The sequence below is a fragment of the Brevundimonas sp. EYE_349 genome (assembly GCF_023147505.1).
Classification (GTDB): domain Bacteria; phylum Pseudomonadota; class Alphaproteobacteria; order Caulobacterales; family Caulobacteraceae; genus Brevundimonas.
Genome location: NZ_JAHXPB010000012.1, coordinates 1 through 49,595, shown reverse-complemented (window position 1 = coordinate 49,595; position 49,595 = coordinate 1). Strand labels below are relative to the sequence as shown.

At 66.7% G+C, this 49,595-nt stretch carries 44 protein-coding genes and 1 tRNA gene; 17 read left to right on the top strand and 28 right to left on the bottom strand.

Annotation, left to right across the window (positions count from 1 at the left end):
* Both KZX42_RS16665 and KZX42_RS16660 read left to right on the top strand, forming a co-directional pair.
* Window positions 1–184 (top strand): hypothetical protein (locus tag KZX42_RS16665; RefSeq protein WP_348983651.1); only part of this gene is annotated, 184 nt, incomplete at its 5' end.
* Window positions 185–411: 227 nt separating this feature from the next.
* A complete protein-coding gene (locus KZX42_RS16660; protein ID WP_248121232.1) occupies window positions 412–1,218 on the top strand; it encodes a hypothetical protein in 807 nt (268 codons plus the stop codon).
* Window positions 1,219–1,468: 250 nt separating this feature from the next.
* On the opposite strand, the gene KZX42_RS16655 is transcribed toward KZX42_RS16660, so the two are convergent.
* Window positions 1,469–1,543: transfer RNA gene (locus KZX42_RS16655), tRNA-Val, on the bottom strand.
* Between the two features lie 126 nt (window positions 1,544–1,669).
* The gene (locus KZX42_RS16650; protein ID WP_248121230.1) at window positions 1,670–2,026 is read right to left on the bottom strand and encodes a response regulator; all 357 of its coding nucleotides are present in this window, start codon (window positions 2,024–2,026) and stop codon (window positions 1,670–1,672) included.
* Between the two features lie 111 nt (window positions 2,027–2,137).
* On the opposite strand from KZX42_RS16650, the gene KZX42_RS16645 reads away from it, so the two are divergent.
* Window positions 2,138–2,962: an N-formylglutamate amidohydrolase gene (locus tag KZX42_RS16645; RefSeq protein ID WP_248121228.1), complete on the top strand. Its 825-nt coding sequence runs from the start codon at window positions 2,138–2,140 to the stop codon at window positions 2,960–2,962.
* A gap of 234 nt (window positions 2,963–3,196) precedes the next feature.
* Here KZX42_RS16645 and KZX42_RS16640 read toward each other — a convergent pair whose 3' ends face one another.
* Entirely contained in the window at window positions 3,197–3,880 is a 684-nt protein-coding gene (locus tag KZX42_RS16640; RefSeq protein WP_248121226.1) for a DUF599 family protein, read from the bottom strand.
* Between the two features lie 130 nt (window positions 3,881–4,010).
* On the opposite strand from KZX42_RS16640, the gene ppa reads away from it, so the two are divergent.
* The gene (gene ppa, locus KZX42_RS16635) at window positions 4,011–4,568 is read left to right on the top strand and encodes an inorganic diphosphatase (protein WP_248121224.1); all 558 of its coding nucleotides are present in this window, start codon (window positions 4,011–4,013) and stop codon (window positions 4,566–4,568) included.
* A gap of 68 nt (window positions 4,569–4,636) precedes the next feature.
* Here the strand turns inward: ppa and KZX42_RS16630 are convergent, their stop codons facing one another.
* On the bottom strand, window positions 4,637–5,167 hold the full coding sequence (locus tag KZX42_RS16630; RefSeq protein ID WP_248121222.1) for a GNAT family protein: 531 nt from the start codon (window positions 5,165–5,167) through the stop codon (window positions 4,637–4,639).
* A 155-nt stretch (window positions 5,168–5,322) separates the two neighbouring features.
* Here KZX42_RS16630 and KZX42_RS16625 point away from each other — a divergent pair, with 155 nt between their 5' ends.
* Window positions 5,323–6,312 (top strand): DUF2268 domain-containing putative Zn-dependent protease, encoded by a 990-nt coding sequence (locus KZX42_RS16625; RefSeq protein ID WP_248121220.1) that lies wholly within the window; start codon window positions 5,323–5,325, stop codon window positions 6,310–6,312.
* A gap of 69 nt (window positions 6,313–6,381) precedes the next feature.
* Window positions 6,382–7,683 (top strand): ATP-dependent protease ATPase subunit HslU, encoded by a 1,302-nt coding sequence (gene hslU / locus KZX42_RS16620; protein WP_248121218.1) that lies wholly within the window; start codon window positions 6,382–6,384, stop codon window positions 7,681–7,683.
* A 49-nt stretch (window positions 7,684–7,732) separates the two neighbouring features.
* Here hslU and KZX42_RS16615 read toward each other — a convergent pair whose 3' ends face one another.
* Complete coding sequence (locus tag KZX42_RS16615) at window positions 7,733–9,031, bottom strand: YihY/virulence factor BrkB family protein (protein WP_248121216.1); 1,299 nt, start codon at window positions 9,029–9,031, stop codon at window positions 7,733–7,735.
* A 77-nt stretch (window positions 9,032–9,108) separates the two neighbouring features.
* On the opposite strand from KZX42_RS16615, the gene prmC reads away from it, so the two are divergent.
* The 3 genes from prmC (at window position 9,109) to KZX42_RS16600 (ending at window position 12,295) form a co-directional block, all read left to right on the top strand.
* Complete coding sequence (prmC, locus tag KZX42_RS16610; protein WP_248121214.1) at window positions 9,109–10,020, top strand: peptide chain release factor N(5)-glutamine methyltransferase; 912 nt, start codon at window positions 9,109–9,111, stop codon at window positions 10,018–10,020.
* A gap of 345 nt (window positions 10,021–10,365) precedes the next feature.
* Window positions 10,366–10,863, top strand: coding sequence for an ASCH domain-containing protein (locus KZX42_RS16605; RefSeq protein ID WP_248121212.1), 498 nt, complete (start codon window positions 10,366–10,368; stop codon window positions 10,861–10,863).
* Window positions 10,775–12,295: a GNAT family N-acetyltransferase gene (locus KZX42_RS16600; protein ID WP_248121210.1), complete on the top strand. Its 1,521-nt coding sequence runs from the start codon at window positions 10,775–10,777 to the stop codon at window positions 12,293–12,295. Before KZX42_RS16605 ends, KZX42_RS16600 begins: the two co-directional genes overlap by 89 nt.
* On the opposite strand, the gene clpB is transcribed toward KZX42_RS16600, so the two are convergent.
* Entirely contained in the window at window positions 12,296–14,884 is a 2,589-nt protein-coding gene (gene clpB / locus KZX42_RS16595; RefSeq protein WP_248121208.1) for an ATP-dependent chaperone ClpB, read from the bottom strand.
* Between the two features lie 142 nt (window positions 14,885–15,026).
* The gene (locus KZX42_RS16590; RefSeq protein ID WP_248121207.1) at window positions 15,027–17,306 is read right to left on the bottom strand and encodes a TonB-dependent receptor; all 2,280 of its coding nucleotides are present in this window, start codon (window positions 17,304–17,306) and stop codon (window positions 15,027–15,029) included.
* 148 nt (window positions 17,307–17,454) lie between these two features.
* Between KZX42_RS16590 and KZX42_RS16585 the strand changes: the two genes are divergently transcribed.
* From KZX42_RS16585 to KZX42_RS16575, 3 genes are all read left to right on the top strand, one after another.
* On the top strand, window positions 17,455–19,356 hold the full coding sequence (locus KZX42_RS16585) for a BCCT family transporter (protein ID WP_248121205.1): 1,902 nt from the start codon (window positions 17,455–17,457) through the stop codon (window positions 19,354–19,356).
* Window positions 19,357–19,402: 46 nt separating this feature from the next.
* A complete protein-coding gene (locus tag KZX42_RS16580) occupies window positions 19,403–21,055 on the top strand; it encodes a serine hydrolase (protein ID WP_248121203.1) in 1,653 nt (550 codons plus the stop codon).
* A gap of 105 nt (window positions 21,056–21,160) precedes the next feature.
* Entirely contained in the window at window positions 21,161–21,616 is a 456-nt protein-coding gene (locus KZX42_RS16575) for a hypothetical protein (RefSeq protein ID WP_248121201.1), read from the top strand.
* Window positions 21,617–21,737: 121 nt separating this feature from the next.
* On the opposite strand, the gene KZX42_RS16570 is transcribed toward KZX42_RS16575, so the two are convergent.
* The 4 genes from KZX42_RS16570 to KZX42_RS16555 form a co-directional block, all read right to left on the bottom strand.
* The gene (locus KZX42_RS16570) at window positions 21,738–22,499 is read right to left on the bottom strand and encodes a DUF4893 domain-containing protein (RefSeq protein ID WP_248121199.1); all 762 of its coding nucleotides are present in this window, start codon (window positions 22,497–22,499) and stop codon (window positions 21,738–21,740) included.
* Window positions 22,500–22,562: 63 nt separating this feature from the next.
* Window positions 22,563–23,270: a DUF4893 domain-containing protein gene (locus KZX42_RS16565; RefSeq protein ID WP_248121197.1), complete on the bottom strand. Its 708-nt coding sequence runs from the start codon at window positions 23,268–23,270 to the stop codon at window positions 22,563–22,565.
* A gap of 41 nt (window positions 23,271–23,311) precedes the next feature.
* Entirely contained in the window at window positions 23,312–24,622 is a 1,311-nt protein-coding gene (locus KZX42_RS16560) for a hybrid sensor histidine kinase/response regulator (protein WP_248121196.1), read from the bottom strand.
* A gap of 71 nt (window positions 24,623–24,693) precedes the next feature.
* Window positions 24,694–25,641 carry a DUF4167 domain-containing protein gene (locus KZX42_RS16555; protein ID WP_248121194.1) on the bottom strand — a complete coding sequence of 316 codons (948 nt, stop codon included), beginning with the start codon at window positions 25,639–25,641 and terminating at the stop codon, window positions 24,694–24,696.
* 356 nt (window positions 25,642–25,997) lie between these two features.
* Between KZX42_RS16555 and KZX42_RS16550 the strand changes: the two genes are divergently transcribed.
* Window positions 25,998–27,227, top strand: coding sequence for an NAD-dependent epimerase/dehydratase family protein (locus KZX42_RS16550; RefSeq protein WP_248121192.1), 1,230 nt, complete (start codon window positions 25,998–26,000; stop codon window positions 27,225–27,227).
* Between the two features lie 26 nt (window positions 27,228–27,253).
* On the top strand, window positions 27,254–28,144 hold the full coding sequence (locus KZX42_RS16545) for an SDR family NAD(P)-dependent oxidoreductase (RefSeq protein WP_248121190.1): 891 nt from the start codon (window positions 27,254–27,256) through the stop codon (window positions 28,142–28,144).
* 128 nt (window positions 28,145–28,272) lie between these two features.
* On the opposite strand, the gene KZX42_RS16540 is transcribed toward KZX42_RS16545, so the two are convergent.
* Window positions 28,273–28,884, bottom strand: coding sequence for a DUF1134 domain-containing protein (locus KZX42_RS16540; protein ID WP_248121188.1), 612 nt, complete (start codon window positions 28,882–28,884; stop codon window positions 28,273–28,275).
* A gap of 140 nt (window positions 28,885–29,024) precedes the next feature.
* Window positions 29,025–29,918, bottom strand: coding sequence for a LysR family transcriptional regulator ArgP (locus KZX42_RS16535; protein WP_248121187.1), 894 nt, complete (start codon window positions 29,916–29,918; stop codon window positions 29,025–29,027).
* Between the two features lie 68 nt (window positions 29,919–29,986).
* Here KZX42_RS16535 and KZX42_RS16530 point away from each other — a divergent pair, with 68 nt between their 5' ends.
* On the top strand, window positions 29,987–30,610 hold the full coding sequence (locus tag KZX42_RS16530) for a LysE family transporter (RefSeq protein ID WP_248121185.1): 624 nt from the start codon (window positions 29,987–29,989) through the stop codon (window positions 30,608–30,610).
* Between the two features lie 124 nt (window positions 30,611–30,734).
* On the opposite strand, the gene pheT is transcribed toward KZX42_RS16530, so the two are convergent.
* From pheT to KZX42_RS16505, 5 genes are read right to left on the bottom strand one after another with little or no spacing between them, the layout of a single operon-like run.
* Window positions 30,735–33,158, bottom strand: coding sequence for a phenylalanine--tRNA ligase subunit beta (gene pheT, locus KZX42_RS16525; RefSeq protein WP_248121183.1), 2,424 nt, complete (start codon window positions 33,156–33,158; stop codon window positions 30,735–30,737).
* Entirely contained in the window at window positions 33,155–33,562 is a 408-nt protein-coding gene (locus KZX42_RS16520) for a hypothetical protein (RefSeq protein WP_248121181.1), read from the bottom strand. Before KZX42_RS16520 ends, pheT begins: the two co-directional genes overlap by 4 nt.
* A complete protein-coding gene (locus tag KZX42_RS16515; RefSeq protein ID WP_248121180.1) occupies window positions 33,559–33,972 on the bottom strand; it encodes a hypothetical protein in 414 nt (137 codons plus the stop codon). The genes KZX42_RS16520 and KZX42_RS16515 overlap by 4 nt, the downstream gene beginning before the upstream one ends.
* 12 nt (window positions 33,973–33,984) lie before the next feature.
* Window positions 33,985–35,061: a phenylalanine--tRNA ligase subunit alpha gene (gene pheS / locus KZX42_RS16510; protein ID WP_248121178.1), complete on the bottom strand. Its 1,077-nt coding sequence runs from the start codon at window positions 35,059–35,061 to the stop codon at window positions 33,985–33,987.
* A gap of 41 nt (window positions 35,062–35,102) precedes the next feature.
* The gene (locus tag KZX42_RS16505; protein ID WP_248121176.1) at window positions 35,103–36,086 is read right to left on the bottom strand and encodes a polysaccharide deacetylase family protein; all 984 of its coding nucleotides are present in this window, start codon (window positions 36,084–36,086) and stop codon (window positions 35,103–35,105) included.
* Window positions 36,087–36,258: 172 nt separating this feature from the next.
* Here KZX42_RS16505 and KZX42_RS16500 point away from each other — a divergent pair, with 172 nt between their 5' ends.
* Window positions 36,259–37,866, top strand: a complete 1,608-nt coding sequence (locus KZX42_RS16500; RefSeq protein WP_248121174.1) for an ATP-binding protein — start codon at window positions 36,259–36,261, stop codon at window positions 37,864–37,866.
* Between the two features lie 93 nt (window positions 37,867–37,959).
* Here the strand turns inward: KZX42_RS16500 and rplT are convergent, their stop codons facing one another.
* The 5 genes from rplT to KZX42_RS16475 all read right to left on the bottom strand — a co-directional run bounded on the left by rplT (window position 37,960) and on the right by KZX42_RS16475 (window position 41,782).
* Window positions 37,960–38,313: a 50S ribosomal protein L20 gene (gene rplT / locus KZX42_RS16495; protein WP_017506327.1), complete on the bottom strand. Its 354-nt coding sequence runs from the start codon at window positions 38,311–38,313 to the stop codon at window positions 37,960–37,962.
* 107 nt (window positions 38,314–38,420) lie between these two features.
* Complete coding sequence (rpmI, locus tag KZX42_RS16490) at window positions 38,421–38,618, bottom strand: 50S ribosomal protein L35 (RefSeq protein ID WP_003166435.1); 198 nt, start codon at window positions 38,616–38,618, stop codon at window positions 38,421–38,423.
* Window positions 38,619–38,783: 165 nt separating this feature from the next.
* Window positions 38,784–40,088, bottom strand: coding sequence for an MFS transporter (locus KZX42_RS16485; protein ID WP_248121172.1), 1,305 nt, complete (start codon window positions 40,086–40,088; stop codon window positions 38,784–38,786).
* A gap of 84 nt (window positions 40,089–40,172) precedes the next feature.
* A complete protein-coding gene (gene infC, locus KZX42_RS16480) occupies window positions 40,173–40,694 on the bottom strand; it encodes a translation initiation factor IF-3 (RefSeq protein ID WP_201099872.1) in 522 nt (173 codons plus the stop codon).
* A 125-nt stretch (window positions 40,695–40,819) separates the two neighbouring features.
* A complete protein-coding gene (locus tag KZX42_RS16475; RefSeq protein ID WP_248121170.1) occupies window positions 40,820–41,782 on the bottom strand; it encodes a glycosyltransferase family 9 protein in 963 nt (320 codons plus the stop codon).
* Window positions 41,783–41,860: 78 nt separating this feature from the next.
* On the opposite strand from KZX42_RS16475, the gene KZX42_RS16470 reads away from it, so the two are divergent.
* Window positions 41,861–42,601, top strand: coding sequence for an alpha/beta hydrolase (locus KZX42_RS16470; protein ID WP_248121168.1), 741 nt, complete (start codon window positions 41,861–41,863; stop codon window positions 42,599–42,601).
* 33 nt (window positions 42,602–42,634) lie between these two features.
* Here the strand turns inward: KZX42_RS16470 and aguB are convergent, their stop codons facing one another.
* From aguB to KZX42_RS16445, 5 genes are all read right to left on the bottom strand, one after another.
* Window positions 42,635–43,498 (bottom strand): N-carbamoylputrescine amidase, encoded by an 864-nt coding sequence (aguB, locus tag KZX42_RS16465; RefSeq protein WP_248121166.1) that lies wholly within the window; start codon window positions 43,496–43,498, stop codon window positions 42,635–42,637.
* Window positions 43,495–44,502, bottom strand: coding sequence for an agmatine deiminase family protein (locus KZX42_RS16460; RefSeq protein ID WP_248121164.1), 1,008 nt, complete (start codon window positions 44,500–44,502; stop codon window positions 43,495–43,497). Before KZX42_RS16460 ends, aguB begins: the two co-directional genes overlap by 4 nt.
* A 151-nt stretch (window positions 44,503–44,653) precedes the next feature.
* Window positions 44,654–47,167: a TonB-dependent receptor gene (locus KZX42_RS16455; RefSeq protein ID WP_248121162.1), complete on the bottom strand. Its 2,514-nt coding sequence runs from the start codon at window positions 47,165–47,167 to the stop codon at window positions 44,654–44,656.
* 166 nt (window positions 47,168–47,333) lie between these two features.
* Window positions 47,334–48,701, bottom strand: a complete 1,368-nt coding sequence (locus KZX42_RS16450; protein WP_248121160.1) for a capsular biosynthesis protein — start codon at window positions 48,699–48,701, stop codon at window positions 47,334–47,336.
* 299 nt (window positions 48,702–49,000) lie between these two features.
* The coding region (locus KZX42_RS16445) for an OmpA family protein (RefSeq protein ID WP_248121158.1) at window positions 49,001–49,595 on the bottom strand (595 nt) is incomplete at its 5' end.

Below are 49,595 nucleotides of genomic sequence, written 5' to 3'. Positions count from 1 at the left end.
GCCGGCTCGGAAGGTGACCCGTTCCATCCACGAAGACGCCAGGGACGTCGCCCGCGACATCGCCAGGGCCGACGCCTACGTCACCTCCCGACGCGAACGGAAGAAGGTCGAGATGCTGTTCGCACACCTCATCCGGTTTCCCGTCGCAGAGATCTCCACCGTGGCGGTCTGCGAGCCCTTGTAGAACTTGATCGTCGCCGACGTTCTGATTGCCGTGTTGAGGGCGGTCAGGGCCGCCGATGCGGCGGCGTCAGAGATTCGAAAGGCCATTTGGCTCCTTGGTGAGGGGTTCGGAGCATTTTGCTCCGCAGCCCACCCATGAGTGTCCGACGCGAAATCGGTGGAGAACTGCCCCACCGCGTTCTCAGATCCCAAGAACGAGGGTATCCAGCGCGCAAACGGGGATTTGGCGTGGCCGCTTCGGACTTTTATCTGACACTCTTCGCGGTTCCGGCGACCGGTCCGCGCGACGGCGGTTTGGAGGATCGCGTCAAAGCCTTTCTGGAATCGTCTCCGATGACGGAGTCGCTGGATGACGCCAAATTTGCCGACGTCATCGGTTCGGCGAGCAAGGCCGACTACTTGCTGGCCAACCGGGCGTTCATCTTCGAACTGAAGACGCTGAACGGCGACCCCAAGGATCGCGTCGAGAACCGTCTTCGCGAGCGGTTCGCTCAGCCGGGCGGCCCGATCGTCTTCGGCCAAGTCGGCCTCAGTCAGATCGTTGACGGCCTGGATGACAGCCAAGCGGTTTATAAGGCCGTTCTCGACCTCTCGTCGCGGGCCGTCCGACGCCATCTCCAGAAAACCAACGAGCAAGTCGCGTCCACTCGGGAGGGCCTGTCGCTGGACGATGCGGCCGGAATGCTCGTCCTGATGAACGACGGCGAGCCTATGATCGACGCGGCTTGCATCGGCTATTCAATCAAGGCGGCCATTGAGGCCGTCGAAAGCGGCTATCCCGAGATCAGATACGTCTTGGCCATCATTGAGAGCCACAGGATCAGGCTACCGGGTGGCGGTGAGGGCTACCCCCTGCTTTTGGTCTGCCGCCAAACCGACATCCCGATCCAAGACGCCCAGTTCCTGGGCCTGATGCTGGATAGCTGGGCGAAGGCACACGGAGCCGGTCTCGTTCGGATCAGTCATCACGGCGATTGGTCGGCGATGGACCCCATCTACGACGGCGGTCCGCCCGTCCTGAGTCCCTATCGGTAGGTTCGCCGTCTTCCTGACCCAACCTGCCTGATGGGAGAGGCCGCTTTGGACACCTATGCTGAGCGGCTGCGACCTGCCCAGCAGTCGACGTTCCCAACCGCCGTTAAGAGTCACGAGCGGCTGCTGAAGTGCACCGTCCGACTAGTGCCGGACGAGGACCTGGTGGCTGAACAACAACTTCGCAGCCGGGTTTCTGGCCAGTTTCTGGGCAGCGGCTATGTACGGAAATCAGCTAAGTTATTGAAGGAAATGGTGGACGCGACAGGGATTGAACCTGTGACCCCCTCGATGTCAACGAGGTGCTCTCCCGCTGAGCTACGCATCCGCCGTAGGGCTCCGAAAAAGCGGTTCGGAGCGGGAAGAGCGGTCGTATAGCGGCGCGGCCTGTCGGCATCAAGCCGATTTCACGGCAAGAAAGAGATTTCTCGAAAAACGTCGTCGGACAAAGGCGTCAGGCGGCGACCATGCGCTCGACCTCGTTGACCAGGTCGCGCAGATGGACGGGCTTGGACAGGACCTTGGCGTCCGGCTTGGCCTGGGCGGCGGTCAGGGCGACGGCGGCGAAGCCGGTGATGAACATGATGCGTAGGCCCGGCTGGCGAGCGGCGGCGACGCGCGCCACCTCGATCCCGTCCGCGCCCGGCATGACGATGTCGGTCAAAAGCAGGTCGTAGGGGCCGTGTTCCAAGGCGTCGATGGCGTCGTCGCCATTCTCGCAGTCGATCACCTGGTGGCCCGCACGCTCCAGCGCCCGGGTCAGAAACCCGCGCAGGGAGCCGTCGTCTTCGGCCAGGAGGATACGCGCCATGGAGAAACACCCTTGAAACTGACGGCCAGCCTAGGGCCCCAACGGTAAACCGCCCATGAAATTCAACGATCAGCCGACTTCCTTCCACAGCGAAACCCGCTATGCCGGGGCATGACCGACGTCGGCGACAGCTTCTGCATCACCCCGGCGTCGCCGACGGCCGAGGCCACGGCCCTGGTGTTCGCCTCGCCCCATTCGGGCGACCTCTATCCCGAGGACATGGGCGCCACGCCGGGCCTGACCGCCGCCAGCCTGAGAAGCGCCGAGGACGCCCTGGTCGCCCAACTGATCGCCGATGGGCCGCGTTGGGGCGCGTCGCTGATCGAGGGTCGGATCGGCCGGGCCTATGTCGATCTGAACCGAGATCCGGGCGAACTGGACCCCGCCCTGATCGAGGGTTTGGACGGCCCGGTCGGGGCCAAGACGGCGGCGGGCTATGGGGTGCTGCCGCGCCTGGCCGGCGACGGCACGCCGCTCTACGCGCGGCGCATGAGGCGGGAAGAGGCCGAGACGCGAATCGAGACAGTCCACCGCCCCTATCACAAGGCGCTGGGAGAACTGATGCAGGCGACGCGGGCGCGGCGCGGGCGGGCGGTGCTGATCGACTGGCATTCCATGCCGGCGCGTGCGGCGGGGGTCGAAGTGGTGCTGGGCGACCGTTATGGCTCGGCCTGCAGCGCACGACTGACCCGCAGGCTGCGCGACCTGTTCGAGGGACTGGGGTGGCGGGTGTCGCTGAACCGCCCTTACGCCGGGGGATGGTCCACGCAATGCTGGGGCCGGCCGGACGAGGGGTATGAAGCCATCCAGATCGAGATCAGCCGGGGCCTTTACCTGAACGAGGCGACCCTGACGCCCAGCGCCGGCTATGGCCGCACGCACAAGGCGCTGAGCCGGGTCATCGCCGCCCTGTGCGCGGAACGCTGGGCTGACTGATCGTTGATCAGATCAAAAAAAAGCCGCACCCGAGGGTGCGGCATATAAGTCTATAGGGAGGAAACGCCCAGGAAGGGCAAGACGTCCGGAGACGTCGAAGAACAATCTAGGTTGCGATGCACAATGGGTCAAGGCCCCAGTTGTCACGCCGTGTTACGTAATTCCAACGTTCTGACTACGTCCTAGACCAAAGTCGAACATGCAGCCGATTTCGCAGGTGCGAAGACGCAAGGATCAATGCTCCAGCAGACGGCGCGCATTTCGGATTGCGCGGGCGGCCGGCGACGCCTCCTGGCGATAGATCAGAAGGCCGAACGACGACGCCACGCCCAGCGCCAGCCACAACGGCCCGAACAGCCAGGCCGCCGCCGCCAGGGCGAAGTAATAGCCGCGCACCCCCTGGCTGAACGAACTGAGCGCCGGGTTCAGCAACTGGCCCGCCGCCTCGCTGAACGCCTTGCGGTCGGTATTGGAATGCAACTCCGGCGCCGATCCGATCAGAGCCAGGGCGTAGTTCATCTGACGCAGGGCCCAGATGAAATCCAGGAAGCCGCGCGCCAGGCAGATCAGCACCAGGGCCAGCTTGGCCTCCAATATCCGGGTCGGCACATTCTCGGCCCCGACCGCCGCGAATCCCTGCAGAGCGCTCTCGCCGCCAAACAATATGCCCGCCACCGCCGCGATCAGCAGCAGATTGGTCGAGGCGAAGAAGGAGGCGGAGTTGATGGAATGACCCATCAGCTGGCTGTCGATCAGCTTCATCTCCCGGTGCGTCATGGATCGCATCCACATGGCGCGCACATGGGTCATGTCGTCGTTCAGCGACCCGCCCTTCCTGCTGATGAAGGACAGGATGGGTCCATAGCCCAGCCAGCAGATGAAGAAGAGGGCCAGCGCCGCCCAGTCGATCCAGGTCATGACGTCATGATGTCCGCGATCCGCCGGGCCTAGGCAAGCCCGTTCGCCACAGGTCGCGCTTGCCGTTCGCGCCCGCGCGGCCTATCACCCTTCGCCTTTCAGAATTTCGCAGTCGCAGCAAAGACCCGCCATGAACCTGGACGCCATTCCCGTCGGTCCGAACGCCCCCTGGGACATCAACGTCGTCATCGAAATCCCTCAAGGGGGCCTGCCGGTGAAATATGAGATGGACAAGGAATCGGGCGCCCTGTTCGTCGACCGCTTTCTGCACACGGCCATGTATTATCCGGGCAACTACGGCTTCATCCCCCACACCCTGTCTGACGACGGCGATCCGTGCGATGTGATCGTGCTGAACCCCACGCCGGTCGTTCCGGGCTGCGTGATCCGTTCGCGTCCCATCGGCGTGCTGATGATGGTGGACGAGGCCGGCGGCGACGAGAAGATCCTGGCCGTGCCGGTCGACAAGCTGAACCCCTATTACACCGAGATCGCCAGCTACCGTCAGCTGCCGGCCATCCTGATCGAGCAGATCGAGCACTTCTTCACCCGCTACAAGGATCTGGAGAAGGGCAAGTCGGTCACGGTAAAGGGCTGGGGCGACGCAGGCGAAGCTGCCGCCCTGATCGAGGCCGGGATGAAGGCCCATCAGGACAAGCTGGCCAAGAAGGCCGCCAACGCCGCCTGATCCGGCGCAGACAGCGATGAGCCGCAAAAGGCGCTCTCCGGCAGGGGGGCGCCTTTTTTTACTCCGCCTCAGCCCGGCCATTCACGCCTCAGGAGGGCGTACTGAAAGGTGTTGACGTAGATCGGCTGGCCCCGGACATCGTTCACGAAAGAGACAAAATCCCGGAACAGTCCCTCGCGCTGCATGCCCAGCCGTTCGCACAGCCGCTGGGACGCCAGATTGTCATCCTCCACATAGGCGTAGAGACGACGCGCCTGTTTGTCATCAAACAGATGCCGCACCAGGGCGCTCGCCGCTTCGAACGCATAGCCGACCCCGGCGAAGTCGGCGTTGAAGTTCCAGCCGATGGACCAGGTGTCCGGCTCTTCGAAATGGGCGAAGACATCGCCGATCACGCGCCCGTCGGCCTTGGACTGGACGGCGATGTATTCGCCGGCTGCACCACGCTTGGCCGCCTCGGCTTCAGCAGCCTCCATGTCGGCCAGTTGCATCGACAGGAAGCAATCGGCGCGGGGCCGATGCAGATAGGCGAACAGGTCGACGGCGTCGCCGGCCTGAAAATCCCTCAGGATCAGCCGATCCGTCTCAATCGATGTCATCCGCAGTCTCCGGTTAGGCGGCCACAGTCCTAGCGCAGGACGGCGGCGGGCACGGCGCGACATGACGCCCCTGACCGGCCCGAGGATTACACCGATTTCATTTGAGCCCCAGCGGCGCTTGGGTCCCCATGCCCGTCCTTCGAGGGGAGACCATCATGCGCCACGTCCTGTTCGCCGCCTTTACGGCGCTCGCCGTCCTGTCGTCCGCGCCCGTGACGGCCCAGTCGCCCGCCGCTCCCACACCGCGTGTCCAGGTCGTCGACGGCGACATCGCCCGTTTCTGGGCCGCCTATGACGCCGTGCGCGCCGAGAGCGATCCGGCCCGCCAGCGCGATCTGTTCCAACGGCTCTACATCGACCAGGGCACGCCGGGCCTGGCCGCCTTCATGCAGGCCAAGGGCTATACGATAGACACCTTCCTCGACGCGATCCGCGCCTATCCGGCCTATTGGGACACGGTGCGTCCGCGCACGGCCCTGGCGGGTCAGGCGCTGGAGAAGCTGGAGATCCATCTGGCGCGACTGCGCGAACTTTATCCCGACCTGCGTCCCGCCAGCGTCTATTTCGAGGTCGGCGCCCTGCGCTCGGCCGGCACGACCCAGGACGACAAGGTGCTGATCGGGGTCGAGATGGCTGCCGGCGACGCCAGCGTGGACCTGTCGCAGATGCCGCCCAATCTGAAGCGCTTCTTCACCACCTATTTCGCCAGCGATCCGCTGGAGAACCTGGACCTGCTGGCTGCGCACGAGGTGGTCCACACCCAACAGCGGGGCGAGCGCCAGACCCTGCTGGCCCAGGTGGTGTATGAAGGCGTCGCCGATTTCGTGGCCGAAAAAGCCACCGGCCGGCTGCCGAAACTGCCCTATGTGACCTATGGCCCGGCCCACGATGCGGCGATCAGGACGGCCTTCCGCGCCGACATGAACGGCGAGGACTTCAGCGGCTGGCTGTACAATGGGGTCAACAACCCGTTCGGCACGGCCGACCTAGGCTATTACGTCGGCTATGTCATCGCCAGCCGCTACTATGACCGCGCGCCGGACAAGGCGGCCGCGATAAAGACGATGCTGGAACTGGACTATGCCGATCAGGCGGCGGTGCAGGCTTTCGTCGACGGCTCGGGCTATCTGGACGCGGGCGTTTGATCGAGGATTTGACGCGCCGCGACGCCCTGCCCTCTCCCGCAACGGTTTGCGGCCTCCTATCTGGTCGGCATGACTGAACTGACCCCCCGCGAGATCGTCTCGGAACTGGATCGCTACATCGTCGGCCAGATCGACGCCAAGCGCGCCGTCGCCGTCGCCCTGAGAAACCGCTGGCGCCGGAAGCGCGTGCCGAGCGACCTGCGCGATGAGGTGACGCCCAAGAATATCCTGATGATCGGGCCGACCGGCGCGGGCAAGACCGAGATCGCGCGGCGCCTGGCCAAGCTGGCCGGCTCGCCCTTCCTGAAGGTCGAAGCGACCAAGTTCACCGAGGTCGGCTACGTCGGCCGCGACGTGGACCAGATCGTGCGCGACCTGGTGGAGAGCGCCCTGGTCATGGTGCGCGACCGTCGGCGCGGCGACGTACGGGCCAAGGCCGAGGCCGCCGCGGAGGACCGCATCCTGGACGCCCTGGTCGGGCCGGGCGCGGGGGCTGCGACCCGCGACAGTTTCAGAAAGAAGCTGCGCGCCGGCGAACTGGACGACAAGGAGATCGAGATTTCGCTGGCCGACAACGCCTCGCCAATCCAGGGACTGGACATCCCCGGCGGCGGCAATGTGGGTTTGCTGAACCTGTCGGAGATGCTGGGCAAGATGGGCGGCGGGCGCACCAAGACCGTCAAGCTGACCGTGCGCGACGCGACCCCGCCCCTGATCGCCGAGGAAGGCGACAAGCTGCTGGACCAGGACAGCCTGACCAGCGAGGCCCTGTCGCTGGCCGAGAACGAGGGCATCGTCTTCCTGGACGAGATCGACAAGGTGGCGGCGCGCCAGGGCGCATCCGGCGCCGACGTGTCGCGCGAGGGGGTGCAGCGCGACCTCCTGCCCCTGATCGAGGGGACCACCGTCTCGACCAAATACGGGCCGGTGAAGACCGACCACATCCTGTTCATCGCCTCGGGCGCCTTCCACGTCGCCAAGCCCTCGGACCTGCTGCCCGAGCTTCAGGGCCGGCTGCCGATCCGGGTCGAGCTGAAGGCCCTGACCCGCGACGACTTCAAGCGCATCCTGACCGAGCCGGAAGCCAATCTGATCCGCCAGAACCAGGCCCTGCTGGCCACCGAGGACGTCACCCTGATCTTCACCGACGATGCGGTGGAAGCCATGGCCGATGCGGCGGTGGCGGCCAACAGCGCGGTCGAGAACATCGGCGCCCGCCGGCTTCAGACCGTCCTGGAGCGCGTGCTGGAGGAAACCAGCTTCAGGGCCTCGGACCTGTCCGGCCAGACCGTCACCTTCGACGCCCCGGCGGTGCGCGACCGCATGGACGCCCTGACCAAGGACGTGGACCTGAGCCGGTTCATCCTCTGACACCCAGCGTCATTCCGGGCCCAGCAAGGCGAGGAACCCGGAATGACGATCAGGCGCGCTCGTCGCCTTGTCGGCCGTTGCGCTTCAAGCGGCGCTTCAGCAGCTTGTCGGCCACAGCCTCGGCCTGACGCTGGGTGAAGGCCAGGGCGGCGGGGTTGCCGCGCCGGGCGCCCACGCTGTCGGCGACCATGGCGCCCCGCTCGCCTAGCGGCAGCGGCTTGCCGGTGGTGGTGTCCACGGCGGTCTGATGCTCGATCTCGGCGTTCAGCGCGGCCCCCAGCAGGATCACCTGCACCGACAGCCAGGTCCACAGAAGGAAACCCATCATGGCCGCCAACGGGCCATAGCTGTCGGTCCGCACGAAGTGGCTCAGATACCAGCTGAACGCCAACGACAGGCTGACGCTCAGCGTCGCCGCGAAGATCGCGCCCGGCGTCAGCCAGCGCCAGCGCGCGTTCTGGCGGCACGGGCCGTATCGATAGATGCCCATCAGGGCCAGCACATAACCGGCGAACAGCAGGGGCCAGCGCAAGGGGGCGAACAAACCCCACTCCTCCTCCAGCCCGAACAGGCGCACCACCACCGGCACCCCGACCACCAGGCCCGACGTCACCAGCACCGCCAGCAGGCCGCCGATGGTGAAGGTCAGGCAGGTCAGGTTGTAGCGGATGAAGTTGCGCTTCTCTGTCTCGTGATAGGCGACGTTCAGCCCGTAGAACAGCATCTTGACCGCCCCGTTGGCCGCCCACAGCGACAGGATCAGGGTCCAGATCAGGGTCAGGGTCAACTGGGTGTTGGAGTTCTCGGCCAGCCGTTGCATCTGGGCGCCCAGGAACTCCGCGATACTGTCGGGCATCAGGGCGTAGAGGAACTGAAGCCGCCCCCAGGCGTCGGCCGGATCGGCGAACAGGCCGTACAGCGTCACGAACGAACCCAGCAGCGGGAACAGCGACAACAGGGTAAAGAAGGTCACGCCGCCCGCCACAAAGCCCACGCGGTCGCCGAAATAGGACGCTCCGGCCCGCCAGACGATGTCGGTCCAGCCCTTGCGCGGGATACGGTGCGGACGGTCCGCCAGACGCCCCCGTCCCGGCTCCTTGGCGTCGTAATCGGCGGGCGTGGGCGGGGGCGGCGGCAGGACCTCGGGCCGGGGCGCGCGAAGCTCCACCCCCACCTTGTGCCCCTGGCTGTAGAGCAGATGGGCCGCGCCCGCGCCGGCCGCCAGTCCGCCGGCCGCCGCCGCCAGATAGCGCCACAGGCCGCCGCCCCCCCGCCATCCACGCCGCAGGGGCGAACGGGCCGAGACGGCGGCGGTCAGACGGGACAGGGGCGAGGCGTGCTTGGACATGGACAGGCGAACGGTATAGCTGGCCGCGCGTTCCGCAAATGCTTGAAATCGTCGTCGGCTGGGGCCAATCAACGCCCATGACCGACCCGATCACGCCAAAGCCCGTCGACGACGCCCCCACTCTGCTGACCGCCTGGAAGGCGGCGCAGGCCCGGCTGAAGACCGGCCGCATCGACAGCCCCGCCATCGACGCGCGCCTGCTGCTGGAGGCCGCCGCCGGCGCCAGCCGCATGGACATCCTGACCGACCCCTATCGGCCCATCACCGCCGATCAGCTGAGCGCCTATGAGACCATGGTCGAGCGCCGGATGAGGCGCGAGCCGGTGTCGCGCATCGTCGGCAAGAAGGGGTTCTGGAAGATCATGCTGAATGTCACCCCCGACGTCCTCAGCCCCCGCCCCGACACCGAGACCCTGATGGACGTGGCCATGCTGGCCTTCGCCAAGAACGAGGCGTTCGAGGCCATCGACCTGGGGACCGGCTCGGGGGCGATCCTGCTGGCCCTGCTCAGCGAGCGGCCGGCCGCCAGGGGCGTCGGCACGGATATCTCGTCGGAGGCCCTGGCGGTGGCCAAGGAGAACGCCGCCAATCTGGACCTGAACGAGCGCGCGACCTTCCTGCGCACCGAATGGGCCGCGGGCTTCGGCGACGCCAGCTTCGACCTGGTGCTGTCCAACCCGCCCTATATCCCGACCGACCATATCGCGACCCTGGACCCGGAGGTCCGCGACCACGACCCGCACCTGGCCCTGGACGGCGGCCCCGACGGCCTGCAGGCTTACCGTGACCTCGCGCCCGAGGTGAAACGCATCCTGAAGCCGCTGGGCGTCTTCGCCGTCGAGATCGGCTTCGACCAAGGCCCGCAGGTCAAGGCGCTGTTCGAGGCCGTCGGCTTCACCGACGTCAAGATCATCCAGGACCTGGGCGACCGCGACCGCGTCGTCACCAACGGCCCCGACCCGCGCACCAATCCGATCCCGCAGGACTGACCGAGATCAGACGGTCGGCGGACAAAAACACCGTCTAATTCGTCTAATTCGTCTGAATTGCCCCTCCCCGACCGTGCGATGCGTCCCCTGCGGACGAACCGAGACAGGGTCGCACGGTTCGGGGGCGTGGGCAGGAGGATGACGCTGGCGGGCGGCAGGGTGTTGGAATCGTTCGCGATATGCGTCGCAGATGCGCGGGCTGGCGGCTTTCTTTAGGACTGCTGCGAGCGTTTACGCGTTCACGTCCGAGATTGACGCAGAGTGTCGTCATGCTCAACATTGACGTGATTAATGGCACCTTAGGATTGTCACGTCACTTTGCTGCCAGAAGACGGAAAGCGCTGTATGGCCTACATATTCAGCATCAAGCCAGAATACTGCGCTCAGATTTTCGATGGACTGAAAACGGTCGAACTTCGCCGCCGAGTTTCGCCCCGGATTTCTGTGGGTTCGTTGATGCTGGTTTACGAAACCATGCCTACGAAAGCCATAACTGGCGTGGCAGTCATCACCTCGGTTAACGCCATGCCATTGCATTCCCTCTGGAGCGTGGCGGAACGCGAAGGCGGCATCTTACGGGATGCGTTCTTCTCATATTTCGACGGGCTAGAGGACGGCTTCGCGATCAGCATAAGGTCTGCAACAAAGTTTCCAGTCCCAGTGCCTCTAAGCGCCATGATGGAAAAATATGAGTTGCAAGCGCCACAATCTTACAGAGAGATACCCGATCACGTAACGGCGGCGCTTCTTCGGCATGGCCAAATTTCTGCTGGACACCAACATTCTGATCCCAGTGGAGGACGCAAGAGCCACACCGGATTCCTACGCCTCGCTGCTGCGTGATCTACAAGCAAAAGGTCACACCTCACACATTCATGAAGCTACCTTAGCTGACATCAAGCGCGATCCGGACGTTTCGCGCAGATCAATTTCACTATCCAAGGCCGCAAAGTATCCGCATGTGAAGAATAGCTGGCGAGACGCAGCTGCCTTAACGAAAGACTTCGGAGAGATACGTAACGACAACGATCTGTCTGACGCCCACATTCTCAGTGCGCTCTATGATGGCATCGTGGACGCCCTGATAACTGAGGACCAAGGGCTTCACACGAGGGCCCACCGCCGAGGTCTCGGACAAAAGGTTCTGACAGTTCGTCAGGCGCTAGATTTTATCAACGGCACATACGCGCGCATCGACTATGTGCTCAAATCGGTATCTAGAATATTCTGCTACGAACTTAAGCCCAGCGACCCAATTTTTGGTTCTTTGATTGAAGACTATCCGCCTTTCGCCGCTTGGATGGAAAAGTGCCGAAAGAATGATCGTGAGTGTTGGGTTGTTGAGGACGATAGCTCGATAGCTGCTTTAGTCATATTCAAGGATGAAGCCAGCGACGAAACACCGGAGGGCGTGGTTGGAGAGCGCGTTCTCAAACTCTGCACATTCAAAGTTTCGGAGCGCTATCGCGGCGGTCGGCTAGGAGAGCAGTTACTCAGACAGGCGATGTGCTTCGCTTATGATGGCGGATATGACACGACATATTTGACCGTGTTTCCAAAGCAGATTGCTCTGCGCGAGTTGATCCAATCGTTCGGTTTTCGAAATGTCTCTGAGCAAAGTAACGGCGAGCTTGTTTATGCCAAGCACTGGGATCGGACGCAAAAATTAGATGCTTCCGACGCTGTCCGAGTACGTCGAAACTATCCCGCTTGGCCGTCAATCTTCCACAACGGGCTGATCGTCCCTGTGCGACCCGGCTACCATGATCGCCTTTTCCCAGAGGCAGCATCACGTTTGGCCGATATGCCGGGCGATCTTTTCGCATCTGCTTGGTCACAGGGAACGCCGGAACGCTCCAGCCCGTCCAACAGCATTAGAAAAGTCTATCTAGGCTATACGCCAACCAGCGAAGTCGCACCGGGGACCCTCATCGCGTTTTACAGATCCAGCGACAACGAAACGGGCGTCAAAAGCGCGATCGCTGCCGTGGGAATAGCCGAGCGATACGACCACATAGCAGACTACGAGCAGGCAGTTACTATCGTTGCTAAAAGATCAGTCTACACAAACGAGGAGCTAGAAAGCCTCGTACGAAAGCCGGGACTAAAGGCACTCACTTTTTTATTTTACGGATACCTGAAAGAACCTCTCCAGCGGAAGGACGTCGAGGGCCGAGGATTGCTCGACGGCCCTCCGCAGTCTTTCGTTGGAGTCTCGGGAAATCGCCTCAAGCTGCTCGAGCAAATCGTCCGCGGCAATCTAGAGGCGGCTTAGTCAATGCACCCGCATCTTCCCGATCTCCAATCCGCCCTCGCCAGCGGTGACGGCGATCACCCCGCCGTCCTCGATCTCGCCGGCCAGCAGCTTGCGCGCGATCGGGTCCACCAGGTCCTTCTGGATCACCCGCTTCAGCGGCCGCGCGCCATAGGCGGGGTCGTAGCCGCGGTCGGCGAGCCAGGCCAGGGCGCTGTCGTCCAGGTCCAGGGTCAGGCGGCGGTCGGCGAGCAGTTTCTCGAAGCGTGACAGCTGGATGCGGACGATGCCGCCCATCTGGTCGCGGCCCAGGCGGTGGAACAGGATGATCTCGTCGATCCGGTTCAGGAACTCGGGCCGGAAGTGGGCGCGCACGGCCTCCATGACGAAGGGGCGCACAGCCTCCACATCATCGCCCTCGCCCTGATCGGCCAGATACTGGCTGCCCAGGTTGGAGGTCATTATGATCAGGGTATTGCGGAAGTCGATGGTTCGGCCCTGCCCGTCCGTCAGGCGGCCGTCGTCCAGCACTTGCAGCAGCACGTTGAAGACGTCGGGGTGGGCCTTTTCGACCTCGTCGAACAGGACGACCTGATAGGGGCGACGACGCACGGCCTCGGTCAGGGCGCCGCCCTCGTCATAGCCGACATAGCCGGGAGGGGCGCCGATCAGGCGGCTGACCGAGTGTTTCTCCATATATTCCGACATATCCAGGCGGGTGATGGCCGCCTCGTCGTCGAACAGGAAGTCGGCCAGGGCCTTGGTCAGTTCGGTCTTGCCCACGCCGGTCGGGCCCAGGAACAGGAAGCTGCCGAGCGGACGGTTCGGGTCGTTCAGGCCGGCGCGGGCGCGGCGCACGGCGTCGGAGACGGCGGCCAGAGCCTCGTCCTGACCGACGACGCGACCGCCGAGCGCGGTCTCCATCTGAAGCAGTTTTTCGCGCTCGCCTTCCAGCATCTTGTCGACCGGCACCCCGGTCCAGCGGCTGACGACGGCGGCGATCTGTTCGGCGTCGACGACCTCGAGGGTCAGAGGGCCTTTTCCGCTGGTTTCGTTCGCCTCGGCGTCTTCGAGCTGTTTTTCGATCTGGGGGATCTGACCGTAGGCGATCTCTGATGCCCTCCCTAAGTCGCCGGCGCGCTGGGCGTTGGCGAGTTCCAGGCGCAGGCGGTCCAGGGTTTCGCGCAGCTGGGCGCCCTGGCCGACCTTGTCCTTTTCGGCCTTCCACTGGGTGGTCAGATCGTCGGACTGGCCTTCCAGATCGGCGATCTCGTCCTCCAGCTTCTCCAGACGGGCTTTGGACGCCGTATCGGTTTCCTTCTTCAGGGCCTCGCGTTCGATCTTGAGCTGGACCAGGCGGCGGTCGATCTCGTCCAGGGCCTCGGGCTTGGAGTCCACGGCCATGCGCACGCGGCTGGCGGCCTCGTCGATCAGGTCGATGGCCTTGTCCGGCAGGAAGCGGTCGGTGATGTAGCGGTTCGACAGGGTGGCGGCGGCGACGATGGCGCTGTCGCTGATGCGGACCCCGTGGTGGACCTCGTACTTCTCCTTCAGTCCGCGCAGGATCGACACCGTGTCCTCAACAGTGGGCTCCGCGACGAAGACCGGCTGGAAGCGACGGGCCAGGGCCGCGTCCTTCTCCACGTGCTTGCGATACTCATCCAGCGTGGTCGCGCCGACGCAGTGCAGTTCGCCGCGCGCCAAGGCCGGCTTCAGCAGGTTCGACGCATCCATCGCCCCGTCGCCCTTACCGGCCCCGACCAGGGTGTGCATCTCGTCGATGAACAGGATGACGCCCCCCTCGGCGGCGGAGACTTCCGCCAAGACGGACTTCAGCCGCTCCTCGAACTCGCCCCTGTATTTGGCGCCTGCGATCAGGCTGCCCATGTCCAGGGCCATGACGGTCTTGTCGCGCAGGGATTCGGGCACGTCTCCGTTGACGATGCGCAGGGCCAGGCCCTCGACGATGGCGGTCTTGCCGACGCCGGGTTCCCCGATCAGGACGGGGTTGTTCTTGGTGCGGCGGGCCAGGACCTGGATGGTGCGGCGGATTTCCTCGTCGCGGCCGATGACCGGGTCGATCTTGCCGTCGCGGGCGGCCAGGGTCAGGTCGCGGGCGTAGCGTTTCAGGGCGTCATAGCCATCCTCGGCGCCCGCGCTGTCGGCGGTCTTGCCCTTCCTCACCTCGGCGATGGCGGCGTCCAGCTTGTCGGCCGTGACGCCCGAGGCCTTCAGCACCTCGGCGGCGACCCCGCCTTCCTTGGCCAGCGCGGCCAGCAGGCGTTCAGTGGTGACGAAGGCGTCCCCGGCCGATTTGGAAGCTTGCTCGGCGGCGGCGAAGACGCGGGCGGTGTCGCCGTCCAGATAGAGCTGGCCCGACCCGCCCGAAACCTGGGCGCGCTTCTTCAGGGCGGTTTCGACATCGGCCTCGGCCCGGCGGGCGTCGCCGCCGGCGGCCGTGATCAGATTGCGCGCCAGGCCGTCGCGTTCCTCCAGCAGCACCTTCAGCAGATGCTCGGGCGCGAACTGCTGGTGACGGCGGGCCAAGGCCAGCGACTGTGCCGACTGGACGGCCTGTTTGGCGCGGTCGGAATAGAGTTCGAGATTCATCGGTGTCCCCTCATCAGGTGGATTTCCGCCCGCGACGCCCTTTCAGGAAGCGACGACGCGGGTCTGTGAAACCGAGATGGTGTGGCGGATGAGGCACACAAGGGGTCGGCTGACGGAGATTTTCGCCCGCCCGCGCGGGGCCTCAACCGCCCGACGGGCCGGTCGAGAAGTCGAACTGTTCGGGCTGGCGACGCTGGCCGCCGCCGAAGTTCCAGGTCAGGCCGACATAGAAGGCGCGCAGCTTGATCTTCTGCTCGTTCCGCTCGCTGAACAGCGGCGTGTCATAGACGGTCGTGTTGCTGAACGAGTTGAACAGGTCGCGGCCGGTGAAGTTGAACGACAGGGTGTCGCTGAGCTTTCTGCGATAGCCCAGATTGACCATGCCGCCGGCCTCGCGCGTGCCCTGGGCCAACAGGCTGTCGCCCTGCCAGAAGCCGCTCAGCTGGACGAAGTCCTTGGTCGTCGGCTGCCAGTTCAGACTGAGACGGCCGCTGGCCAGGGTGGACTCGCGGTCGCCGCCGCCCGCCACGGCCCCGGCGTCGATCTCCTGACGGAAGACGTTGATGCTGGCGTTGTAGCGCAGGGTCGGGTGCAGGCGGCCGTTGGCCGTCAACTCCAGGCCGATGTCGCGGCGCGACCCCAGGTTCTCTGGCCGGGTCAGCAGGACCCCGCCGCCGATGTCGGTCGCCACGTCGGTGAAGGCCTTGTCGGTGTCGCGCAGATAGGCGGTGGCCTGATAGAAGCTCTGGCCCTTCCGCATCTGCCACATGGCCTCGAACGAATCCGTCTCCTGCGGCTGCAGGTCGGGATTGCCGGACCGCCGGTTCAGCGGGTCCTGATAGGAGACGAAGGGATTCAGCTGGCTGGGCTGGGGCCGCTGGATGCGGCGCGAATAGCTGGCGCGCAGGGTTTGTTCGGGGTTCAGCTGATACTGCAGATGGGCGGTCGGATAGGCCCGGAAATAGTCCTGGGACGCCGCGGCCCCGCCGGTCAGATCCTCGATCCGGATGTCAGCCCGCTCCAGCCGCAGACCCAGCTGGCCGGACAGCTTCTCGCCCAGAGGCCGCTCATAGGTGGTGTAGAGGGCGTGGACCGTCTGGCGCGCCTCGAACCGATTGTTCAGGGCCGGAACCGGGACCACCGCCGCCTCGGACGGGCCGCGCAGGAAGTCGGTGCGCTGTTCCGGGCGCTGGTCGTTCAGCTCGTACCCCAGACGCAGCTTGCCGCCGGTCGACAGCGGACGGGTGTAGGCGCTGGTGAAGCCCCAGTTGACCTGATCGGTGGCGTTGGCGGTGCGTTCGTACAGCGCCTGACCGGCCGGGATCAGATAGTCGGTGACGGCGAGACCCGAGCTGTCGTTGCTGTTCTTGTCATAGCGCAGCTCGTTGGACCATTCGTGACCCGCATCGTCAAAGCGGCGCAGCACGCGGGCGGTGACGCCCCAGTTGGCGAAGTCGAAGTCCGAGGCGCCGTCGCGGCGATAGCTGCTGGTCACCGCGCCACTGGCGTCGCGTGTCTCGAACAGGCCGCCGCCCGCGCCGCTTCCATCGAAGGCGACGCCACGCAGTTCGCCGGTCAGCTGGGTCTTGTCGTCCAACTTGTATTCGGCGGTCAGGCGGCCGAAGGCGCCGTTCTGCTCGGAGGCGACGTCCTGATCCATCCGCGTGGTCGAAACCGTGGCGCCGGTGATCGGATCGCGCTGATCGCGCTGGCGCAGGATGGTGATGTCGGTGGGATCGGCGCGGTAGCTGAAGTCGCCCGACAGGGTCAGACGGTCCTTCTGATACGAACCGCTGAGGCCGGTGTTCCAGCGGCCGTTGTCGCCGACGTTGACGCGCAACGAGCCGGTCGTCTGGGTGCCCGGCTTGGGCGCCGTGGGCTTGGTGATCAGATTGATGACCCCGCCCGAGCCTTCGGGGCTGTAGGCGGCGGACGGATTGGTCATCACCTCGATGCGCGCATACTGGCTGGCGGGCAACTGGATCAGCGCCTGGCCGCGACCGGGGCCGGTCAGGATGCCGGACGGACGGCCGTCCACCAGAATAGTCACATTGGCGTCGCCGCGCAGGGAGACATTGCCTTCCGGGTCAACATCGACGGAAGGCACGTTGCGCAGGGCGTCGGCCAGGCTGCCGGTCGTGGCCTGCAGGTCGTTGGCCAGGCTGTAGCTGATGGAATCGATGGAGGTGCGGACGTCCGCGGCGCGGGCGTTGACCACGACGTCGCCCACAGCGGCGGGGGCCTTCTGGTCGTTGGCGGTCGGCGGGGCGGGCGGGGTCTGTTCCCGAGACTGAGCCGGAGTTTGGGCCGGAGCTTGGGCCTGTGCAGGCGGCGTGGCGGCCGCCGGGGTCTGGGCTAGGGCCGCGCCGGCGGGCAGGGCCAGGACAGCGCCGACCACGGGCGCGAGTTTGATGATCGACATTGACGTCCCCCTACGGCGTTTCCGCGCCGCCTATCTTTTCGCAACTATCAGGCGGCGCCCGCGCGCCCGAGTTACATCTTTTTCATCGACAAGGCGGCCGCGTGGCCAAGCTTGGGGAACCGTCAGCGTCGCCATACGCTTTGGCGCGATGCTGACCACAAAGATGAACCCCCGCGTGTTCTGGGGCGCCAGCGCCATCGCGGGCGTCCTGCCGCTGATGACGCTGGTTGCGCCCAACACCTCGGACCTGATCTTCGGACACGCCCAGGCCTGGGTGATCGACACCTTCGGCTGGTTCTACGTCGCGGCCGTGGCGGGCTTTCTGGGGGCTGTGGTTTGGCTGGCGGTCGGGCCGACCGGGCGGCTGAAACTGGGGCCGGACGACGCCGATCCCGACTTCCCCTATCTGTCGTGGCTGGCCATGCTGTTCGCGGCGGGCATGGGCATCGGCCTGATGTATTTCGCCGTCGCCGAGCCGGTGCAGCACTATATCGCCCCGCCCGACGAGGCGCCCGGCACGGTCAAGGCCGCGCGCGAGGCCATGGTCATCACCTTCACCCATTGGGGCGTCCACGCCTGGGCCATCTATGCGGTCGTTGGACTCAGCCTGGCCTATTTCGCGCACCGGAAGGGCCTGCCCCTGACCATGCGGTCGGGCCTGTTCCCCCTGCTGGGCAGGCGGATCAACGGGCCGATCGGCGATGCGGTCGACATCTTCGCCATCTGCGGCACCCTGTTCGGCATCGCCACCTCGCTGGGGCTGGGCGTGGCGCAGATGGCGGCGGGCCTGAACTATGTGTTCGGCATTCCCAACACGGTGCTGATCCAGGTCGGACTGATCGTGGCGGTTATGGGGATCGCGACCCTGTCGGTGCTGTCGGGCGTGGAGAAAGGCGTGCGCCGGCTGTCGGAGCTGAACCTGATCCTGGCGGTCTGTCTGATGCTGTTCGTCCTGTTCGCGGGGCCGACCCTGTTCCTGCTGCGTGCGCTGGTGCAGAATTTCGGCCTGTATCTGGACCACTTCTTCCAGCGCACCTTCACCCTCTACGCCTATGAGCCGCGGGCCTGGATGGCGGACTGGACCCTGTTCTACTGGGCCTGGTGGATCGCCTGGTCGCCGTTCGTGGGCATGTTCATCGCCCGCATCTCGCGCGGGCGCACGGTGCGCGAATTCGTGGTGGGCGTGCTGCTGGTGCCGACCGGCTTCACCTTCCTGTGGATGACGGTCTTCGGCAATACGGCCATGGCCTATGACATGGGCCAGGCGGCTGGCGCGATTTCCCAGGCGGTGCAGGCCGATCTGTCCACGGCCATGTTCCACTTCTTCGAACAGCTTCCGGGCACGCTGTTCACCTCGACCCTGGCGATCCTGCTGGTGGGGGTCTTTTTCGTGACCTCGGCGGATTCAGGCTCTCTGGTGATCGACACCCTGGCCTCGGGGGGGGCGGACGACACCCCACGCTGGCAGCGGATCTACTGGTGCGTGATGCAGGGGGCGGCGGCGGCCCTGCTGCTGCTGGCCGGCGGCCTAGGGGCCTTGCAGGCCGCGACCCTGGTGGCCGCCCTGCCCTTCTGCATCATCATGATCCTGTTGGTCTTCGGCCTGTTCCGTCAGATGAACGCCGACCTGAGCGGCGAGACCCTGACCACCGAGGCCGCGCCCCTGACGCAACAGCTGAAGCGGATCATGACGCCGGCCAGCCTCAGCGACATCCTAAAGGAGATCGAACGCCAGGGCCTGCCCGCGCTCGAGACGGTCTACGCCGCCCTGGGCGCCGAGGATTCCGACGCCGAGATCGGTCGCGACGACGCCGCCGCCTGGCTGACGATCCGTCACGCCGACCGGGTGTTCATGTATCGGCTGGGCGCCCGATCCCGCGCCCGTCCCGCCATCACCCAGCGCGACGCCCCCGTCGGCCGGCGCCCTCTGGAATGGCGCCTGACCGCCCAGACCGGCGCCGGCGAACGCCCCCACGACATCACCGGCTTCACCCATAGCCAGATCGTCGCCGACGTCCTGGACAAGCTGCAGGGCTGGCGACTGGCGTAAGCCGATGTGGGGCGCTAGCGTCGCGGGGTCTTCGTCGGAGTTCGCCATGTCCATTCGCCTTTCGCGCCGGTCCCTGTTCGCTTCGGGGGGCGCCGCAGCGCTGGCGGCGCAGCCGGCGTTCGCACGAGCGGAGGCTCAGACGCCGGCGGCGAACGACGACGCCGCGCTGGCTCAGGCGGTGGACGCCTATGTGGCGAAATGCATGGCGGCCTGGCCCGATCAGCCGGCGCTGGGCGTCGCCGTGGTCAAGGACGGAGCGACCGTCCTGGCGCGGGGATACGGCGTCAAGGTTCAGGGCAAGCCGACGCGGGCCGACGAGCATACGGTGTTCGCCATCGCGTCCAACACCAAGAACGTCACCGCCGCCGCCCTGGCCATTCTGGTCGACGAGGGCAGGGTGAAATGGGACGAACCCGTCAAAGCCTATCTGCCCGACTTCAAACTGTCCGACCCCTATATCGGCGACCACATCACGGTGCGCGACACCCTCAGCCACCGGGCTGGGTTCGGCCTGGGCGCCGGCGACCTGCTGTTCTGGCCCAACAGCGACCGCACACGCGCCGAGGTGGTGGCCCAGGCCGCCTTCGTGCCGATCGAGGACGGGCTCCGGGCGCGATATCACTACTGCAACCTGATGTTCGTGGTGGCGGGCGCGGTGCTGGAGGCGGTGTCGGGCATGACCTGGGAGGCCTTCATCCAGACTCGCATCCTGGACAAGGTGGGCATGACTGAGACCGTGCCGCTGGCGCGTCTGGCCGACCCCGCCAGGTCCGCCCTGCCCCACGCCCGCGTCGGACCGCCGCTGCGCACCCACGGGCCGATGGTTCAGATCGCCCAGTCCATCGCCGAGGTCTGGAACTGGGATTCGGCGGCGGCGGCGGGCGGCATCTGCACCACCCCGGCCGACTGGGCCAAATGGATCGCCGTGCGCCTGAACGAAGGCAGGCTGCCGGACGGTTCGCGCCTGTTCTCCGAAGACGCCGCACGCGAGATGTACCGGCCCAACATCATCGTCGGATCGTCGCCGGGGCCGACGGCGGAACTGCCGAACCGGGCCATCGCCTCGACCTACGCCATGGGTCTGCAGGTCCAGGACTATCGCGGCGAGCGGATCGCCAGCCACGGCGGCGGATCGCCCGGCGGGATTTCGGCGACTGTGCTGATCCCCGGCCGCAAGACCGGCTTCTGCATCTTCTCCAATGCGGAGGAAAGCTTCCTGCTGCGCGCCCTGCGCTCGGGGATTTCCGACCTTTGCATGGGTAAGGTGGACGTCGACTGGATCGCCGATTCCAAGAAGCAGGAGGCCGAGGGCGAGGCCAAGTCCCAGGCGGCCGCCATCGAGATCGACGCCAAGCAGCGCGCCGGCGCCCCGCCCGCCATGCCGCTGGACGCCTACGCCGGGACCTGGCGCGACCCCTGGTACGGCGACATCGTCATCGAACCGCGCACCCAGGGCCGGGGTCGCAACAGAAAAAGCGGCCTATGGCTGCGCTTCACCCACACGCCTGCGCTTCAGGGCTGGCTGGAGCCGTACGACGGCGAGACCTTCCGCACTCGTTTCCCGGACAAGCGCGAGGAGGACGCCTTCATCACCTTCGCCATCCAGACGGCCCGTCCCGCGACGGCGACGATGAAGGGCGTCAGCCCCGACATCGACTTCAGCTACGACTATCAGGACCTGCGCCTGACACGGGTATGACGCGGGCCTGAGGGTCGCCGGTCGGCCCTGTGACCCAGGGTCGCAAAGCCGGAACGGGCCCGGGGGCCGGGCGCTGTCTTCCCATCAACCCGAAGGGAGACCGTCATGTCCAAGACCCAGAACCCCCGCGCGCTCGACCGCGATGAAGCGCAGATGGTGGAGCAGTCCAAGGCCCTGACCGACCAGGGCCCGGCCGAGCTGCGCGACCTGATCGGCCGGCTGCGGGCGCGTCGCGACCGGGTGCAGCGTCAGATTCGAACGCGTGTGCGCGACGGCCGCGAAGGCCCGGATACGGGCGCGCGCGACAAGAAGGAGATACTGACCGAGGCGATCGCCCGCGTCGCCGACGAAATGGCGGCGCGCGAGGACGGCCGATCCGCCGCCGCCAACCTGCGCGAGGCCGTGGCGCGAAAGGCCGAAACGCCCCGCTGGACCGGGCCGGACGACCGCACCGCCAACACCGGCCCGGCCGAGACGCCCAACACCAAGATCGCCCCCTCCGGCGCCCTTCACGCCGAAGGGATGCGCGCCGCGATCGCCCGTGCGACCGGGGCGCGCTGATAGGCGACCTTGCCGGGCTTAGTGTGATCGAAACTCGAGCCGATAACGTCATTCCGGGGCGTCCGAAGGACGACACCGGAATGACGAACCCGGAGCCCATGCCGAATGCAGGTCCGTTGACCTAGCGCGCGATCTCCAGCAGCTCCAGCTTGGCCTCCTGCTTGGGCCAGGGGATGACCAGACGCCAGCGGTTCTGACCGATCCGCTCCAGCACGCCCAGCTGGTCGCGCTCGGCCGTCTGGCCATAGCGGGGGTAGTGGGCCTCGTCCCCCCAGGCCTGGGCGCCGACATAGACCAGGCGACGGTCCGTGTCGGGATAGAGCAGCCCCTGGGTCCGTTGCGAGCCGGTGGTCTTGCTCAGGATCAGATCGCCGCCCGCCGTCAGTTCGACCGAACAGGCGAACCAGGGATAGTCGACATAGGCCAGACCGCCCCCGTCGCGGCTGCCCATCTTGATCGTGCGGCAGCGGTAGGTTCCGGGCGCGGGTTGAAGGCGGCCGCTTTGGCCCGCATTGGGATCGGCCAGCGGTCCCAGGGCCTCGACCTGACGAGAGAAGCCCCCCTTCTCGGCCTCGGCGCGGGCCAGACGCCACGCCTGGTCCATGCGGCCGAGGTTTGAGGCGTCATCAGGCTTGGCGATCTTGCGCCAGTCGTCGGTCCCGCCCTGCATTCCGCCGTCTGTGGACGCATCAGGGGTCGCGGCCTGCTGCTGGGGCGTCGCCGTCGCTTCCGGCGCGGCCTGGGGCGGGACGCCGGCGGCGGGTTCGGACACGGCGGGCGAGGTTTCGGCCGGCCCAGCCGGTCGGTTGTCGCCGCAGGCCGCCAGGACAGCGGACAAGGCTGTCGCCGTGGTCAGGGACAGGATCAACGATGTGCCGCGCATAGACGTCTCCTTCGATTGCGAGGAGGAAAACGCGGCGGTGCGCGCCCGGTTCAGCCGTGTGGATCAGGACGTCGGCCGACCGGGGACCAGTTCGATCAGATCAAGGTTCGATTCGTTCTGCGGCCAGGGCACGACCAGCCGCCAGCGCGCCTCTCCGATCCGCTCCAGAATGGCGACCAGGTCGCGCTCGGGATTGCGGCCATAGGAGTTGGCCGCCGGCTCCTGGGCCAGGGCCAGCGACCCCAGCATCACCATGTGACGGTCATTCTCGGGAAACAGCAGGCCGGACGGACGCTGCGAGCCGGTCAGTTTGGAGAACTTCAGCCCTCGCGACGTCATTTCGATGCGGCAGGCGAACCAGCCATAGACGACATAGCCCAACCCGTCCTCGCCGCCCTGCGACCCCAGTTTGACGGTGCGGCAGCGATAGTCGCCGGGCGGGGGCGTGACGCCGGGGCGGGCGGCCTTGGGCTGGATCAGGTCGCCAAGGCCGCTCAGATCGCCTGACCCAGGCTGGCGCCGCGCCTGTTGCAGAGCCAGGGTCCAGGCGGCGTCCACGCGGCGATATCGGTCTCGGTCGCCCGAGGTGACGACGCCGCGCCAGTCCAGCAGAGTCGCCGCGCCCGGCGCGCCCGTCGATGCGGGCGGAGGCGGAGGCGGCGGCGGGGTCGCGGCGCAGGCGGCCAGGGTCGCCACCCCGCCCAGCACGGCCAGAGACGACCAGACGCGGACGCGAAGACGGGACGAAACCAACCGGAGAAACTGAGGCATCGAACGCTGACCTTGGGCGGACCTGGGGCGAGATCGGTCCCTTAGGCCCTTTGGCGCCGGTCCCCGTCAAGACCGCCAACCTTCCGCGACTGCGACAGAAGGCGCGACAGGGCGTCCGTCAGGGCGTTCAGGTCCAACGGCTTGGTCAGATAGGCGTCGAAGCCCGCCGCCCGTCCACGCCGCCGATCCGCAGGCGCGCCGGCCCCGGTCACGGCCATCACGGGAATGTCGCGCGTCAGCGGATCGGCGTCCAGCGCCGCCTTGACCGCATAGCCGTCCAGGCCGGGAAGACCTAGGTCCAGCAGGATCACGTCCGGCCCCAGAACGCGCGCCAGTTCCAGCCCTTCCGGCCCCGTGGTCGCGGCGTGCAGCGTCAGCCCCATCGTCTCCACCGCATGGCGCATCAGGGCGACGTTGGCCGGATTGTCCTCGACATAGAGAACCGTGGCCTGCGCACGATCCATCGCCGCCAGGTCCGCGCCCGCCGCCGGCAGGGTGAAGGAGAAGGTCGTCGCGCCCCAGGCGTCGTGCGCCGCGTGCAGACGTCCGCCCATCCGCTCGGCCAATCGTTGCGCGGCGCCCAGGCCCAGGGCCGTGCCGCCCCGCGCGTCCTGCCCGTCCAGCGGCTGGAACGGCCGGGCGGTCGCCTCCTCGGGTTGGCGGGCGGGATCGTGCACATCCACCGTCACCCGGTCGCCCTGACGGGTCGCCGTCATCCGCACCGTCGCGCCGGGCGGAGAATGATGCAGGGCGTTGGCGACCAGCCTGCGCAGGATGCGCCGGACGTGGACCGGATCGGCCATGACGCCGAGACCCGCTTGAGCGTCGGGACAGGCCAGGGTCAGGCCCGCCGTCTTCGCCTGCGGCTCCAGCCCGTCGCAGACCTGGCGCAGAGCCAGCCGCAGATCGACACGTTGAAGAAACGGGGCCGCGCGGGCGTCGCCCGAGACGACGAAATCGTCGGCCTCCTCGATCAGAGCCAGAAGCACGCCGCCGGCGGCCTCGATCTGACGCAGGCCCTGCGACTGGCGCGTTGTCAGCCGATCGGCCTCGGCGTGGGTCCGCAGCAGCTGGCCGAAACCCATGATGGTGGTCAAGGGCGTACGGAGTTCGCGCCCCAACGCCTGGATGACCTCGCCCTTATTGGCGTCCTCTGCGGTCAAACGTCGAACCTCCGCCTCGACGACGGCCAGGGCCTTAAGGTGCGCCTCGGCCGCCAGGGACAGACGTTGCTCCAGCCGGGCTCGATCCTGGGTCAAGCCCTCGACCGCGCGATAGGCGCGAATCCACAGACAGATCCCCGCGCAGGTCCCCGCCAGGGACAGGGACAAAACCCACAAGACGAAATCCATAACGCCCTCCCACGCGGCACGAATAACACGCCAGGGTTGCGATATGGTAAAATGCTGGCGTGCGCCTTTCGTCAGTCCTCGCTGACCGCGGCCTCGGTCTTGCGACGCGGGGCGCGACGGCGGACAGGGGCCTCAGCCTCGCCTTCCGTCGAAGCGGCGGGGGCGGCGGCCGGCTCACGGGTCAGGAAACCCGGCAGGGCGGTCGGGGCCTCGCCCTCGTCCGACACGGCGGCGGCGGCGGTGCGACGCGGGCGACGGGCGGGACGGGCGTCGGCGACAGGCGGGGCGGCGACCTCCGCAGTCGGTTCCTCGGCCGGGCTTTCGACGGCGGGCGCTTCGGTCGGGCCAGCTTCGCCCTCGGCGCGGGCGGCGACGTCCTCGGCGCCCTCCTCGCGGTTGTCGAAGCGGCGGTTGCGTTCCTCGCGGCGACGCTCCCAGCGCTCGCGGCGGCTTTCGCGACGACCGCCGCCTTCGCCGTCGGCGCGGGTCTCGCCGTCCTCACGCGGTTCGCGCGGTTCACGCGGCTCGCGGTTCTGATCGCGGTCCCGATCCCGGTCGCGATTGTAGTCGCGGTCACGATCGCGCGGCTGACTGTGGTTCTGCTCGGCGCGTTCCGCGGCTTCCTGGGCCTGGCGTTCGGCGGCCTGTTGCGCGGCCAAGAAGGCGGCGGCCTGGACGCCCGATTCGTCCTCGAAATCGATGTCGAAGCCCTGGTTCGACTGTTCGCGCGCGGCGATGTCGGAGAAGGACCGCTGGGGCTGAAGCGCCCTGAGCACGCGGTAATAGTGTTCGGCGTGCTGCTGATAGTTTTCGGCCAGCACCCGGTCGCCGCTGGACGCCGCGTCGCGGGCCAGCTGCTGATAGCGTTCATAGACCGTCTGGGCGTTGCCCCGGACCTTGATGTTTTCGGGGCCTTGCGAATCCCACGAACGATTCGGATTGGCGTTGTTGGCGTTGTTGGCGCCCGCCTTGTTCCGATTGCGTCCGCGCTGACGCTTCATGCCCTTGAAATCTCTCATTCGCGCTACCGTGTGCAGGGACGAGGCCGGGCCGGGGGGCCAGATCGTCCGTTTCTGGGTTCCGTTTCGCTCGGGGCCGATCCCCGATTGTCGATCTGTCGGAATGCCTTGTCGCCCGCATGGTGCGCCGGTCCTTTCGGGACCGACCGTCATGATCGGCTCAAGCCGCGAACAGCCGGGTATGCGCCCGTAAAGCTGCGTTTGAGTGGGAGACAGGCCAGACTTAACCCGTGCGCGCCGCCTTTCCAAGGGGGATTCGTCAAAGCGTCGCACCGGGTCTTTAACAGCCGCGCTTTGCCGCGACCGCTCCGCTGGGCTAGGCATGACCTTCGAGACGACGAAAAGGCTATCCATCCATGCGCGTTCTGGTTCTGGGCGGCGACGGTTTCTGCGGCTGGCCGACGGCCCTGCATCTGTCGGCCGAAGGTTGGGACGTCACCGTCGTCGACAACCTAAGCCGGCGCAACATCGACAACGAGCTGGAGATCCAGTCCCTGACGCCCATCCGCACCATGGGCCAGCGGATCAAGGCGTGGAAGGACGTGTCCGGCCGCGACATCGGCTTCGTCAACATGACGGTCGGCAAAGAATTCGACCGCCTGGTCGCCCTGATCCGCGATCTGGCGCCCGACAGCGTGGTCCATTTCGCCGAACAGCGAGCGGCCCCCTATTCGATGAAGTCGGCGCGGCACAAGCTCTACACCGTCGACAACAACATCAACGCCACCAACCACCTGTTGGCCGCCATCGTCGAGAGCGGGCTGGACGTCCACCTGGCGCACCTGGGAACCATGGGGGTCTATGGCTATGGCACGGCGGGCTTACGCATACCCGAGGGCTATCTGAAGGTGACGGTCGACACCGACCAGGGCCCGTCCGAGCAGGAAATCCTGTTCCCCCCCAATCCGGGCAGCATCTATCACATGACCAAGACGCAGGACGCCCTGCTGTTCCAGTTCTACGCCAGGAACGACCAGTTGCGGATCACCGACCTGCACCAGGGCATCGTCTGGGGCGCCCAGACGCGCGAAACCAAGATGGACGAGCGGCTGATCAACCGCTTCGACTATGACGGCGACTACGGCACGGTGCTGAACCGCTTCCTGATGCAGGCGGCGCTGGGCCATCCGCTGACGGTGCACGGATCGGGCGGCCAGACGCGCGCCTTCATCCACATCCAGGACACGGTGCGCTGCGTCGAACTGGCGCTGAAGAACCCGCCGCGTCGGGGCGAGCGGGTCAAGATTCTGAACCAGATGACCGAGAGCCGCCGGGTGCGCGACCTGGCGCGGATGGTCGCCGACATGACCGGGGCCGAGATCCGCAACCTGCCCAACCCGCGTCAGGAGGCCGACGAGAACGAACTGGTCGTCGCCAACGACCAGTTCCGTGAACTGGGGCTGAAGCCCATCACCCTGGCCGAGGGGCTGATGCAGGACGTGACCGACATCGCCCGCCGCTACGCCGACCGCGCCGACCTGGGCCGGGTGCCCTGCGTTTCGGCCTGGAACCAACGCCGCGCCGAGGCGCTGCAAGCCGATGGGGCGTCGTCCGTCGCCGCCCCCGCCCAAGCCCTGTCCGCCTGATCTTTCACCGCCCGAGCTCCGATCCGATGCCCCACGCCTCCGCCCTGAACCTGCTGGTCTTCGGCGGCGGCTATGTGGGGCGGGCGGCGGCGCTGGAGGCGATCCGGCGCGGCGGCCGGGCGACCGCCACCTCGCGCGATCCCGAACGGCGCAGGGCGCTGGAGGCCGAGGGGATCGCGGCGCTGGATCCCGGCGACGCCGTGGCCCTTAAGACCGCGCTGGAGGCCGCCAGCGCCGTCCTGATCACCGCCGCCCCCGACGCCCACGGCTGTCCCGCCCTGCGCGCCCTGGGGCCGCTGGCGGGCGACGCTTGGCCCGACTGGATCGGCTATATCTCCTCCACCTCCGTCTATGGCGACCGGGCGGGCGGCTGGGTGTTCGAGGACGGCCCGCTGAACGCCGCCAATCTGGAAGGCGCGCGGCGCGTCCGGGCCGAGCGGGACTGGCTGGACGGGGCGCAAGGGATGGGCCTGACCGTGCAGGTTTTCCGCCTGCCCGGCTTCTACGGCCCCGGCCGCAATGTCATGGAGCGGTTGCGCGACGGCTCGGCCCGGCTGGTCAGAAAGCCAGGTCAGGTCTTCAACCGCATCCATATCGACGACATCGTCTCGGGCCTGTTCGCCTCGATGGCCCGCCCGCGACCGGGCGCCGCCTACAATCTGACCGACGACGCACCTGCGCCCGCAGACGTAGTGATGGCCTGGGCGGCGGACCGCATGGGCCTGGCCAGCCCGCCCGAAATCGACTGGACCGACGACAGCGTCAGCGAAGCCATGCGACGCTTCTATCTGGACTCCAAGCGCGTCTCGAACGCCTTGGCCAAGGCCGAACTGGGCTGGCGGCCCGCCTATCCGACCTGGCGCGAGGGTCTGGCCGCGCTGCTGGACGCGCCGCCGCCGTTGCGGTTGGTCAGCTAGACCGCCCCCGCCAAACTGACGTCATCCTCGTCCTTGTGACGAGAACCCATTCGCAGGATCTTCGCTCGTTGAAGGCCGCGCGTATGGATCCTGGGGGCGAACCCTAGGCTGACGAGAGAAGAGAGGCGTCAGAACGGCAGCAGGTTGCGCTGGCGGCTGTAGCTCATGGTGCCGACATTGGCCCCCAGGCGCAGGCCGACGCCGGTGCGGATCGGCGCCAGCACGATGCCGTCGGCGCGCTGATAGTTCACCCCCAGCCCCGCCACCAGATAGGCCGACCCCTCGATGCCGGGATAGCGGCGATAGATCATGTCGGGGTGATACAGGCCATAGACCAGGGTGAAGACCCGGCTGGCGTTGCCGCCCCAGTCCCAGCCCACCGACGCGCCCTGCCAGAACACTTCCTGAGAGGCCGACAGATCCTTCATATGCAGGGCGCCGCGTCCGTAACGCGCGCCCACGACCACGGCGCCGGAACCTTCCTCGCCCGCGATATAGGCTGTCGGTCGGTCGCCCTGATCGGCGAAGACGCGCTCGATGGCGCCGCCCACGACCTCGGCCGCGATGCCCAGCTCGCGCGACCCCGCCGCCACCAGTTCGTCGAAGCTGTAGGCCTGGGCCGTCTGGTCAGAGGCGATGGGATAGTTGGGATCGCGCGCCGGCGCCGTGGCGCACGCCCCCAGGGACGACGCCCCGGCGGCGGTGGCCAGGCCGGACAGAATCAGTTGGCGACGATGCATGAGGGGCGCTCCGAAAGACGGCGAGAGGACGGCCGGCTGAGGCGCCGAACTTGACGCCACCGTCCCCGACCTTTGCGGCAGCCTTGCGGCTTCAAGGTTAACGGGGACTTACCGGACGGCAGGGTCTCGGGCCTCCTGAGTCAGATCAGCCAGTGCGAGGTCTCTTCACGCACCGCGCGGGTCAGGCCTTCGAGCGTTCGCGAGGCGATCCGCTGATGTTGCCAGAACAGGGGCACGTCCAGCGACGCCTCGGGCTTCAGCTGGATCAGGCGCCCGGACGCGGCCAGGGGCCTCGCGATCTTTTCAGGCGTCAGGGACCAGGCGACCCCGGCAAGGGTCAGGTCCAGCATCCCTTGCGTCGACGGCGCCCAGTATGTGGGCGCCGACACACCGCGACCAACGACATCCGCCGCCCACCGATCCTGCAGGTGGTCATCCTGGTCGAACCGCAGGACGGGCGCCTGGCTCAGGGCCGCCTCCGTCACGCCGTCGGCGAACCACCGCCTTGCAAAATCCGGCGAAGCCGTCGCCACGTAACGCATCTGCCCCAATGGCGCGACGCGGCATCCCGGCGCCGCTTTGCCGATCGTGGTCACCGCCGCGATGACTTCGCCCGTCCGCAGTCGCTCGGCCGTGTGGTTTTCGTCGTCCAGCACCAGCGCCAGGGTGACCGCGGCCGAGGTAGAGAAACGGGCGACGGCGGCAGGGATCCAGGTGGCCAGACTGTCCGAGTTGACGGCCAGCCTGACGGTCGGACGCGGCCCGCCGAATGCTGCGGCCCACGGCGCCCCCTCCTGCAGCAGGTCATGCTCCAGCAGCGACACCTGATCGAAATGCGCCACCAGGCGGACGCCCGCGTCCGTTGGCCGACACGGCGCGGATCGGACGATCAGAGGCAGGCCGAGACGCTCCTCAAGCCCCTTGATCCGCTGCGACACCGCAGACGGCGTGACGGCCAGCCGTTCGGCGGCGGCGTCGAAGGCGCCGGTGCGGATAACGGCCGCCAAGGCGGCAAGGGCGGAATAGTCCAACATTAGGTCGACTAATCTAGAGTAAGCAGGATTAGCTCGTCTACATCGACACCAGATGGCATTGCGCCGTCATGACCGTGTTCTTTCTTCCTCCCCTGATGAAGGGCCTGGCCATGACGGCGGGCTTGATCGTCTCCATCGGCGCGCAGAATATGTTCGTGCTGCGCCAGGGTCTGCGACGTGAACACGTCGGCCCCATCGTCCTGTTCTGCGCGGCGTGCGATTCCGCGCTCGTATTCGCGGGCGTCTATGGCCTGGGGGCCATGTTGGCGCTTGTCCCCGGTCTGACCGTCGCCTTCAGCCTGGGAGGGGCGGCCTTTCTGCTCTGGTACGCTTTCGGGGCCTTCGGCCGCGCCTTGAGGCGCTCCAAACTCATCATCTCAGGCGCCGCGCCCCTGTCCCTCGGGGCCGCCATCGCCGCAACCGCTGGTTTCACCCTTCTGAATCCGCATGTCTATATCGACACGGTGATGCTTATGGGCGCGGTGGGATCAGCATTGCCAAAACGGGAGTGGCCGTACTTCGTGCTCGGCGCCGCGACCTTCTCCTTCATCTGGTTCGCGGCCATCGGCTTCGGCGCACGCCTTCTGACGCCCGTGTTCGCCCAACCCATCGCCTGGCGGGCGTTGGACGCCGTCAACGGCCTGATGATGACGGCCCTGGCTCTCGGTCTGTTGCTGGAGCTCCGGCCATGATCGACGGCATGATATCGAGCGCCGAACCGCGCGCTTCGATTACATCGACATGACGCCCGTCGATTGAAGTCGTCAAACGCCGAAAGCGGCTTCCGAGCCTGGCGCCTGGAAGCCGCTCTGACGATCAGGCCCGCAGCTTGCCGCCCTGCTTTTCCACCGCCGCCACGACCTTGGCGGTCAGGGCCTCGATCTCGGCGTCGGTCAGGGTTGCGTCGCGGGGTTGGAGGACGACCTCCAGGGCGACGGACTTGAAACCGTCTTCCACGCCCTTGCCGCGATAGACGTCGAAGACCCGGACATCGGCGATCAGCGCCTTGTCGGCGCCGCTGACGGCCCGGACCAGATCGCCCGCCGGCTTGGCGTCCTCGACCACGAAGGCGAAGTCGCGGGTCAGGGGCATGAAGGCCGACAGGTCGGCGGATCCGCGCGCCTTGCCCTTCTGTCCGCGCGGCTCGGGCACATTGTCCAGCACGATCTCGAAGGCGACCATGGGGCCGTCCGCATCCAGCGCCTTCAGGATGCGCGGGTGCAGTTCGCCGAACTCGACCATCACATTCTTGGGTCCCAGCTGCAGTCGGGCCGAACGACCGGGGTGCCACCAGTCACGGTTCTGCCCCTGCACCAACTGCAGCGAGGCGACCGGGGCGCCGATCTCCTCCAGCACCGCGTTCAGGTCGGCCTTCAGCGCGAACAGCGGGTTTTCGCCCGCGCCGTCCCAATGCCGGGCGGCGTGGGGCGCGATCAGGCCGGCGATCACCGTGCGCTGATCCTTGGGTCCTTCGCCCAGATAGATCGGGCCGATCTCGAACAGGGCGGCGTCGGCGTGACCGCGCGCGGCGTTGCGGGCGGCGGCCAGGATCAGGTTCGGCAGCACCGAGGGGCGCATGCAGTCCAGATCGGCCGCGATGGGATTCTCCAGCACCAGACGGTCATCGCCCCCGCCGAACAGCACGGCCGTCGACTGTTTGGTGAAGGACCAGGTGACGGCCTCGGCGTATCCCAGCGACGCCAGGGCGCGGCGGGCGGTGCGGACGCGGGCCTGGCGCGGGTTCAGCACCCCCCCCGCCGGAACGGCGACCGGCGGCAGGGCCACGTCGGGCAGGCTGTCGAAGCCCTCGATCCGTGCGACCTCCTCGACCAGATCGGCCGGGCCTTCGACATCGCGGCGCCACGACGGCGGGGTGACGACCCACGGTTCGGCCTGACCGGCGGGCGCGGCCTGCACCAGGAAGCCCAGTTGACCCAGGATGGTCCCGATCCGGTCGTCGGACAGCCCCATGCCCGTCAGTCGCTTCACATGGGCGGGGTCGAAGGCGAAGGGCGCGGGGTTGGCGGGCGGTTCGCCCACGAAGACGATGTCGGACGGTTCGCCGCCGCACAGGTCCAGGATCAAGCGCGTTCCCAGCTCGACCCCCGGTGTGAGAGAGACCGGATCGACGCCGCGCGCGAACCGATACTGGGCGTCGGAATGGATGCCCAGGGTTCGGCCCATCTGGGCGATCACCAGCGGATCGAACCAGGCGCTTTCCAGGAAGACGTCGGTCGTGTCGTCGTCGCAGCCGGTCGATTCTCCGCCCATGACGCCGCCCAGGCCGATGGGCCGCTCTCCGCCCGCGTCGGCGACGACGCAGTCGGTTGGCGACACCGCATAGGTCTTTCCGTCCAGGGCGATCAGGTGTTCCGCCTCGCCCGTCTCGGCCGAGGCCTGTCCCGCGCGCACCACGATCTCGGTTCCCGACAGCTTGGCCAAGTCATAGACGTGCAGCGGCCGCGCGCGGTCGTAAGCGATCAGATTGGTCACATCGACCAGGCGGTTGATCGAGCGCAGGCCGATGGCGGTCAGACGCTTCTGCAGCCAGGCGGGCGACGGGCCGTTCTTGACGCCCCGGATCACGCGACCGGCGAAGACCGGACACATCTCGGGCGCCTCCAGCCGCACTGAGATCGGCGAGGGGAAGGCGCCGCGCACCACGGCGATGTCGAAATGCTTCAGCTTGCCCACGCTGGCGGCGGCCAGATCGCGGGCGATGCCGGTCACGCCCAGCCAGTCGGGACGGTTCGGCGTGACCTCGAAGTCGATGACGGGTTCGGCGCCGAACAGGCCGGCGACCGGGGTTCCCACCGGGATCTCCGGCGGCAGCTCCTGGATTCCGTCGCTCTCGTCAGCCAGCTCCAGCTCGGACGCCGAGCACAGCATGCCATTGGACACCACGCCACGCACCGGCTTCTCGACCAGGGTGACGCCCAGGCCCGGCACATAGGCGCCGATGGGGGCATAGATGGTGGTCAGGCCCGCGCGCGCGTTCGGCGCGCCGCAGACGATCTCCTTCATTCCATCGACCGTCTCGACCTGGCAGACCTGCAGCCGATCGGCGTTGGGGTGACGCTCGGCCGAAACGATCCTGGCCACGGTAAAGGGGGCCAGTTTGGCGGCGGGATCGAGAACCTCCTCGACCTCCAGCCCGGCCATCGTCATGGCCTCGGCGATCTGGTGGACATCCGCCTCGGTCTCGAGGTGGTCCTTCAGCCAGGAGAGGGTGAATTTCATGCCGCCGATCCCGCGTTCGGGCCCGCCACGGTCGGCACCGCCGCCAACTGCTCCAGGATGTCCTTCGCGCCGGTGAAGCCGACGTTGTAGAACTCGCACCCGACGAAGGTGCAGTCATGCATGGGCACGGTGCCCAGCGCCTTGTCGCCCATCGGCTGGAGCAGCAGATTCTTCATGCCGCCGCGCGGATCGCCGAAGTTGGTTTCGTCAAAGGTCGTGCCACCGCCGATCAGGACGATGGCCGGCCCTTGAAGACGGCACCCCGTGAAGGTTCGACCGACGATGGCCCCCTGCTGCTGGTGGGCGGCGTAGAGGTCGTACAGATTGATGTCCACGTCGACAAAGTCCATTTGCGTCAGCGACTTGGCGACGCTCATGGGGCGGGTGATCGGCAGGCGGCTCATGCCCGGGCCGCCTGGGCGCTGAGCAGGTTTTCTTCGATCTGCTTCAGCAGTTCCGGCCATCCGGTGAAGCCCACCTGGACGAAGCGGCAACGCACGAAGCGGCAGTTGGACATCCCCACCACGCCCGCGATCATGTCGCCCAGGGGCTGCAGCAGCAGGGTGCGCGGGTTTCCGGCCACGCCCATGTTGCAGCCGTCGAACGTCGTGCCGTTCATGACCGCCATGACGGCAGGCCCCTCGATCAGGCATTCGGTGAAGGTCTTGTCCTCGATGAAGGTCTTGCCCGCATTCATGTGATGCACCGCCAGAGACGGCAGCCACACGGCCTCCTTCTCAAAGGTCGTGCGCGCCACCAGTTCGCGGCCGAACTTTTCGTCAGGCGACATCGGCGTTTCGGTTTGATCTGTCATCTTGAAACTCGTTCAGCTCAGGCCCGAGGCCGGGTTGGGGGCGGCGAAGGCGGAGAAGCCGTAGTGGGCCAGCCAGCGGGTGTCGGCCTCGAACATGGGGCGCAGGTCCGGCACGCCATATTTCAGCATGGCCAGCCGGTCCACGCCCATGCCGAAAGCGAAGCCCTGGTATTCGTCGGGGTCCAGGCCGCAGTTGATCAGCACATTGGGATGCACCATCCCGCAGCCCAGTATCTCCAGCCAGTCGTCGCCGGTGTTGAACACCAGTTTGCCGCCCGAACGGTCGCACTGGATGTCCATCTCCGCCGACGGCTCTGTGAAGGGGAAGTGGTGCGGCCGGAAGCGCGCCTGAACCGCGTCCAGTTCGAAGAAGCGGGCGATGAAGGTCTCGAGCGTGGTCTTCAGGTGCCCCATATTGATGTCGCGGTCGATCACCAGACCCTCGATCTGGTGGAACATCGGCGTGTGGGTGGCGTCCGAATCCTTACGGAAGGTGCGGCCCGGCGCGATGATGCGGATCGGCGGCTTTTGCGACATCATGGTGCGGACCTGCACCGGGCTGGTGTGGGTGCGCAGCACCTTGCGCTCGCCGGTTTCCGGATCGGGCTTCAGGAAGAAGGTGTCGTGCATCTCCCGCGCCGGATGTTTGGGCGGGAAGTTCAGGGCGGTGAAGTTGTGGAAGTCGTCCTCGATATCCGGGCCTTCGGCCACGGCGAAGCCCATCTCGGCGAAGATGGCGATCATCTCGTCCATCACCTGCATGGTGGGATGCACGCCGCCCTTGCGACGCGGCCGCGCCGGCAGGGTCAGGTCGATGCGCTCGGCCTGAAGCCGGGCGTCCAGTTCGGCGGCCTCCAGCTCGGTCTTGCGCGTCGCGATGGCCGAGGCGACCCGGTCGCGCAGGCCGTTGATGATCGGCCCCTGCTCGCGCCGCTGATCGGGGCTCAGGGCGCCCATGCCCTTCAACAGGCCGGAAACCGAGCCGGATTTGCCCAGAGCGGCGACGCGCACCTCTTCCAGGCCGGCGACGGTTTCGGCGCCGCCGATGGCGTTGATCAGTTCGAGTTCGAGTGTGGCGAGATCGGTCATTTGGGCCGTGCCTTAGCGGGCCTGAGCGATTTCGTCACCCTTCAAGGCGCGGTTTGGCCCGCCGCGATGGCCTGAAGCTCCGACGCCGGGGCCGCATTGGCCGCCGCGATCCAGGCGGGCGGCTTGGGCTCCCAGCGGATGGGACGGCCGTCCGTCTGGGTCCAGCGGTGCAGCCAGGATACGCCATTGGCCGCCACGAAGGCGTCCGCGTGGCTGTAGATCGGATCGGCCAGGGCTTCCTCCAACGGCACGAAACGATAGCTCCGCGACAGATAAAGGGCGTGGATCTGAGGATAATAGGCCTGGTTCAGGCTGTTGGCGTGCAACAGCAGCACCTGGGCCGGTTCGCGACCGCCGTTGATCTCGGCGCTGTAGGGTTCCAGGAAGTCCAGCACCGTCGCCATGTGCGCCACATAGGCCGCGCCGATCCGATGCTTCAGCGCCTCGTCGCCGATCTGCTCGGCCTTGCGATAGACGTCGGCGAACATCCAGTCGTTGTTGTCCAGGGTGACGGGCGCGATCGCATAGCCGCGCTGGGCCAGGCCGGCGGCGATGGCGTCGTGCTTGTCCTGGGTCTCCCCGGTGAACAGATAGGGATGACGGAACCAGCGCAGACGCATCCCCCGCGCTTCCAACGCCGTCCGCACGACGGGCGCCCCCGCATCGACATCGGCCAGATAGGCTTCTGCCGTCGTGCGATGGATGTTGATATGGCTGAAGGTGTGGTTGCCCAGGTCCAGCCCTGCATTTAGCCAGACGTTCAGCAACTGCGGCAGGATCGCGTCGCGCGCCGCATCGCACAGCCGCCCCGCATTGACGAAGGCGGCGCCGTGGGTGTCCAGCGGCTTCAGCATGGCGGTGAAGTCGCGGGTTATCGCCATCACCCTGGCGGGATCGCACATCGTGGCGGCGTCCGCCTGGAACGGCAGGTCGTCGAAGGTGACGGCGACGCGCCGGTCCTGCGCCATCGCAGCGTGGGTGACAAAGAAGGCCGTCGCCAGGCCGCAGATCAGGGCGCGCATCATGGGCCGAACCTAGCGGCTGAACGGGAGCGTGGGAACGCGGATCTATCGCCATGCGGCTTTTCAATCCGTTCACGGATCGACTGTCGAAAAGCCGCCACGAAAGGTTCATGAACCGCAAAGCTGGCGTTAAATATCCGCCTCTAAGGCGATGGCGGAACAGGTGGGGACCTTGATGCCGCTGATCGGTGATTTCGTCGATTTGATTGCGCCCGTGGCGCCGTCCACCTTGGGTGCAGAGGTGTTCGAGCGCTTCCAGAACGAGCCGAACACCCTGGCGCTGGCCGTGGTGGACGACCAGGGCCGGCCGTTGGGCGTCATCGAGCGCAACGCCTTCACCCTGCGCATGGCGGCCGAGTTTGGACGCGCCCTCTATGCCCGCAAGCCGGCCGAGAGCCTGATGGACCGCAATGCGCCGGTGGCCGAAGCCGCGACCAGCGCCGAAGCCTTCTTCCACGCCTATGACGCCGCTGAACTGGGCGCCTTGCTGGGCGGTTTCATCGTGGTGTCGAACGGGCGCTATGTCGGGGTCGGCACGGCGCTTCAGATCGTCCAGGCGGGCGCGGCCCTGCACCGCCAGCGCGCCGAGGAGATGGGCGCCCTGGCCCGCGACCTGGCCCTGGCCGAAGCCGAGGCCGTCGCCTCCAGCCGCGCCAAGTCCGAATTCCTGGCTGTGATGAGCCACGAGATCCGCACGCCCCTGAACGGGGTGCTGGGCGTCGCCGCCCTGATGGACAAGAAGCTGGAGCAGGAGGAACTGCGCCCCTACGTCCGCACGGTGGTCGATTCGGGCCAGAGCCTGCTGCGGCTGCTGACCGACGCCCTGGACATGTCGCGCGCCTCGGCCGGAATGTTGACCCTGGAGGAGGAGCCGCTGGACCTGTCCTCGGTCGCCTTCGACATCGACGCCCTGTGGCGGGCGCGGGCCGAGGAGAAGGCCCTGACGCTCAGCGTCCGCACCGAACTGGCCATCCCCTTCGTCCAGGCCGATGGAATGCGGCTGAAGCAGTTGCTGAACAATCTGATCGGCAACGCGCTGAAGTTCACCTTGACGGGCGGGGTTTCGGCCCTGATCGAAAGCCGCGCGGACGGCCAGGTCATCCTGACCGTGGACGACAGCGGGCCGGGCGTGCCCGAGGCGGCCGCCGCGACCATCTTCGAGCCGTTCAACACCGGAAAGGCGGGCCGCGAGGGCGCCGGCGCGGGCTTGGGCCTGGCCATCTGCCGCCAGATCGCCGAGCGGATGGGCGGCGACATCGCCTTGAGCGCCTCGCCCCAGGGCGGCGCGCGGTTCCAGGTCCGACTGCCGCTGCGCCCGGCGATCCAGGGCCAGGCCGCCACGCCGGACATGGTCGCCCCCACCCCGCACGCGACGCTGCATGTGCTGGTGGTGGACGACAACGCCGCCAACCGTTTCGTCGCCGGAAAGCTATTGGAGATGTTCGGCTGCACCGCCGAGATGGCCGAGAACGGGCGCGAGGCCGTCGCCGCCGTATCCGCCGTCTCCGCCCGGCCGTTCGACCTGGTGCTGATGGACATCAAGATGCCGGTGATGGACGGTGTTCAGGCGACTCGCGCCATCCGCGCCCTGCCCGCTCCTGTCGGCGCCCTGCCCATCCTGGCCCTGACCGCCAACGCCGACGAGCGCGACGAGATGGACTATGTCGCCGCCGGTATGAACGGGGTGGCGCAAAAGCCGATCCAACCCGACGCCCTGCTGAACGCGATCCGCCTGGTGATGACCGCCGCCGCAGAGACCGCCGCCCTTTCCCAGGCGGCCTGAAGGCCCCATTCCCCAGACACGAGAACGCCCGCCCCGGCGAACCGGAGCGGGCGTCATTTCTCTTGCGCTACGCTCGCGACTTGAGCGCGACCCTTACGCCAGAGCGGCGCGGACCTTGTCGGCGACGGCCTTGAAGCCGGTCGCATCGGCGGCGATGGCGGCCAGGACCTTGCGGTCCAGTTCGATGCCGGCCTTGTTCAGGCCATTGATGAACTGGCTGTAGGTGAAGCCTTCCAGGCGGGCCGCAGCGTTGATGCGCTGGATCCACAGGGCGCGGAAGTTGCGCTTCTTGGCGCGACGGTCGCGATAGGCGTATTGCCCGGCGCGGTCGACGGCGGCCTTGGCCGTGCGGATCGTATTCTTGCGGCGGCCGGAGAAGCCCTTGGCCTGCTCCAGAACCTTCTTGTGCTTGGCGTGCGAGGTTACGCCACGTTTAACGCGAGCCATTTTTTGTTCCCTTCGGGAAGTCCCTGTCGTTCGCCGCGCGGCGGCTCACTCCTTGAGGGACTGTCTGTTCAAATTCGATACGGTGAGAAGAAGTCGAACCCTGCGCCTTAAGCGTAGGGCATGTAGGACTTGATCTTCTTGGCGTCGGCGTCGGCCATGACCGAGGTGCCGCGGTTCTGGCGGATGTATTTCGAGTTGTGGCTGATCAAGCGGTGACGCTTGCCCGCAACGCCGGCCTTCACCTTGCCAGTGGCCGTGAATTTGAAGCGCTTCTTGGCGCCCGACTTCGTCTTCAGTTTCGGCATTTCAGTCTCCTTTTTGGAGAGGCCGCCCCCCTTCGGACCACATGGGCCCGCTGGGCGAGGCGTCTCTCCAGAGTTTAAGAACCGCCCAGGCATGCCTGTTCGCCCGACGGTTCGGTACGCGAAGGCGCGGCTTCTACGCCAAGACGCCCCGCGACGCAAGACGAGTCAGTTCAACGGCTTGGCCGCCGCCTGCGCCCGCCGGATCGCCCGCCCGGCGTTGATCGCCATGACGGCGGCCGGCAGGGTCAGCAACGCCCCGACCAGGAAGGGCCAGTCGTGCCCCAGGCCCGAGAACAGGGCTCCGGCGATCATCGGCCCGAAGATGCGCGCCACCGAGCTGGACGCCATGTTCAGCCCCAGCATCGCCCCCTGCCGGTCGGGCGGCGAGGCCCGGCTGATCATGGCCGAGATGTTGGGCATGGCCAGCGACATGCCGCAGGCCCCCACCGCCATGACGATGGGAATGATCCAGCCCTGCACCAGCGGAATCGACACCGCCCCAAGCTCCAGCCGCATCGCCGGGAACCAGGCGACGGGGGCCAGCACCTGCAGCACCAGCGAGGTTCCGAACAGCAGCATCCCGACCGCCAGCACCCGCGATTCCCCGAACCGCCGCGCCAGCCGTCCGGCGAAGAAGCCCTGGTTCAACGTCGAGATGATGCCGACGATCATGAAGCTGAGCCCCACCTCGCGCGCGCCCCATTGATAACGGCTCTCGGCCCACAGGCCGAACACGCTCTCCATCGCCGAAAACCCGGCCATATAGATCAGGGTCACGACCAGAACCCGGGACACCACCCCGTTGTCGCGCGCGGCCTTCAGGCCAGACAGGAACGCCGGGCGCGGCGCGGCCGGGTCCGCCTTGGCGCGGCTTTCACGCAGGAAGACCACCACCCCGACCGCGGCCAACGCCGCCAGCGCCGCCGCCAGGAAGATCGGCAGCTGATAACCGATGTGACCCAGCTGCGGCTGGGTCAGCAGCCCGCCCAGGCCCGGCCCGACGATGAAGCCCAAGCCGAACGCCGCCCCGATCAGCCCCATCCGCCCCGCCCTCTGCTCCGGCGGGGTCACGTCGGCCACATAGCCCTGGACCGTCGAGATATTACCGGCCCCCAGGCCGGTGAACAGCCGCACCGCGATGGCCAGCCAGATGTTGGGCGTGAAGGCCAGCATCAGATAGCCCAGCGCATTGGCGATCAGGGTGATCAGCAGCACCGGCTTTCGCCCGATCCGATCCGACAGCCGCCCCCAGAACGGCTCGGCGAAGAACTGACCCAGCGAATAGGCCGAGAACATCAGGGTGATCTGCCACGCCTCGGCCTTCAGGCTCTGCGCGAAGAAAGGCAGCAGCGGCACCACCAGCCCAAACCCGACCAGATTGATGAACACCACCGCGAACAGCACGGCCAGAGCGGGGGTCTTCAGCTTGGGCGGGGTGGTGCGCGCAGCGACCGTATCGGCGTTCGTCATTGGACCCGCTTAGCCGTTTCTCCGGCAAAGAAAAACGCCCCGGCCTTTCGACCGGGGCGTTTCGTATTCAGCGTGGAATCGCGATCAGCGCGGGGCCAGGATCATGATCATCTGGCGGCCTTCCATCTTGGGCGCGAACTCGACCTTGGCGATTTCGTCGAAGTCGGCCTGCACCTTGTGCAGCAGTTTCATGCCCAGTTCGGGGTGGGCCATTTCACGACCGCGGAAACGCAGGGTGACCTTGACCTTGTCGCCCTCGTCGAAGAAGCGGTGCATGGCCTTGGCCTTCACCTCATAGTCGTGGGTGTCGATGTTCGGACGGAGCTTGATTTCCTTCAGCTCGACGACCTTCTGGCGCTTGCGCTGCTCGGCCTTCTTCTTCTGCTCCTGGAAACGGTGCTTGCCGTAATCGAGGATCTTGGCCACCGGCGGCTCGGAGGTGGAGACGATCTCGACCAGGTCCATCCCGGCTTCCTCGGCGGCTTCAAGCGCGGCGGAGGTGGGCATGACGCCTTGTTTTTCGCCGTTCTGGTCGATGAGCAGAACGCGAGGGGCGCGGATATCCTGGTTCATACGCGGCCCGTCTTTCACGGGTGGCGCTTGCATGGGACGGCGAATGGGCGTCGTTTCCTTATGTGGTCAGAAGAGGCGTGTTTTTCGATAAGCGGAAATGCGCGGCTGCCGCCACGTTTCCCGCAGGGTCGGCAATATGCGCCCGAAGCCCCGGTTTTTCAAGGCTTGGCGGGCGTCTGGGCGATATAGGCGTCGTGCAGGGCCAACACGGCCTCGAACACGTGATCGACGGTCAAATCTTCAATGGGGGCGAACTGGCCGCGCGTCTCATTGGACGCCGCCGTGCGGGTCCTGGGCCCCCAAGGCCCATACAGCCACCACTCGGTCGGACCGAACAGGCCCAGGGTCGGACGCCCCAGCGCCGCCGAGACGTGCATCAGGCCGCTGTCGTTGCCGACGAACAGATCGGCCCGGTCGATGGCGGCGGCCGAGGCCAGAATATCGCCCTTGCCCACGAAGTCGACGCCGCGCGGCCCGGCGGCCTCCAGCGCGGGCGTCGCGGGCGGCCGGTCGCCAGGCCCGCCCACCGGCATGAAGCGCCAGCCGTCGAAGCGCGGCTCGGCCTTCAGCTTCTCGACCAGGGCGCCCCAGCGGTCGGCGGGCCAGCTCTTGCCCGGTTGGTGGGCGATGGGGGCCAGGGCGATGATCGGGCCAGGACCTGCGCCCCCACCCAGCTGCGGATCGATGACGGCGGCGGCCTCGGCCCGCGCCCGATCGTCCAGGAAGATTTCAGGGTCCAGAGGCGTCTGCGAACCCATCAGGCGCGACACCATCTCGACCTTGCGCAGCCCGGTCTCCCAACGGCGATTATAGACGACCCGACGCCTGGCCGGGATCAGATAGGACAGGGCCGATCCCCGGATGTCGATCACCAGATCCCAGCGCGTCGAACGCACCTGCCTCCACAGATCGAACCAGTGGCCGGAGAGCTTCTTCTTGTCGAGGATGATGGTCCGCACCACGCCCGGCGCATTGCGGAAGAAGGGCGCGGGCGGCCGACCGCAGGCGACGGTGATCGCGGCGCCCGGAACCTGGCGCGCGATCTCGCGGATCACGCCGGACGAGATGACGCAATCGCCGATACGGTTGGAGGTGACGAACAGAACCTGGGGTGCGGACATGCCGCTCTAGTTCCGCGTCGTCGCCGCAGGGTCAAGCCTGAGGATGACGAACGCCTTCTGACAGGGCAGAACGTCGGCATGACCGACATCCAGCACCTGCCCCGCCCCGAGGACGAAACCTTGGCCTTCAAGCGCGTCGGGGGCGACGGCCCGACCGTGATCTGGATCGGCGGCTTCCGCTCGGACATGGAGGGGACCAAGGCCCTGGCGCTGGACGCCGCCGCGCGCGAACGCGGCTGGAACTTCGTCCGCTATGACCATTTCGCCCACGGCCGGTCCTCCGGCGACTGGCGCCAGGCGACCATCGGCCGCTGGCGAGAGGACGCCGTCGCCCTGATCGACAGCCTGTCGGGGCCGGTCATCCCGGTCGGTTCATCGATGGGCGGCTGGGTCTCGCTGCTGGCGGCGCTGGTGCGGCCCGAACGGATCAAGGGGCTGGTGCTGGTCAATCCGGCCCAGGACTTCACCGAACGGCTGATGTGGCCTGGCCTGGCCGATCACGAGCGTCAGACCATCCTGCGCGAGGGCGAGACCCTGATCGTCGAGGACGGGTTGGGCGAATATGTCCTGACGCGGCGTATGTTCGAGGAGGCGCGCGACTGGCTGCTGCTGGACGGCGCCATCGCCATCGCGGCCCCCGTCCACATTCTTCAGGGCCGCGCCGACGACGTGGTGCCTTGGCGCCATCAGGTCGAACTGGTCGAACGCTTGACCGGCGGCGACGTGCGACTGGACCTGATCGAAGGCGGCGACCATCGGCTGTCGTCGCCAACCGATCTCGACAGGCTGATCGCGGCGGTCGAGGCGATGCGCCTGTAAATCCTCCCCCCCTGACGCAGGGGGCGGATCGGATCAGCCCTTGCCCGTCAACGCCCCGTAAAGGTCCGTGCGGCGGTCGCGGAAGAAGCCCCAGGCCGCACGGTATTTGTCCAACTCATCCAGATCGAAGCCGTGCACCAGTACGCCCTCTTCATCCGCCCCAAGGCTCTCAACCAATTCGCCCTGCTGATCGGCGATGAAGGAATGGCCGTAGAAGGTCTGGCCCACCTCGGTCACCGTCTCATGGCCGATGCGATTGGCGCCGACGACCGGCACGGCGTTGGACACCGCATGGCCCTGCATGGCGCGCCGCCACGGCTCGGCCGTGTGCAGGGTCGCGTCGTGCGGCTCGGTGCCGATGGCGGTCGGATACATCAGGACGTCCGCGCCCATCAGCATCATGGCCCGCGCCGCTTCAGGGAACCACTGGTCCCAGCAGATGCCGACGCCGACCTTGCCGAACCGGGTGTTCCAGACCTTGAAGCCCGTATCGCCCGGCCGGAAATAGTATTTCTCCTGATAGCCGGGGCCGTCGGGGATGTGGCTCTTGCGATAGATCCCCAGGGCCTCTCCGTCCGCATCCAGCATGACCAGAGAGTTGTAATATTGCGGCCCGTCCTTCTCGAAGATGGAGACCGGAATGGCCACGCCCAGTTCTTTCGCCACCGGCGACAAAGCCGTCACGCACGGATGGGTGCGCCATTCATAGGCGTGACTGAACCAGTGCTCCTCCTGCGACACGCAGAAATACGGCCCCTGAAACAGTTCCGACGGCAGGATCACCTGCGCGCCCCGCCCCGCCGCCTCGCGCACGAAGCCGATGGTCTTGTCGATATTGGCCTGCAGGTCCTCGCCATAAGACGTCTGGATGCCGGCGACGGTGATCTTGCGGGTCATGCGGGCTCCTGCTGGGAAATGCAGTGGAAGGATCCGCCGCCCGTCAGGATGGCGTTGGACGGCAGCGGGATGATCTCGCGATCGGGGAAGGCCTCCTGCAACGCCTGACAGGCCATGTCGGCTGCACGCGCGTCGCCATAGGTCGGCACCATCACCGCACCGTTGGCGATCAGGAAATTCATGTGGCTGGCCGGGATCGGGCGTTCGTCCTCGTCCAGCACCAGGCCGGGCGACGGGATGCGCACGACCTTCAGCCGGCGTCCGGCCGCATCCGTCATGGCCGACAGATCGCGCGCGGTGGCGTCATAGACATCGGCGTTGACGTCGTTGGTCCCCCACGCGATCGGGCAGGCTACGACGCCCGGCGCCACGAACCGCGCCAGGTTATCGACGTGCCCATCGGTGTGGTCGTTCAGCAAACCGTCGCCCAGCCACAGCACCGCCTTGGCCCCCACGGCCTGTTCCAGCGCGGTCGCCGCGACAGCCTCGTCCTGGTTCCAGGCCGGATTGCGGTTGGGGTTCAGAAGGCACTGGCGGGTGGTCAGGACCGTCCCCTCCCCGTCGTGATCCAGCGACCCGCCTTCCATGACGAAGTCGTTCCAGGTCAGGGGCGTGCCCGAATGTTCGCCGATCTGGCCCGCGACCCGATCGTCGCCCGGCATGTCGTACTTCCCGCCCCAGCCGTTGAAGCGGAACGCCGCCGCCGTCTTCGAACCCTCGCCGAAGATCGGCCCCGTGTCGCGAAGCCAGATGTCGCCGAACGTCCCGGCCACCACCTCGACGTTCTCCACGCCCGCGAACCGCGCCTGAACCTGGGCCAGGATTTCGGACTTGCCGACCATCAGCCGGACCTGCTCGCGCCCCGGCCCGGCCAGCGCCCGCACCAGCCCCTCGACCTCGTCCTGCGCCTGCTTCAGCGCATCGAACCAGTATTCCGCATGGCTGGGCCACCCCACCCACATAGCGCGGTGCGGAGCCCATTCGGCGGGGATGGGAGCGGTCATGCGGACGTCCTCAAAGCGGCGAAACCCGGCAGGCCGCCGGGCCGCGCCATATGGCCCCAACCCCCGCCGACTTCAACGCCAGGCCTCAGACAAACAAAAAGGGCGGCCCGCGCACGGACCGCCCTTCGTGGTGTTCAGCGCGATCTAAGAGTTAGAAGGCGTAGCGCAGCGTCGCCATCATCGTGCGCGGCGCGCCGACGCCAGCGAACGAACGGCTGTAGCCCAGTTGCCCCGGGGTGCCCGATGCGCGGGTGCCAAGGGTGCTGTAGTACTGCTCGTCAAACAGGTTGGTGACGTTCAGCTGCAGATAGGTGCCTTCGAAACCCAGCGAAGCGAAGTCGAAGCGGGCGTCCAGATCGACGACCGTATAAGCGTCGACCTTCAGATCGTTGACGTCGGTCACCCAACGCTCGCCGGTATACTTGCCCTGGATGCCGGCAGAGAAAACGTCGTTGAACTGGTACGACGCCCGCAGCGAATACATCTGGTCGGGCGTTTCGACCTGCTTCTTGCCCTTGGTGGCCAGGCGGTTGCCAGCGCGATCGTAGACGTAGTCGTCCTGCAGTTCGCTATCCAGGAACGAGGCCGAACCGTACAGGCTCAGCGCCTGGATCGGCGACCAACCCACCGAGATTTCGACGCCCTTGGATTCCACCGAACCCACGTTGCGATCGACGAACTGGTCAAGATCGGGTTCGAAGGTGCTGACGATACGGTTGTCGAACTGGTTGAAGAAGCCCGAAGCCTGAGCGATCAGCGTGCCCGAAACATAGCGATAGCCGAAATCGACGTTCTTGGAGGTCTCCGGCTGGACCGTCGGGTTCCCGATGGAGCCGTCGGCCAGACGCGTTGCGGCGTACAGGCTGTCGGTACGCGGCGCCGACAGCGATTCCGAGTAGCTGGCGTAGATCGACTGAGCGGCGCCGAACTTGTAGGTCGCGCCGATGTTGGGCAGCACGTCGTCGTACTTCACCGTGCGCTGATACGGAGCGATGTACTGGGTGGTTCCACGGCTGGCGAAGGTCAGGTTGCCGTTGGCAAGGGTCGCCGAAGGACGCTCCGAGGTGCAAAGCACGTTGGAAGAGGCGTTCTGGGTGTAGCAGAACTGGTTCAGCTCACGCTTGAAGAAGGGCGCGCGCACGCCGATGTTGACCGTCAGCGCCTCATCCAGGAAGCGGCCGATGTATTCCAGCGAGAACTGGTTCAGTTCGGCATACGACAGGCGGTCACGCGAGCGCAGGGCGTAGCCGTCAAGGTTGACGACGCGGTTGCCTTCTTCCTTCAGGCCGCCGAACTCGTCCACGAAGCGCGGGCTGGTCGGATCCGAGAAGTCGATGCGGCCGAACAGGCCGGTCTGGCGGTGACGACCCCAGTCCAGAGCATAGGCGGCGCGGATGCGGTGTTGCGCGTTCAGGTCCCAGATCAGCGAGCTGTTCAGGGTGTAGCGCTGGGTGTGGGTGTTGGACGGCGACATGACGCGCACGCGGTCCAGGATATCGCCGTCGCCGTTCAGATCGACGCCGCCCGTGGTGCGGGTGCCGCGCAGCAGCGCGTCGTTCTCGGCCAGGACGGTCTGTTGCGAGCCGCCGTTCGCCAAGGTGTAGGAGAACGAAGGATCGACCGTCAGGATCAGGCCGTCCCTCAGAGTGAAGCGCGATTGGCCGCGGATATTGCCTGTGTCGGACGGGTTGATGCGCAGACCCCAGTAGTTTGCGCCGTTCGAGTCGACGTCGGCCAAGCCCGGACGAACGGTCGGAGCGGCGTAGGTGCGGTCGAAGTCGACGCCCCAGCCGAATGGGCTGGTTTCGACGTCGCTGACGCAGACCTGGGTGCGAGCCACGTCGCAGAAGCCGGTTGCGGTGGCCAGGTTCGGGCCGTTGTAGTTGTTGTTGCGGTTCTCGTTCCAGTGCGCGGCCAGCGACAGGAAGTCGCCGTTATCGCGCAGCGGCTGATAGATACGGGCGTTGTACTGGGTCTTCTCCAGTTGGCCGATGCCCTTGAACTTGTCGTATTCCTGGTGCGAGACGGCGAACCAGGCAGAGGTGCCCCACGGGCCAACGGCGCCGGTGTCGATCAGGCCCATGATACGGTTGTAGCTGAAGTCGCCCAGCGAACCCTGCAGCCAGCCGCCAAAGTCGTTGGCGGGGCGGCGCGTGACGTAGTTGATGGTGCCGCCGGTCGCAGAGGCGGTCGGGCTGTCGACGTCGGTCGAACCGGTGTTGATCGAGGCGCGCTCGATCAGTTCCGGGTCCAACTGCTGGTTGGTGTAGGTGGCGTAGTTGCCGGTGTCGTTCAGCGGGATGCCGTCGAACGTCAGCGAAACGCGGTTGCCGTCGAAGCCGCGCAGACGAATGTTGCCGCCCGACGAGCCGTAGGGATCAGCGTTGGTGAAGCTGAGGCCCGGCGTCAGGTTCAGCGTCTGCAGGATGGTCTGGCCAGCCGACTGGGTAGCGATGAACTCTTGGCCGATCGTGTTGCGGGTCTTGGCGACGGTTTCAGCAGTGGCCAGACCTTCGATCGTGCGCTGCCCGCGAACGCCGGTGACGACGACTTCGCCGACTTCGGTGGCTTCGGTGCCGGTCGATTGCGCGGCGGCGGCGCCGGCGATGGCGAGCGAGCCGACGAGGGCGGTGGTCGCCCAGATCAGGCTTTTGCGAGTGGTCATTACATCTATCCCCAGATGGATGGTGGCGCAGGGCCAAGGCGACAAGCGGCCATCGCCCGTCGTAATCCCGCCCCCTCTAGGGCTGATGTCCGAACGTGGGGCGACAGTTATGTAACAGCAATATGACAGAGACAGAGGGTGGCCTAGACGCCACACCTCATGGGCTTCAGGCCAAATCCTGTCGGCCAGCGCGCTCGAATACGTCGGCGACGCCGCGCGCCGTGGGCAGGATGGCGTGCGGCTCGTGGAAGTTGCCGTTGACCTGGCTCTGGGCGATCACATGGGCGCGGAAGCGGGTGAACAGGGCCGTGTCCGGCGCCTGGGGCGCGGACCAGAAGGCGTCGAGGGGCTGCTGGTCGGTCAGCCCCTCGAAATCGAAGAAGGCGTCGCCCATCACCTTGACCGGGGTGTGGAAGCCCAGGGCCGACAGGGCGGCGCTGGAGTTGTTGACCACCATCCCTTGCGAGGCGCGGCACAGGGCCGCCAGATTGCCGCCGTCGATGAAGTCGACGCGCCCTTCCAGTCCATGCTCGCGCGCCAGGCGCAGGGTGATCTTGCGCAGGTCGATGATGCCGGGATCCAGCGGGTGGTTCTTGACCACCAGCCGGGCGGCCGCCGGCGCCCGTTCGGCGAAGCTCTTGATGACCGCCGTCAGGAAAGCGCAGTTGTCGGCGTAGCGCGAATAGCGCAGCAGTTGGGCGTCGCCCTCGCGCTGCAGACAGGCGATGAAGAAGTCGCCCCTGGCCTTGATGACGTCCGCGTCGCAGTTCTCAGGACGCCGGAAGGCCAGGCTGACGTAGCGACGGATATGACCGGCGCACTGTTTCAGGGGCGAAAAGACATAGGGCGCGGCGTAGTTGGGGAACAGCAGCCCACCCAAGATCTGCACCGTATGATAGGCGCTGATGTTGGCGACATGGTGCGGCAGGATTTTCCCGACCTGATGCGGTTCGGGCAGGCTGGGCGCAGGTTCGGGATAGCCGTCGCGGAAGCGCGGCAGGGCGCTGGAGCCGTTGACGCCGTTGCGCTCCACCGTGATCCAGTCGGGGCGGAAATAGCCGTTCTCCAGCACCCAGATGCGGGCGGACAGGATGTCGGCCGCCGCCAGCACCGCGCGATTGTAGGGGCCGGCCTCGCCAAAGACGACGATGTCGCTATAGGCGTCGAGCGTTGAAACGCCTTCGGCCCAGGCCTGAGCCGTATCCTTGAAACGTATGCCGCCCGCGCGGCGCCAGTTCATCGCATCGCCCGCATTGAAGATCATGCGGTTCACGCTCGCGCCCTGAGCTTCCAGCACGCCGGCCAAGGCCGCGCCAAAGGCGCCGAACGGCGCCGAGACGATCAGAAAGCGACGCCCCTTCAATCCATCGCGCGCACGGGGCGTCGGCGACGGAAAGGCCGAAATCGTGGCTGAGACGTTCACCTGAGGCGATCGCGCGCGCAGCACAATGTCGCGCTGAGACGTATCGGCACGCAGCCGATAACGCCGACGACGCCGCGCGGAAAGGGACCGGGACGATCTGAGATCGGTCATCTAGATGCGCCCTGCGTCGAGACGATCCTGGCTTCCGCGCCGCCGTCCGGCGGGCGGCGCGCAATCAGGACGTTCAAACAAAGCGGTCATTCCTTGCCTTGTGTCGCGCAGGTTCAGCGCGATCAACAGGAAATGTCGATCAGGGCGTCGTTTCATAAATTGGGACGTCCCCTGTGACTTAATCGCACGAAAGCCGCCGCCGCCCTTACGGCGACGACGGCTTCCTGTTTCGAAATCAAGACTTTCATCAATCCACTGGATCGCCGGTCTGGATATCCAGACCGACTTTCCGCTGGGTCTTAGAAGTTGATGTCGATGGTCGCGCGGCGGTTGAGCGGTTCACGCACGCCGTCGGCGGTGGGCTTGGCCAGGTTGGTTTCGCCCTTGCCGTCCAGGGCGATCACGCCGCCGTTGACGCCTTGAGCCACCAGGGCGTCCGCGACGGTGCGCGAACGACGGTTGGACAGACCCAGGTTATAGGCGGCCGAACCCGAGGTGTCGGTGTAGCCGACGACCAGAACGCGCGTCGGACGACCCGACTTGGCGTAGTTGGCGGCCTGCGTCACCACCGAACGGGCTTCCGCCGTCAGGTCCGAACGATCCCAGTCGAAGTAGACGACGAACTGGCGAGGCGTCGGGGTCTGAGCGACTGGCGGCGGGGGCGGCGGGGGCGGAGGCGGCGGGGGAGGCGGCGGGGGCGGGGGAGGCGGCGGCGGCGGCGCGTCTTCCGCACCGAAGCTGTAGCGCAGACCCAGGGTCACCGTGTGCGACTGATCGTAGTCGCCGTCCCAGGTGCCGAACTGCGTGGCGCCCACGCCCGTGCCGGCCGTGGTCGAATCCCACGAGGCGTCGCCCGTCAGATAGCGGTAGGTCAGGTCGATGTTGGCGCGGTCG

Coding starts and splice junctions, on each gene's coding strand:
- rpmI (WP_003166435.1), bottom strand. CDS start 38,618: ATGCCGAAACTGAAGACGAAGTCGGGCGCCAAGAAGCGCTTCAAATTC.
- KZX42_RS16475 (WP_248121170.1), bottom strand. CDS start 41,782: ATGTCCGCACCCCAGGTTCTGTTCGTCACCTCCAACCGTATCGGCGAT.
- KZX42_RS16645 (WP_248121228.1), top strand. CDS start 2,138: ATGACCGACGTCGGCGACAGCTTCTGCATCACCCCGGCGTCGCCGACG.
- KZX42_RS16455 (WP_248121162.1), bottom strand. CDS start 47,167: ATGACCACTCGCAAAAGCCTGATCTGGGCGACCACCGCCCTCGTCGGC.
- KZX42_RS16555 (WP_248121194.1), bottom strand. CDS start 25,641: ATGAGAGATTTCAAGGGCATGAAGCGTCAGCGCGGACGCAATCGGAAC.
- KZX42_RS16575 (WP_248121201.1), top strand. CDS start 21,161: ATGTCCAAGACCCAGAACCCCCGCGCGCTCGACCGCGATGAAGCGCAG.
- KZX42_RS16530 (WP_248121185.1), top strand. CDS start 29,987: ATGACCGTGTTCTTTCTTCCTCCCCTGATGAAGGGCCTGGCCATGACG.
- ppa (WP_248121224.1), top strand. CDS start 4,011: ATGAACCTGGACGCCATTCCCGTCGGTCCGAACGCCCCCTGGGACATC.
- KZX42_RS16580 (WP_248121203.1), top strand. CDS start 19,403: ATGTCCATTCGCCTTTCGCGCCGGTCCCTGTTCGCTTCGGGGGGCGCC.
- KZX42_RS16450 (WP_248121160.1), bottom strand. CDS start 48,701: ATGACCGATCTCAGATCGTCCCGGTCCCTTTCCGCGCGGCGTCGTCGG.
- KZX42_RS16590 (WP_248121207.1), bottom strand. CDS start 17,306: ATGTCGATCATCAAACTCGCGCCCGTGGTCGGCGCTGTCCTGGCCCTG.
- prmC (WP_248121214.1), top strand. CDS start 9,109: ATGACCGACCCGATCACGCCAAAGCCCGTCGACGACGCCCCCACTCTG.
- KZX42_RS16505 (WP_248121176.1), bottom strand. CDS start 36,086: ATGATGCGCGCCCTGATCTGCGGCCTGGCGACGGCCTTCTTTGTCACC.
- KZX42_RS16460 (WP_248121164.1), bottom strand. CDS start 44,502: ATGACCGCTCCCATCCCCGCCGAATGGGCTCCGCACCGCGCTATGTGG.
- KZX42_RS16650 (WP_248121230.1), bottom strand. CDS start 2,026: ATGGCGCGTATCCTCCTGGCCGAAGACGACGGCTCCCTGCGCGGGTTT.
- KZX42_RS16630 (WP_248121222.1), bottom strand. CDS start 5,167: ATGACATCGATTGAGACGGATCGGCTGATCCTGAGGGATTTTCAGGCC.
- KZX42_RS16500 (WP_248121174.1), top strand. CDS start 36,259: ATGCCGCTGATCGGTGATTTCGTCGATTTGATTGCGCCCGTGGCGCCG.
- KZX42_RS16585 (WP_248121205.1), top strand. CDS start 17,455: ATGCTGACCACAAAGATGAACCCCCGCGTGTTCTGGGGCGCCAGCGCC.
- hslU (WP_248121218.1), top strand. CDS start 6,382: ATGACTGAACTGACCCCCCGCGAGATCGTCTCGGAACTGGATCGCTAC.
- KZX42_RS16560 (WP_248121196.1), bottom strand. CDS start 24,622: ATGGATTTCGTCTTGTGGGTTTTGTCCCTGTCCCTGGCGGGGACCTGC.
- rplT (WP_017506327.1), bottom strand. CDS start 38,313: ATGGCTCGCGTTAAACGTGGCGTAACCTCGCACGCCAAGCACAAGAAG.
- KZX42_RS16485 (WP_248121172.1), bottom strand. CDS start 40,088: ATGACGAACGCCGATACGGTCGCTGCGCGCACCACCCCGCCCAAGCTG.
- KZX42_RS16520 (WP_248121181.1), bottom strand. CDS start 33,562: ATGAGCCGCCTGCCGATCACCCGCCCCATGAGCGTCGCCAAGTCGCTG.
- KZX42_RS16470 (WP_248121168.1), top strand. CDS start 41,861: ATGACCGACATCCAGCACCTGCCCCGCCCCGAGGACGAAACCTTGGCC.
- infC (WP_201099872.1), bottom strand. CDS start 40,694: ATGCAAGCGCCACCCGTGAAAGACGGGCCGCGTATGAACCAGGATATC.
- KZX42_RS16640 (WP_248121226.1), bottom strand. CDS start 3,880: ATGACCTGGATCGACTGGGCGGCGCTGGCCCTCTTCTTCATCTGCTGG.
- KZX42_RS16625 (WP_248121220.1), top strand. CDS start 5,323: ATGCGCCACGTCCTGTTCGCCGCCTTTACGGCGCTCGCCGTCCTGTCG.
- KZX42_RS16600 (WP_248121210.1), top strand. CDS start 10,775: ATGGCCAAATTTCTGCTGGACACCAACATTCTGATCCCAGTGGAGGAC.
- KZX42_RS16540 (WP_248121188.1), bottom strand. CDS start 28,884: ATGCATCGTCGCCAACTGATTCTGTCCGGCCTGGCCACCGCCGCCGGG.
- KZX42_RS16545 (WP_248121190.1), top strand. CDS start 27,254: ATGCCCCACGCCTCCGCCCTGAACCTGCTGGTCTTCGGCGGCGGCTAT.
- KZX42_RS16605 (WP_248121212.1), top strand. CDS start 10,366: ATGGCCTACATATTCAGCATCAAGCCAGAATACTGCGCTCAGATTTTC.
- clpB (WP_248121208.1), bottom strand. CDS start 14,884: ATGAATCTCGAACTCTATTCCGACCGCGCCAAACAGGCCGTCCAGTCG.
- KZX42_RS16515 (WP_248121180.1), bottom strand. CDS start 33,972: ATGACAGATCAAACCGAAACGCCGATGTCGCCTGACGAAAAGTTCGGC.
- KZX42_RS16615 (WP_248121216.1), bottom strand. CDS start 9,031: ATGTCCAAGCACGCCTCGCCCCTGTCCCGTCTGACCGCCGCCGTCTCG.
- KZX42_RS16565 (WP_248121197.1), bottom strand. CDS start 23,270: ATGCCTCAGTTTCTCCGGTTGGTTTCGTCCCGTCTTCGCGTCCGCGTC.
- KZX42_RS16535 (WP_248121187.1), bottom strand. CDS start 29,918: ATGTTGGACTATTCCGCCCTTGCCGCCTTGGCGGCCGTTATCCGCACC.
- aguB (WP_248121166.1), bottom strand. CDS start 43,498: ATGACCCGCAAGATCACCGTCGCCGGCATCCAGACGTCTTATGGCGAG.
- pheT (WP_248121183.1), bottom strand. CDS start 33,158: ATGAAATTCACCCTCTCCTGGCTGAAGGACCACCTCGAGACCGAGGCG.
- KZX42_RS16570 (WP_248121199.1), bottom strand. CDS start 22,499: ATGCGCGGCACATCGTTGATCCTGTCCCTGACCACGGCGACAGCCTTG.
- KZX42_RS16550 (WP_248121192.1), top strand. CDS start 25,998: ATGCGCGTTCTGGTTCTGGGCGGCGACGGTTTCTGCGGCTGGCCGACG.
- pheS (WP_248121178.1), bottom strand. CDS start 35,061: ATGACCGATCTCGCCACACTCGAACTCGAACTGATCAACGCCATCGGC.